Origin of the sequence: Paracoccus aminophilus JCM 7686 (genome assembly GCF_000444995.1) — a bacterium.
GTDB classification, from domain to species: Bacteria; Pseudomonadota; Alphaproteobacteria; order Rhodobacterales; family Rhodobacteraceae; genus Paracoccus; species Paracoccus aminophilus.
Genome location: NC_022041.1, coordinates 990,893 through 1,045,328 on the forward strand (window position 1 = coordinate 990,893; position 54,436 = coordinate 1,045,328).

Annotated in this window: 59 protein-coding genes and 1 tRNA gene (2 of these 60 cut by a window edge); 40 read left to right on the forward strand and 20 right to left on the reverse strand. The window is 63.9% G+C overall.

Annotation, left to right across the window (positions count from 1 at the left end; genetic code table 11):
- The 8 genes from JCM7686_RS23855 to JCM7686_RS04935 form a co-directional block, all read left to right on the forward strand.
- Positions 1–27, forward strand: the end of a protein-coding gene (locus JCM7686_RS23855; protein WP_084621115.1) for a helix-turn-helix transcriptional regulator. Its footprint begins 168 nt before the window's first position; 27 of the gene's 195 nt are visible here — the last part of the coding sequence; the start codon falls outside the window, past its left edge; the stop codon is at positions 25–27.
- A 103-nt stretch (positions 28–130) separates the two neighbouring features.
- Complete coding sequence (locus tag JCM7686_RS04905) at positions 131–436, forward strand: winged helix domain-containing protein (protein WP_020949756.1); 306 nt, start codon at positions 131–133, stop codon at positions 434–436.
- On the forward strand, positions 436–648 hold the full coding sequence (locus JCM7686_RS04910; protein ID WP_020949757.1) for a transcriptional coactivator p15/PC4 family protein: 213 nt from the start codon (positions 436–438) through the stop codon (positions 646–648). The genes JCM7686_RS04905 and JCM7686_RS04910 overlap by 1 nt, the downstream gene beginning before the upstream one ends.
- A 91-nt stretch (positions 649–739) precedes the next feature.
- A complete protein-coding gene (locus JCM7686_RS04915; protein WP_041527134.1) occupies positions 740–1,015 on the forward strand; it encodes a hypothetical protein in 276 nt (91 codons plus the stop codon).
- Positions 1,012–1,893, forward strand: coding sequence for a DUF7146 domain-containing protein (locus tag JCM7686_RS04920; RefSeq protein ID WP_020949758.1), 882 nt, complete (start codon positions 1,012–1,014; stop codon positions 1,891–1,893). The genes JCM7686_RS04915 and JCM7686_RS04920 overlap by 4 nt, the downstream gene beginning before the upstream one ends.
- Positions 1,890–3,410: a YfjI family protein gene (locus JCM7686_RS04925; protein ID WP_020949759.1), complete on the forward strand. Its 1,521-nt coding sequence runs from the start codon at positions 1,890–1,892 to the stop codon at positions 3,408–3,410. Before JCM7686_RS04920 ends, JCM7686_RS04925 begins: the two co-directional genes overlap by 4 nt.
- 559 nt (positions 3,411–3,969) lie before the next feature.
- Positions 3,970–4,914, forward strand: a complete 945-nt coding sequence (locus JCM7686_RS24285; protein WP_020949761.1) for a helix-turn-helix domain-containing protein — start codon at positions 3,970–3,972, stop codon at positions 4,912–4,914.
- Positions 4,911–5,345, forward strand: a complete 435-nt coding sequence (locus JCM7686_RS04935) for a hypothetical protein (RefSeq protein ID WP_020949762.1) — start codon at positions 4,911–4,913, stop codon at positions 5,343–5,345. Before JCM7686_RS24285 ends, JCM7686_RS04935 begins: the two co-directional genes overlap by 4 nt.
- Here JCM7686_RS04935 and JCM7686_RS04940 read toward each other — a convergent pair.
- Positions 5,342–5,704 carry a DUF488 domain-containing protein gene (locus JCM7686_RS04940; RefSeq protein ID WP_084621027.1) on the reverse strand — a complete coding sequence of 121 codons (363 nt, stop codon included), beginning with the start codon at positions 5,702–5,704 and terminating at the stop codon, positions 5,342–5,344. The genes JCM7686_RS04935 and JCM7686_RS04940 overlap by 4 nt on opposite strands.
- 59 nt (positions 5,705–5,763) lie before the next feature.
- Between JCM7686_RS04940 and JCM7686_RS04945 the strand changes: the two genes are divergently transcribed.
- Both JCM7686_RS04945 and JCM7686_RS24785 read left to right on the forward strand, forming a co-directional pair.
- Positions 5,764–8,721 carry a hypothetical protein gene (locus tag JCM7686_RS04945; RefSeq protein WP_148292579.1) on the forward strand — a complete coding sequence of 986 codons (2,958 nt, stop codon included), beginning with the start codon at positions 5,764–5,766 and terminating at the stop codon, positions 8,719–8,721.
- A complete protein-coding gene (locus JCM7686_RS24785; protein WP_041527136.1) occupies positions 8,718–9,263 on the forward strand; it encodes a helix-turn-helix domain-containing protein in 546 nt (181 codons plus the stop codon). The genes JCM7686_RS04945 and JCM7686_RS24785 overlap by 4 nt, the downstream gene beginning before the upstream one ends.
- A 381-nt stretch (positions 9,264–9,644) precedes the next feature.
- Here JCM7686_RS24785 and JCM7686_RS04960 read toward each other — a convergent pair whose 3' ends face one another.
- Positions 9,645–9,917, reverse strand: coding sequence for a helix-turn-helix domain-containing protein (locus JCM7686_RS04960; protein WP_328286678.1), 273 nt, complete (start codon positions 9,915–9,917; stop codon positions 9,645–9,647).
- 89 nt (positions 9,918–10,006) lie between these two features.
- On the opposite strand from JCM7686_RS04960, the gene JCM7686_RS04965 reads away from it, so the two are divergent.
- From JCM7686_RS04965 to JCM7686_RS04980, 4 genes are read left to right on the forward strand one after another with little or no spacing between them, the layout of a single operon-like run.
- A complete protein-coding gene (locus tag JCM7686_RS04965; RefSeq protein WP_020949766.1) occupies positions 10,007–10,318 on the forward strand; it encodes a hypothetical protein in 312 nt (103 codons plus the stop codon).
- Between the two features lie 56 nt (positions 10,319–10,374).
- Complete coding sequence (locus tag JCM7686_RS04970; protein WP_020949767.1) at positions 10,375–10,563, forward strand: hypothetical protein; 189 nt, start codon at positions 10,375–10,377, stop codon at positions 10,561–10,563.
- A complete protein-coding gene (locus JCM7686_RS04975; protein ID WP_020949768.1) occupies positions 10,560–10,829 on the forward strand; it encodes a hypothetical protein in 270 nt (89 codons plus the stop codon). Before JCM7686_RS04970 ends, JCM7686_RS04975 begins: the two co-directional genes overlap by 4 nt.
- Positions 10,826–11,020: a hypothetical protein gene (locus JCM7686_RS04980; protein WP_020949769.1), complete on the forward strand. Its 195-nt coding sequence runs from the start codon at positions 10,826–10,828 to the stop codon at positions 11,018–11,020. The genes JCM7686_RS04975 and JCM7686_RS04980 overlap by 4 nt, the downstream gene beginning before the upstream one ends.
- 271 nt (positions 11,021–11,291) lie before the next feature.
- Here JCM7686_RS04980 and JCM7686_RS04985 read toward each other — a convergent pair whose 3' ends face one another.
- The 3 genes from JCM7686_RS04985 to JCM7686_RS04995 all read right to left on the reverse strand — a co-directional run bounded on the left by JCM7686_RS04985 (position 11,292) and on the right by JCM7686_RS04995 (position 12,640).
- Positions 11,292–11,675 carry a DoxX family protein gene (locus tag JCM7686_RS04985; RefSeq protein ID WP_020949770.1) on the reverse strand — a complete coding sequence of 128 codons (384 nt, stop codon included), beginning with the start codon at positions 11,673–11,675 and terminating at the stop codon, positions 11,292–11,294.
- A gap of 126 nt (positions 11,676–11,801) precedes the next feature.
- Complete coding sequence (locus JCM7686_RS04990; RefSeq protein WP_041527605.1) at positions 11,802–12,233, reverse strand: hypothetical protein; 432 nt, start codon at positions 12,231–12,233, stop codon at positions 11,802–11,804.
- 317 nt (positions 12,234–12,550) lie between these two features.
- Positions 12,551–12,640: transfer RNA gene (locus JCM7686_RS04995), tRNA-Ser, on the reverse strand.
- A gap of 103 nt (positions 12,641–12,743) precedes the next feature.
- Here JCM7686_RS04995 and JCM7686_RS05000 point away from each other — a divergent pair.
- The 4 genes from JCM7686_RS05000 (at position 12,744) to JCM7686_RS05015 (ending at position 18,319) form a co-directional block, all read left to right on the forward strand.
- Positions 12,744–13,616, forward strand: a complete 873-nt coding sequence (locus JCM7686_RS05000; protein ID WP_020949772.1) for a DUF2059 domain-containing protein — start codon at positions 12,744–12,746, stop codon at positions 13,614–13,616.
- Entirely contained in the window at positions 13,613–14,698 is a 1,086-nt protein-coding gene (locus JCM7686_RS05005; RefSeq protein WP_020949773.1) for an NUDIX domain-containing protein, read from the forward strand. The genes JCM7686_RS05000 and JCM7686_RS05005 overlap by 4 nt, the downstream gene beginning before the upstream one ends.
- Positions 14,699–14,783: 85 nt before the next feature.
- A complete protein-coding gene (locus tag JCM7686_RS05010) occupies positions 14,784–15,815 on the forward strand; it encodes a cysteine synthase A (protein ID WP_041527139.1) in 1,032 nt (343 codons plus the stop codon).
- A gap of 5 nt (positions 15,816–15,820) precedes the next feature.
- Complete coding sequence (locus JCM7686_RS05015) at positions 15,821–18,319, forward strand: DUF3772 domain-containing protein (RefSeq protein ID WP_020949775.1); 2,499 nt, start codon at positions 15,821–15,823, stop codon at positions 18,317–18,319.
- A gap of 116 nt (positions 18,320–18,435) precedes the next feature.
- Here the strand turns inward: JCM7686_RS05015 and JCM7686_RS05020 are convergent, their stop codons facing one another.
- The 4 genes from JCM7686_RS05020 to JCM7686_RS05035 all read right to left on the reverse strand — a co-directional run bounded on the left by JCM7686_RS05020 (position 18,436) and on the right by JCM7686_RS05035 (position 23,613).
- Entirely contained in the window at positions 18,436–19,548 is a 1,113-nt protein-coding gene (locus JCM7686_RS05020; RefSeq protein WP_020949776.1) for an AI-2E family transporter, read from the reverse strand.
- Between the two features lie 35 nt (positions 19,549–19,583).
- A complete protein-coding gene (gene gyrA / locus JCM7686_RS05025) occupies positions 19,584–22,343 on the reverse strand; it encodes a DNA gyrase subunit A (RefSeq protein WP_020949777.1) in 2,760 nt (919 codons plus the stop codon).
- Between the two features lie 144 nt (positions 22,344–22,487).
- The gene (locus JCM7686_RS05030) at positions 22,488–22,964 is read right to left on the reverse strand and encodes a disulfide bond formation protein B (RefSeq protein ID WP_020949778.1); all 477 of its coding nucleotides are present in this window, start codon (positions 22,962–22,964) and stop codon (positions 22,488–22,490) included.
- A gap of 52 nt (positions 22,965–23,016) precedes the next feature.
- Positions 23,017–23,613, reverse strand: a complete 597-nt coding sequence (locus tag JCM7686_RS05035; RefSeq protein ID WP_020949779.1) for a DedA family protein — start codon at positions 23,611–23,613, stop codon at positions 23,017–23,019.
- Between the two features lie 129 nt (positions 23,614–23,742).
- On the opposite strand from JCM7686_RS05035, the gene ypfJ reads away from it, so the two are divergent.
- Positions 23,743–24,591, forward strand: a complete 849-nt coding sequence (gene ypfJ, locus JCM7686_RS05040; RefSeq protein ID WP_020949780.1) for a KPN_02809 family neutral zinc metallopeptidase — start codon at positions 23,743–23,745, stop codon at positions 24,589–24,591.
- A gap of 21 nt (positions 24,592–24,612) precedes the next feature.
- Here ypfJ and JCM7686_RS05045 read toward each other — a convergent pair whose 3' ends face one another.
- On the reverse strand, positions 24,613–24,801 hold the full coding sequence (locus tag JCM7686_RS05045) for a hypothetical protein (RefSeq protein WP_020949781.1): 189 nt from the start codon (positions 24,799–24,801) through the stop codon (positions 24,613–24,615).
- A 57-nt stretch (positions 24,802–24,858) separates the two neighbouring features.
- Between JCM7686_RS05045 and JCM7686_RS05050 the strand changes: the two genes are divergently transcribed.
- Complete coding sequence (locus tag JCM7686_RS05050; protein WP_041527140.1) at positions 24,859–25,317, forward strand: type II toxin-antitoxin system RatA family toxin; 459 nt, start codon at positions 24,859–24,861, stop codon at positions 25,315–25,317.
- 89 nt (positions 25,318–25,406) lie between these two features.
- On the opposite strand, the gene ccrA is transcribed toward JCM7686_RS05050, so the two are convergent.
- Positions 25,407–26,696: a crotonyl-CoA carboxylase/reductase gene (ccrA, locus tag JCM7686_RS05055; RefSeq protein ID WP_020949783.1), complete on the reverse strand. Its 1,290-nt coding sequence runs from the start codon at positions 26,694–26,696 to the stop codon at positions 25,407–25,409.
- A 273-nt stretch (positions 26,697–26,969) separates the two neighbouring features.
- Here ccrA and JCM7686_RS05060 point away from each other — a divergent pair, with 273 nt between their 5' ends.
- Positions 26,970–29,015, forward strand: a complete 2,046-nt coding sequence (locus JCM7686_RS05060) for a protein meaA (RefSeq protein ID WP_084621028.1) — start codon at positions 26,970–26,972, stop codon at positions 29,013–29,015.
- Between the two features lie 197 nt (positions 29,016–29,212).
- On the opposite strand, the gene JCM7686_RS05065 is transcribed toward JCM7686_RS05060, so the two are convergent.
- Complete coding sequence (locus JCM7686_RS05065) at positions 29,213–29,851, reverse strand: LysR substrate-binding domain-containing protein (RefSeq protein ID WP_041527141.1); 639 nt, start codon at positions 29,849–29,851, stop codon at positions 29,213–29,215.
- Positions 29,852–30,099: 248 nt separating this feature from the next.
- Here JCM7686_RS05065 and ffh point away from each other — a divergent pair, with 248 nt between their 5' ends.
- The 9 genes from ffh (at position 30,100) to rpmE (ending at position 35,285) form a co-directional block, all read left to right on the forward strand.
- Positions 30,100–31,599, forward strand: coding sequence for a signal recognition particle protein (gene ffh / locus JCM7686_RS05070; protein WP_020949786.1), 1,500 nt, complete (start codon positions 30,100–30,102; stop codon positions 31,597–31,599).
- A 3-nt stretch (positions 31,600–31,602) separates the two neighbouring features.
- Positions 31,603–32,124: a GNAT family N-acetyltransferase gene (locus JCM7686_RS05075; RefSeq protein WP_020949787.1), complete on the forward strand. Its 522-nt coding sequence runs from the start codon at positions 31,603–31,605 to the stop codon at positions 32,122–32,124.
- An 82-nt stretch (positions 32,125–32,206) separates the two neighbouring features.
- Positions 32,207–32,503, forward strand: coding sequence for a chorismate mutase (locus tag JCM7686_RS05080; protein ID WP_020949788.1), 297 nt, complete (start codon positions 32,207–32,209; stop codon positions 32,501–32,503).
- Between the two features lie 46 nt (positions 32,504–32,549).
- Positions 32,550–32,912: a 30S ribosomal protein S16 gene (gene rpsP, locus JCM7686_RS05085; RefSeq protein ID WP_020949789.1), complete on the forward strand. Its 363-nt coding sequence runs from the start codon at positions 32,550–32,552 to the stop codon at positions 32,910–32,912.
- 4 nt (positions 32,913–32,916) lie between these two features.
- Positions 32,917–33,432 (forward strand): ribosome maturation factor RimM, encoded by a 516-nt coding sequence (rimM, locus tag JCM7686_RS05090; protein ID WP_020949790.1) that lies wholly within the window; start codon positions 32,917–32,919, stop codon positions 33,430–33,432.
- Entirely contained in the window at positions 33,432–33,776 is a 345-nt protein-coding gene (locus tag JCM7686_RS05095) for a hypothetical protein (RefSeq protein ID WP_020949791.1), read from the forward strand. Before rimM ends, JCM7686_RS05095 begins: the two co-directional genes overlap by 1 nt.
- A gap of 15 nt (positions 33,777–33,791) precedes the next feature.
- The gene (trmD, locus tag JCM7686_RS05100) at positions 33,792–34,667 is read left to right on the forward strand and encodes a tRNA (guanosine(37)-N1)-methyltransferase TrmD (RefSeq protein ID WP_020949792.1); all 876 of its coding nucleotides are present in this window, start codon (positions 33,792–33,794) and stop codon (positions 34,665–34,667) included.
- 4 nt (positions 34,668–34,671) lie between these two features.
- Positions 34,672–35,052, forward strand: a complete 381-nt coding sequence (rplS, locus tag JCM7686_RS05105) for a 50S ribosomal protein L19 (protein WP_020949793.1) — start codon at positions 34,672–34,674, stop codon at positions 35,050–35,052.
- 11 nt (positions 35,053–35,063) lie between these two features.
- Positions 35,064–35,285 (forward strand): 50S ribosomal protein L31, encoded by a 222-nt coding sequence (rpmE, locus tag JCM7686_RS05110; RefSeq protein ID WP_020949794.1) that lies wholly within the window; start codon positions 35,064–35,066, stop codon positions 35,283–35,285.
- A gap of 108 nt (positions 35,286–35,393) precedes the next feature.
- Here rpmE and JCM7686_RS05115 read toward each other — a convergent pair whose 3' ends face one another.
- On the reverse strand, positions 35,394–35,639 hold the full coding sequence (locus JCM7686_RS05115; protein ID WP_020949795.1) for a hypothetical protein: 246 nt from the start codon (positions 35,637–35,639) through the stop codon (positions 35,394–35,396).
- Between the two features lie 336 nt (positions 35,640–35,975).
- Here JCM7686_RS05115 and JCM7686_RS05120 point away from each other — a divergent pair, with 336 nt between their 5' ends.
- The 4 genes from JCM7686_RS05120 to JCM7686_RS05135 all read left to right on the forward strand — a co-directional run bounded on the left by JCM7686_RS05120 (position 35,976) and on the right by JCM7686_RS05135 (position 41,518).
- The gene (locus tag JCM7686_RS05120; protein ID WP_020949796.1) at positions 35,976–36,758 is read left to right on the forward strand and encodes a division plane positioning ATPase MipZ; all 783 of its coding nucleotides are present in this window, start codon (positions 35,976–35,978) and stop codon (positions 36,756–36,758) included.
- Positions 36,759–36,818: 60 nt separating this feature from the next.
- Entirely contained in the window at positions 36,819–38,090 is a 1,272-nt protein-coding gene (locus tag JCM7686_RS05125) for an efflux RND transporter periplasmic adaptor subunit (RefSeq protein WP_020949797.1), read from the forward strand.
- The gene (locus JCM7686_RS05130; RefSeq protein ID WP_020949798.1) at positions 38,087–41,143 is read left to right on the forward strand and encodes an efflux RND transporter permease subunit; all 3,057 of its coding nucleotides are present in this window, start codon (positions 38,087–38,089) and stop codon (positions 41,141–41,143) included. The genes JCM7686_RS05125 and JCM7686_RS05130 overlap by 4 nt, the downstream gene beginning before the upstream one ends.
- A 78-nt stretch (positions 41,144–41,221) precedes the next feature.
- On the forward strand, positions 41,222–41,518 hold the full coding sequence (locus JCM7686_RS05135) for a putative quinol monooxygenase (RefSeq protein ID WP_020949799.1): 297 nt from the start codon (positions 41,222–41,224) through the stop codon (positions 41,516–41,518).
- Positions 41,519–41,578: 60 nt separating this feature from the next.
- On the opposite strand, the gene JCM7686_RS05140 is transcribed toward JCM7686_RS05135, so the two are convergent.
- The 5 genes from JCM7686_RS05140 to JCM7686_RS05160 all read right to left on the reverse strand — a co-directional run bounded on the left by JCM7686_RS05140 (position 41,579) and on the right by JCM7686_RS05160 (position 47,189).
- Entirely contained in the window at positions 41,579–42,910 is a 1,332-nt protein-coding gene (locus JCM7686_RS05140; protein ID WP_020949800.1) for a pyruvate dehydrogenase complex dihydrolipoamide acetyltransferase, read from the reverse strand.
- 12 nt (positions 42,911–42,922) lie between these two features.
- Positions 42,923–44,293: a pyruvate dehydrogenase complex E1 component subunit beta gene (locus tag JCM7686_RS05145; protein ID WP_020949801.1), complete on the reverse strand. Its 1,371-nt coding sequence runs from the start codon at positions 44,291–44,293 to the stop codon at positions 42,923–42,925.
- A gap of 12 nt (positions 44,294–44,305) precedes the next feature.
- The gene (gene pdhA / locus JCM7686_RS05150) at positions 44,306–45,370 is read right to left on the reverse strand and encodes a pyruvate dehydrogenase (acetyl-transferring) E1 component subunit alpha (protein ID WP_020949802.1); all 1,065 of its coding nucleotides are present in this window, start codon (positions 45,368–45,370) and stop codon (positions 44,306–44,308) included.
- Positions 45,371–45,484: 114 nt separating this feature from the next.
- A complete protein-coding gene (locus JCM7686_RS05155) occupies positions 45,485–45,778 on the reverse strand; it encodes an FtsB family cell division protein (RefSeq protein ID WP_020949803.1) in 294 nt (97 codons plus the stop codon).
- 136 nt (positions 45,779–45,914) lie between these two features.
- Positions 45,915–47,189, reverse strand: coding sequence for an acetylornithine deacetylase/succinyl-diaminopimelate desuccinylase family protein (locus JCM7686_RS05160; RefSeq protein WP_020949804.1), 1,275 nt, complete (start codon positions 47,187–47,189; stop codon positions 45,915–45,917).
- Between the two features lie 210 nt (positions 47,190–47,399).
- Here JCM7686_RS05160 and JCM7686_RS05165 point away from each other — a divergent pair, with 210 nt between their 5' ends.
- From JCM7686_RS05165 to JCM7686_RS05180, 4 genes are read left to right on the forward strand one after another with little or no spacing between them, the layout of a single operon-like run.
- The gene (locus JCM7686_RS05165) at positions 47,400–47,681 is read left to right on the forward strand and encodes a hypothetical protein (protein ID WP_020949805.1); all 282 of its coding nucleotides are present in this window, start codon (positions 47,400–47,402) and stop codon (positions 47,679–47,681) included.
- Between the two features lie 11 nt (positions 47,682–47,692).
- Positions 47,693–48,346 carry a DUF1523 family protein gene (locus tag JCM7686_RS05170; protein ID WP_041527142.1) on the forward strand — a complete coding sequence of 218 codons (654 nt, stop codon included), beginning with the start codon at positions 47,693–47,695 and terminating at the stop codon, positions 48,344–48,346.
- Positions 48,347–48,349: 3 nt separating this feature from the next.
- Positions 48,350–49,294, forward strand: a complete 945-nt coding sequence (gene deoC, locus JCM7686_RS05175; RefSeq protein WP_020949807.1) for a deoxyribose-phosphate aldolase — start codon at positions 48,350–48,352, stop codon at positions 49,292–49,294.
- A gap of 7 nt (positions 49,295–49,301) precedes the next feature.
- Positions 49,302–51,644, forward strand: a complete 2,343-nt coding sequence (locus JCM7686_RS05180) for an aldehyde dehydrogenase family protein (RefSeq protein ID WP_020949808.1) — start codon at positions 49,302–49,304, stop codon at positions 51,642–51,644.
- Positions 51,645–51,646: 2 nt separating this feature from the next.
- On the opposite strand, the gene JCM7686_RS05185 is transcribed toward JCM7686_RS05180, so the two are convergent.
- Positions 51,647–52,411, reverse strand: a complete 765-nt coding sequence (locus JCM7686_RS05185; RefSeq protein WP_020949809.1) for a hydroxypyruvate isomerase family protein — start codon at positions 52,409–52,411, stop codon at positions 51,647–51,649.
- 6 nt (positions 52,412–52,417) lie between these two features.
- Positions 52,418–53,029 carry a DUF1285 domain-containing protein gene (locus tag JCM7686_RS05190; RefSeq protein ID WP_020949810.1) on the reverse strand — a complete coding sequence of 204 codons (612 nt, stop codon included), beginning with the start codon at positions 53,027–53,029 and terminating at the stop codon, positions 52,418–52,420.
- Positions 53,030–53,100: 71 nt separating this feature from the next.
- Here JCM7686_RS05190 and JCM7686_RS05195 point away from each other — a divergent pair, with 71 nt between their 5' ends.
- Entirely contained in the window at positions 53,101–54,102 is a 1,002-nt protein-coding gene (locus tag JCM7686_RS05195) for an AAA family ATPase (RefSeq protein WP_020949811.1), read from the forward strand.
- Positions 54,099–54,436 carry the beginning of a DUF58 domain-containing protein gene (locus tag JCM7686_RS05200; protein WP_020949812.1) on the forward strand. The gene runs 535 nt beyond the window's last position, so only the first 338 of its 873 coding nucleotides appear in the window; the start codon lies at positions 54,099–54,101; its stop codon lies off the right edge, out of view. Before JCM7686_RS05195 ends, JCM7686_RS05200 begins: the two co-directional genes overlap by 4 nt.

Below are 54,436 nucleotides of genomic sequence, written 5' to 3' on the forward strand. Positions count from 1 at the left end.
AAATCGGCTGACCGTGTAGCCGCCTGATCCGCCACCCCGAGGCACAGGGTGGCGGCGCAGATTTTAGCATTGGCAGGATGCCTGCAAATATAGCGCGTGACGCCCTTGCCCGCAAGCTTTGAGGCAAGGAATGAGTTTCCAAAAGCAGTGGCCTGCACAGGCCTACACCATTCGAAACGGGGCCGAAAAACCCCGCATTATCGTCACCAAGGGCCGCGACCGATGGGCTTTGGAATCTCTCATGCGCGCCGGGGCCAAGGGCTGCACGCCGATTGACCACCCCGGGCCACGCTGGTCAGCCTATGTGTTCAAGCTGCGCAAGGCTGGCGTCGGCATCGAGACCCTGCACGAGACCCACGAGGGGCCGTTTCCCGGGCATCATGCGCGCTATGTCCTGCGCTCCAGCGTGACCCTTGGTCGCTCGGGGGTGAACTGATGCAGCTCGCAATTATCCCGAAGAACCAGCGCGAAGAAATCCGGCTCTCGCTCGATGATTACAAGGGCATGCAGCTGGTCAATCTGCGGATCTGGTTCAAAGCCGACGACGGCGAGTTTCGCCCGAGCCAGAAGGGCATCGCTTTCAAGGCCGAACTTCTCCCCGCAGTGCTGGAGGGCTTGCAGGCTGCCCAGAAAGGCGGCACCGCATGACCGCGCTGCGCATTGCCTATCTCTGCCACCGCTACGGCTTCGGCCCCGAACGGGCCGCAATGCTCGCCGCCATGATCTGGGGAGGCGGGGAATGACGGATGACCCGACAGACGCACAGATTCTCGCGGCGGCCATCAGCATCGCCGTCGCCAGCCGCAATCTGATCCAGCGCACCGACCGCACCAGCTACCGCGATGTCTGCGAGGTGCTGGACGCCCTGCACGAGCACCTTGCCGTTGCCGGGGGCTCGCTTCACCTTCTCGCTGAGCGGCTGGGGCATAGGGCCGAGGTCGAACGGCTGGTGAATGAGGGACAAGACCGCATGGCGGCCTTCCGTGCCTGCCAAGGCCTCGGGGGGCGCGCATGAGCGATGCTCAATCCCTGACGCTTGCCCTCGGTGGTCGCTGGTATCGGTCCTATGGCGTGGCCTGCTGCCCGGCCCATGGCGACACCCGCCCGAGCTTGACGCTCGCCGATGCCGACGACGGGCGCTTGCTCCTGAGCTGCAAGGCGGGCTGTGCCTTCCTGTCCATTTTGGACGCTATAAAAGGGCGCGGGCTTCTGGGAGGTGACTATCGGCCCCAGCCGCTCGACCCGGCAGAGCTGAGCCGCAGGAAGGCACAGGCCAAAGCCGAGGCGGCCAAGGTCGAGAAGCGAGCGCTGGCCTGCTGGCGCGAGTCGCTGCCGATCCGGGGCACGATTGCCGAGGCCTATCTTCGCGGTCGGGGCATCACCTGCGCTTTACCCGAGAGCCTGCGCTTTCATCCCGAGTGCTGGCATCCCTCAGCCCAGCGCGCCCCGGCCATGGTTGCCCGGATCGACGGCTTGCCCCGTCTCGCGGTCCATCGCACCTATCTGCGCCCTGACGGCAGCGGCAAGGCCGCGCTGGAACCGGCCAAGGCAATGCTGGGGGCGGCTCTGGGAGGCGCTGTGCGAGTCACTGACGGCGACGGGCCGCTGGTGGTGGCCGAGGGTATAGAAACGGCGCTGAGTCTGTGCAGCGGCCTCCTGCAAGCTCCTGCGACGATCTGGGCGGGGCTCTCGACCGCTGGAGTTGCTGGCCTGCATCTTCCACCGCGCCCTGGCAGGCTCACGATTGCCCCGGATGGGGATGAGCCAGGACGACTCGCCGCGCACAAACTCGCAGAGCGTGCCGCATCGCTGGGCTGGACGGTCAGCCTCTTGCCCGCGCCCGAGGGGCGCGACTGGAACGATATTCTCCAATCGAAAGGGGCCGCTGCATGACCGCGCCCGCATTCACTGCCGACATTCCGCAACCCATCCCCTTCAAGACCGAAGGGCCACAGCCGCTCATGCGCGAGATACCGCAGGGCGAGCCCTATCCCATTCACGCCCTTGGCCCGCTCAGGGCAGCGGTTGAGGCGGTGCAGGACATCACCCAAGCGCCCGCCGCCATTGCCGCCCAATCGGCGCTCTCCATCGCCGCCTTGGCGGTTCAGGGCTTTGCCGATGTCGAAATCCTCGGCGGCGGCGTGGCTCCCTGCGCGCTCTTCTGCCTGACCATCGCCGAGAGTGGCGAGCGCAAATCCTCCTGCGACCGGCTGCTGATGCAAGGCATCCGCGACCATGAGGCCCGTGAAGCTGTGGCCTATCGCGAAGCCTATGCCGAGTTTGAGGTGGCAATGGAGATCTGGTTGGGCAAGCGCAAGCGCATGATGACTGCCGCCGCCGAGGCAGACCAGACCAAAGCGCTCAAGGCTACCGCCGAGCTACAGACCCTCGGCCCCGCGCCGGTCGAGCCCTTGAAGCCGAACCTGACCTTTCAGGAGCCGACGATTGAGGGGCTGTTCAAGTTCTATCAGGCCGGGCGTCCTTCGGTCGGGCTGTTCACGGATGAGGGCGGGAGCTTCATCGGCGGCCACGGCATGAACTCCGACAACCGGCTCAAGACGATTGCCGGTTTCTCCAGCCTCTGGAACGGCGACAAGCTGACCCGGATGCGCGCCGGGCATGGCACCAGCGATTATCCCGGGCGGCGGCTCTCGATGCATGTCATGGTGCAGCCGGTCATCGCCCATCCCTTCCTTGCCGATCCGCTCGCCTCCGGTCAGGGCTTCTTGGCCCGCTTCCTGATGACTGAACCGCCCAGCGCGATTGGCACTCGCCTGCGGCGCGGCCATGACCACGACAGCGAATTGAACCTCTCGGCCTTCAATGACCGGCTGCGCGAGTTACTGGACCGACCCATGCCGACCGGCGATAGCGCGCGCGAGTTGAAGCCGGTGCGACTGCCACTCTCGAGCGCGGCCAAGACGATGCTGCGGGACTTCTACGAGCGCGTGGAGAAGGCGCAGGCCCCGGGCGGCGGGATGGAGCACATCCGCGCCTATGCCTCGAAAGCGGCGGAGCAGGCCGCGCGCATTGCCGGGGTGCTGACCCTCTGGACGGATCTGGACGCCGCCGAGGTCGCGCCCGCTGCGATGGACTGGGGGCTGGAGTTGGCGGAGTTCTATCTGGGCGAAGCGCAACGGCTGGCCGAGGCCGGGGCGGTGTCAGAGGAGACGGGCCGGGCCGAGCTTCTGCGCCGCTGGCTTCTCGATAGCTGGCCGCATGCTGAGATTGTCCCGAGCGACATCATGAAGTTTGGACCCAACAGCCTGCGCGAGCGGTCCAAGCTGGCCAAGCCGATTGGCGCGCTGGTCATGGGTGGCTGGCTCGCTCCCCTGCCGAACGGGACTGTCATTCGTGGCGCCACCCGCAAAGAGGCCTTTCGGATCGTGAGGGGGTGGGATGTTGACTAAAGTTGACCGCAGTCCCCGCCGACCTGCTATTTCCGCTATTCCCGCTATTTTGCTCCCCGGAGGCATGGGGTCCGGTGCCGGAATAGCGGATTCACGGCCCAAAATAGCGGCGAATAGCAGCAGAATAGCGGCGAAAACCCCGGGAATAGCGGGAATAGCGGAAATAGCAGCAGGGGGAATGCCGAACTCGGGCAATCGCCCTGTCAGCGCCCCGTGGTCTGGCCTCGAGTTCTCGGAAGCGCTCAGCAGCCCGGGAGACTTCGGCAACATTTTGCATAAGTCCGGGGTGGCGGTACTGGCTCAGGGTTTCAGATCCGCGTCATGGGGATCTGCTATTTCCGCTATTCCCGCTATTCGCCAGAAAATGCCCGCTATTCGGCTGCTATTTTGCTGCTATTCCGCCCGTCCGATCCGCTATTCCGATGAGCGCTCCTGTGAACCGCTTCTCGTCGGGAAGTGGTTTCGTCCGGCAGCGGATGCCCCTCACGCCCAGCGCGGCGCTTCGCCTTGCAGCCGATCTGCTGCGGCCCATTCCCATTCCCGAGAACGAGGCTGACATATGAACGCCCATGCCAAGGCGTCCAAACTGGACACGGAAAAACTGCTCAAGCTCCGCGCCCTGATGGAGAGAGGCGCGACCGAGGGCGAGCGCGCGGCGGCGAGGTCGCGGGCCGAGGTGCTGGCGGCAAAGGCTGGCCTAACCCTCTCGGCGGCTCTGTCCACATTGGACGCGACACCAGCCCCGCAGCCATCCAGTTTCTTCGCGGGTTTTGATGATTGGATGGAAGCCAAGGAGCCCGGCTACAAAGCCCGCGAGGCCGTGCGCCGTGCCGAGAAGGAGGCGAAGCGTCGGGCCCGCTGCAAGGAGCTGCTGGCGCTCTATGGCTCTGTGGATGCTGTCTTCGAGCCGACGCCGCTGGAGGCCGCGCTGCGAGATGCCCTTGAGCCGCTGATGGACCCGGCCAATACGCTCTGGGGCTATCGGGGTTTCAGCTTCCGGGCCGGACCGACCCCCGAAATGTGGGTAGCCATGCGCGCCGCTGTCTCGATGCCCTCGACGGTTCAAGAGGCGTGGGCGGCCTATCAGGCGAAAGAAGAGTTGATAGAGCACCGGATTGCCTTCTCGCCGGACTACACGTCGTGGCAATGGGAGGATGCGTGGAGTTCCGCGCTTGAGCACCTTCTGGACAACCTGCGCGACCCGTCGGTGGAGGGCATCTCCGCGCGGCTGAAATGGCTGGAACACCGCGCCAATCATGAGATGGTCCCCGACCCGGATCAGGAGCGGGCTCTGGTGGCATCTCTGCAAGCTGATTTCGCGGCGTTCGTCCAATCTGGACAGTCCGCACCCCAGCGTCCCGCCGACCGCCGTGCTACCGTCCTCGACCTGCTGCGCGCTGGGCTTGCCCTCTCAGATCGGGAGATTGCCCGCCGCGCCGGGGTCAGCCCTCAGACAGTCGGCAACATCCGCAAGCGTCACACCAATCAGGAGACCGCCGCATGAGCCGCGCCGTCAGAAACTACATGCGCCAGAACGCTACCGCCATCGCCCGCAAGAGCGTCGAGAGGATGGTTATCATGAGCGACGGCGGCGGCTATATCCGGCCACAGCATGAACTGGCGAAAGCTGCCCTGTTCCGTGCGCTGGAGCGCCATTGCCGCAAGTCAGGCAGCCCGACGATTATGTCGCTGACGCTGCCCGAGGTAGCGGCCTTCATCCCCGGCAAGATTGATCCAGATTGGCTGCCGCTGTTCTGGATCGCGATTGTCTCGGACGAGGCGAGCAACCTTGCATTCGGGATTTCTCAGGAAGGCGACCCGGCATTGAGCCCGCAAATTACCCGCGCCTATGCGCAAGCCACCGCGCAGCGCTTGGCCTGCGAGAAGCTGCTGACGATGACGCATTCGATAGGTGAGGTTGCAGGCAATGCTTAGCATGAGGGGCAGAGCACATCGCGCAACACAACGGCCTCATTGTGCTCTTGGTCTTTCGCGCCGTAGATCAGGGTAACCCGTCCGGCCTTTGCGAGTTGCCGGAGATGGGTCAGTTGCTCCGAATGGCTTTCCAGCTCATGAAGGTATCGGGAGCGGAACTCGTCCCACCGCGCCGGATCGTGATTGAACCATTTCCGGAGCTCGTCGCTGGGCGCAATCTCCTTCATCCACTCACTGAGCGCCGCTTTCTCCTTACTGACACCTCGCGGCCAAAGCCTATCGACCAAAATGCGCAAACCGTCACTCGGCGATGCTGGCTCATAGGCCCTCTTCAGCAAAATAGTTGGTGCTGTGCTCACCCTGTGACCTCGCGCGCCATATGCTTCGATTCCGAGCTTATCACACCGCGAAGATTGGCGTGATTTCGTTTTTTGTGGTATCTATATACCTGCAGTTTTGGCAGTTTGCAGGATCAGATATGCGTGCAGTCCACCAAGGAAAGAACGACCTTCTCGCTATGGCCCTCGACCGGGCTTTCGCTCTCAATGAGGCTCCCGAGGCTTCCCGGCCCATGGGCATCATTGATGCTCTCACAGCGCCGCGCCCGGCAAAGAAACCGGCCCGCAAGGACAGCGTGGTCAATGCTCTGACCGAGGCGCTTGTCCCGCGCCCCAGCAATCCCGTGGCCCTCAGCAGTGCGCCGGGCGATTTGGCGAGAACGAATGCGCCGCCGTCCAAACTGGACGCCTTCCGCCTGAGCTATCCGCAATATGCGCAGATCCCCGACGACCAGCTTGCCGATGCGCTCTATGGCAAGTTTTACGGGAATATGCCGCGCGACCAGTTCAATCAAGCTATCGGCGCGCCCGCAGGTCAGGCCGCCCAGCAGCCCAGCGCGGACCGGCCGCAGACCTTCGAGATTCAAGGGCCGGACGGTCAGACCTATGAGGTCCAAGCACCGAACCAGCAGGCCGCGCTTGATGGCTTCCACAGGCTCACGGGAGGCAACGCGCAGACCTCCGGCCCATGGGTTGATTTCGCGTCAGCCCCGCAAGGTTCCGGCCCTTGGGAGCAATACCAGACCGGCGGCCAAGGCGGCCAGCCCTCGACCTATGACGAAATCATGGCCAAGGCGCGAGAGCTGCAAGCGGCTGGTCGCGTCGAGGATGCTCAGCGGCTCACGCGGATTGCCGAAGAGCGCCGGGCCGCCGCCCAGCCCCAGCCAGCGCAAGCCTCCTATGCCGACATCATGAAAGCCCTGCGCAATGCCGATGCGGCGGGCGACACCGCCGCCGCGACCCGGCTCGCCCAGATGGCCAAGGAGGCGCAGGCGCGTGAGCAGCAGGCCCCAGCCACGGGCGGCTCATGGCGTGACGCTCCCGTTGTGTCTGGTAGCTCGTGGCAGGACGCCCCGATTGTTGAGCTCGATGGACCGGACGGCACAGACGACCAGACCATGAGTGCGGCCATGCAGAAAGTCTACGGCGCGCCCACGCAGCCGGCGCAGGCCGCGCCGCTCGACAACTCGCTGGAAGGCCGGAAAGCGCGCTGGGCGGCTCTTAAGGACGGCAGCCTGCAGCCCTCACCGGAAAGCCTCGGTCGGCACGCGGCGGCCAATGCGATTGGCGAGGTGCAGCAGCAGTCAAGGGAAGCGCCCCGATGGGGGCTCTTGGACTATCTCACTGGCGGGCGTGGCGGTGCAACCATGGACGCAGTTGGCGCCGGGGCGGCAGGAGCATCACGCGGCATCACGGGTATTCTCGATGTGCCCGGCGCGGCCCTGAACGCAGGGTCTCGCGTCGGGGCATGGGCTGCGGAAAAGACCGGCCTTGCCACGCCCGAAGAAGCCAGCGCTGCAAGCGGTGTGGTGAACGAGCTTGCCAAGACCACCCGGCTTGGATCCGGGAACAGCTACCGGGCGGCGGCGGCGGAGGCCACAGGCGGCGCTTCGGAGTTTCGTGGCGATTCCCGTTTCGCCAAATATGCGGGGACGGTCGGGGAGTTCCTGCCCTCTGCGCTTCTGAGCCCCGGCAATGCCCTGCGCAACGCGCTGACCTATGGGGTCGCTCCTGGGCTTGCATCGGAAGCCGCAGGACAGGCGACAGAAGGGACGAAGCTGGAACCGTGGGCGAGGCCGATTGCGGCAATCACCGCCTCAGGGCTTGCGGGACTGGCTGAAAAAGGCGTGCGCGCACTAGTCAGCCCTCACGGGGGAGCCGATGCGGCACGGCTGGATCTGGCACGGGTGCTCGATGAGGCTGGCGTTCCGGTCTCCGCCGGGCAGCGGACGGGGCATGAAGGCCTGATGAGGAAAGAGGGGCTTACCCGGGCCGGGCAGGAGTTGAACCAAACGCAGCGTGAGGCGCTGACCAAGGCCGCCCTGAAAACGGCGGGCACTGATGCCACCCGAGCAACCCCGGAAGTGCTGGCCTCGACCGCCCAGCGCATTGGTGCTGAATTCGATGATATTGCTCGCGGTGTCGCCGTCGCCCCAACGCCATCCACCGCACAGGCACTTGCTGAGGCCAACCACGCCTATCAGCAGCTCGCGCCTAAGGCTTCGCAGGCTCCGCTCCTGAAGGAGATCGGTCGTCGGGTATCTGAGGCCGCCCAGACCGGCAGCAGCATTCCAGCCAACGTGGTGAACTCGTGGCGCTCCAACCTCTCCAAGCTCACGACCAGCGCCGACGGCGCGACCAGATCGGCGGCCATTGAGGCGATGGGCGCCCTCGATGACGCTATGACCGCCACCCTGCAGGGCCTTGGGCGAGCCAAGGACGTTCAACGGCTTGCCGTCGCCCGGGAGCAGTGGAGGAACTTCCTTGCCATTCAGAAGGCGGCCACCGGCGCGGGGGAAGAGGCCGCCGTGGGCATTATCTCGCCCTCGGCGCTTCGCAATGCCGTGGTTCAGCAGGGGCGGTCCTCCTACGCGCAGGGCGGCAGAGGCGAGCTGGGTGAGTTGGCCCGAGCAGCAGAAGGTGTGATTAAGCCTTTGGGCTCCTCTGGGACCGCCGAAAACCTTCGGGCTATGGGCCTTCCCTCCGTAGGCTGGACCAGCTTGGGAGCCGGTGCTGGTGCATACTTCGGTGGCGGCCCAGCCGGAGCGTTGGTTGGCTCGATGGTGGGCGCGGCAGCGCCCGCGATGGTGGGGGCGGCCCGCATGTCCGGCCCCGGTCAGGCGTGGCTTGCAAACCAGCTCGTGGGGAAAGGCGTTCCAGCGTTCTCCACCAACCTGCTTGGCCCTCTCTCGCCCGCCACATTGGACATGCCGTCACGCGGCCTCCTGTCCTATATGAGTGACCCCGAGAACGACCCGAACGCGCCCAAGGGCAACGGGATTCTCAGCCGAGTTGTGCGCGAGAGCCGGAAGAAATGACGCGGCCCCACAATGGCCCGATAGGGAAAGAGCTTGCCGCCCGCCGAAAGGCGGCAGGCCTCACACAGGCCGAGCTTGCCCAGCGCGCCGGGGTTGGCCGGTCGGCGGTCCAGTATTGGGAGCGTGCCCCTCGTCTCGATGCACGCGGTTGGGCGGTGCGGCGCATGGCGGACGCGCTGGGCTGGACGGTTCCGGCTTGGAAAGAGACCAGTATTGCGCGCGCGGGGGAGAAGGGTGATAGCCGCGACTGGCGGGCCGAGGTCGAGGAAGCCACAGCCCAGGCATTCGCGGCATGGCAGGCGAGAGAGGCCCAGCGCGCCAAGACGGTTCGCGTCACCTGCGGGGCCAAAACACGAAAAAACACGAATTGCCGGAACAAGAGCGAGCCCGGCAGGAAGCGCTGCAAGTTCCACGGCGGCAAGTCCACCGGAGCAAGGACACCCGAGGGAATTGAGCGGATCAGGGAAGCACAGCGGCGGCGCTGGGCGCGATGGCCTCGGGCTGAATTTAATCAGCCGAAATCAAGCGACATGAGCAGATAGCGCTGGGCTTGATTAGGTCAGTGAGCTGTCTAGTCCGGCTTGTGAGGTGTCCGAGGCATCGAAGCTTCCGCGTTTGCTGAATGCGCGCCTTCATCAGTCCGTCGTAGTCGATGCCATAAGGCTCCGTAAGGCGCAGGCGTGAATGGCAGCCCGAATTGACATGAGGCAATAGACGACAATCGCCGTGGCGGTCAGCATGTAATAGTCGAGAGGCTGCGACGACACAGACCAATCCAAGAGCACAAAGGCGGCGAGGACCACGGGGATGCTAAAATCCCGCTCCCTTTGCGCGGCGCGGAGGTCCCTCTTTGCGTCGTCTAAAATCTCGCTTCTAAGCATTGAAAATCGCCTCCCGCTCACTGTCCAGTCCGAAGCTGCCCTCTAGACCAGAGATTGTGAAGAGGTTTCCGGCCTAAGTGAGACCCCAACTCCCTCCGCCACTTGGCCACCCTCGAGGAACTGGATTCCCCTTGCCTCCAATGCTTTGCGCAATGCCTCCGCCGTGGAGTGCTGCAACCCACTCTTCCCGGTCTCAAAACGGCTCACCGTAGTGAAGGAAATTCCCGCGAGTTCAGCGAGTTCTCGCACACCAAGCTGAAGCGCGCTTCGGGCCATTCGAAGTTGGGCGGGGGTCATTCTGCTACCTTGTTGCATATTTCGCTAACAGGGTAGTTGACTAAACGCCTACCCTGTATCATAACTATAACACAGTTAGCGAACGAGCAACATGGCGGGATGGTTCCATGACCTACAATCTTTCTTCGATCATGTCGGAAGCTTGGGCCATTGCGCGCCGGTTCAAGGGCAATGGCGAGACGCTGCGGGCGCTACTGGCCCGGGCGCTTAAGAGTGTCTGGTATCGCGCCAAGGTCGAGGTGCAGCGTGCGCGTCAGGCCGCCCAGCGCGCCCTTGCCGCCGCTGTTCAGGTTGGGGCGATGACCTTCGAGGCGCTGGCGGAATGGGCATTCGTCATTGAGTGCAAGGACCGGCTGACCTCTGCCGACTATGACCAGCTTGACCAAATCCGGCGTGAGATGGCGCGCCGGGAGAACTGACCGAAGCGGCTGCTACGCCGCTACTTCCGCTACAACCGCTACAAGGGAGAACCCACATGAACGCGAGAACCGCGACCGATACCGGCTTGTCAGCTTGTCGGCTTCACGAAATCCACGATTGCCTTGCGCTGGCGCTCGATGCCAGCGAGCACGACAGGGGCTATACTGAGGCCGAGGCAGAGGCCCGGGGCTATGTACGCGCCGCGCTGCGCCAGACCCTCAAGCTGATGGAGGTCCAGCAATGAGAGCGTCCGAAATCTTGCAGTTCAACGGAGATACCCGCGAGGCAGCCGACGGTATCGCCCGTCACGTCCATGCGATTATCCGGGTTGCCCGGATGGCGCTTGAGAATGAGACCAGCGGCGACTTCCAACACCGCGAAGCCTATGTCGCCGATGCTCTGGAGATTGCCGAGTGCCTGATGGACATCGTGTCCGATGGTGTCGAAGGGCTGGCGCGTGAGACAAAGCGTGGAACGTGGCGCAGATTCTACGGGGAAGATGCAGCATGAGCGCCCGACTTCTCGAATACATCGCCAATCAGCAATGCATGGCAACCCGGCTTGTCGGCGTGCTAGAGGCGCTGCAAGTGCTCGACAATGAGAACGTCGCGCAATCAGCCCAATCCTTGCTGATTGAAGTGGCCTATGGCATGGCCGACGAACTGAACCGCGCCCTAGATAGCGTCAGTCTGCCGGACTGACGACGGCGAGGTTTTCCCCGAAGCGGGGGAAATCTGAGCCCGGCCCAGCGCGGGGCTTTGCCTTTGCGGGAGCTGGGGGCAGCTCGGCCACAGAGGGCGGGCAGGCTCAAATCCAACAACTTGTTGGCTTTACCACCGGATCTCTGGGCCTCCCTTAATGCCGTTCGCGCGCCTGCCGCCAACCATCCGCGCAGCGCGGCCGGGGTGAACCCCAGCGTTCGCACTTTTTGAGTCGCCCTATGCGCTGGGCTGATCCTGATCGGGGCCGAACTTAGCGACCGTTGCGACCGTCGAGCGAGAGGGCTCCGGGGCCGGTCGTCACGAGGGCGAGGAACACGAAACAGAATAGAATCGCGGCATCGCCACCGTTCGCGACGGGAAAGAAGCTCTTCGGCGCATGGGCCATGAAATAGGCGAAAGCCATGTGACCAGAGAGGATGAAGGCCACCGGGCGGGTGAAGAAGCCAAGCACGATGAGCGCGCCCCCGACCAGTTCCAAGAGACCGGAGACAAGAGTCAGACCGGCAAGACTGGCGGGACCGTCAATCGGGAAACTGAAAAGCTTCTGCGTGCCGTGCTCAAGGTAAAGTAGGCCTGCGACGATCCGCAGGAGCGCAATAGTATAGGGCTGAAAGCGGTTTAAGGTATTGGTCATAGATGCCTCATTGGGATTCGTGAGCGTTCCTGACCCTTGTCCCAAAAGGAGATCGGGACAAGCTACAACTCGCCCAGCCTGCATCATGCAGCACAATGCGCGTGCATGGCGATGAGGTGATACTGGTTAGCGCGAGAACGCATCAATCAGGTTGAGAACCGCCAAAATCTTCCGCGTGCCACTATCGACACGGTAGATCTGGTTATCGTCACGGTAATAGTCCCAGCCCCGGCGTCGTTCGAGGTCATAGCGGCGCGGGTCACGGATCACGACATAATCTCTGGTCCGCAGGATGTCACCAACGCGACTGCCATAGTGAGGCGCATATTTCTTGGCTTGTCCCGGAGGCATGCACGGCGGGTTCTTCTTCGCAAGTCCGGGCGGGCAGTCCGCGCGATAGCCAATGCGAGGAGAGCGACGGTCGTCACGTCCATGACCGGCCCGTTGGCCACCGTGGTTCTTCCAGCCTTTGCCATTGCCCGGATCGGCAAAAGCAGGCGACAGGCTCGTGGACAGCCCCGCCAGCGCAAGAATAGGGAGAATGAGGATTCGCTTCATGATGCGCTCCAAAGCTTGATTTGCCCAACCTATACGCGAAGGCAGAAGGAGAGGTTGCGTCACGAAAACAGGATGGGCGACGGATCGCCGATGAAGTGATATGCCCCGCGCTTCACCAATGCGCGGGCTGCGGAGCAGAAGTAGCGGATGTAGCGGCGTAGCAGGGAAGGTGCGGGAAACGCTACATTCGCGAGATGTTAAAAAGGTGATGCAGTGGCGCAACGCAACCCGTCGCAATCAAGCGCAAACAAGAAGGCGGGCGCGTAGGCGGGTAAGACTCGCCAATGACGAAATTATCTAATGATTTCAAGGATAGATGGCGGAGAGGGTGGGATTCGAACCCACGGAACCCTTGCAGGCTCAACGGTTTTCGAGACCGCCCCGTTCGACCACTCCGGCACCTCTCCGCGCTTGTTTTGGTGTGGTGGAGCAGCGTTTAGACGGGCAGGGGTTGAAGCGCAAGAGGGGTTGAGCGAGAAATTCGAAAAAAGGCAAGGAGAAGGCAAGCCGATGTTCAGGCTCATCCGCACCGCCCCGCTCGTCGCCCTGTTGGTGGCGTTTTCCGTTCCGGTTTCCAGCCCTGCCCAAGAGGCGGGGGCCCACGTCGTATCCCCGGCCGATCAGACGCTGGCGCATGAAATCTACCGCGTGCTGCATCTCGATGAGGTCGTCGGCGTCATGGCCGAAGAGGCGATTGCCGGGGCCGCGCCCGAGGACAGCAACCAGATGAGTGCGGAGGAGCAGCGCGCCTGGCTTGAGACCCTGCGCCGGGTCAATGCGCCCGACAAGATGCGGCGGCTCATGCAAGAGCGGCTGGCAGAGACGGTCGGGCAAGCCGATCCGGCCTTGATCCGGCGGGCTTTGCTTTTCTACAGCACGCCCTTTGGCAAGCGGGTGATCGGGCTTGAGATCTCGGCTCGCAGCGCGATGCTCGCACCCGGAGCGGAAGAGGCGGCGCGCGAGGCCGCGCGGCAGGCAACCCTTGCCGACACGCCCCGAGCGGCGAAAATCCAGACGATCATCTCTTCGGGCGGGTTGGTCGATCGCAATGTGGTGAGCAGCCTCAATTCGGTCATTGCCACCCATCGCGGCTTTACCGATGGCGCGGGCGAGGGCCGCGAGGATGATGCGGCGACCGCGGATGCCTGGGCGCAAGAGGGCGAGATCCGGGCCGATGTGGCGGATTGGCTGACCGGGCTGCTGTTTCTTGCTTATGGGCCGCTCGATGATGCCGAGCTCGCGCAGATCGCGAGCTTCGTCGGCTCTCCCGAGGGGCGCGAGCTGATGGATGTGCTGGACAAAGCCTATGACGGGATGTTTGAGCAGATGTCATATGAGGCGGGCTTTCTGGCCGCCGGGCAGATTGCAGGTGCCGAATTATGACCCTCGTGACCGGGCCGCTGGCCCATCCGGCGATGTTGGCCGCTTTGGGGCTGGCGGGCACGCCCGTCGTTTTGCAGGGCAAGCTTGCGGGCGGGGCCGAAGCGGGGATCGTGGCCGGCGATTGGCCGCAGCTGGTCGAGGGTGCGGGGGAGGTTGCGGCGCTGCGGGTGGTGCCGACCCCGGCTTTGCACCGCTACGCCGAGATCATGCAGGCCACGCCACGCGTGCTGCAAGGTGAGACCGTCCTCGGTCTCGCGGCCGACGAGCACGGGGCGGGGCAGGCCGCCGATCAGCCTCAGAGCTGGCCCGCTGCGGATTGGCCCGCGGCCTTGGCGGCCGGGATCGCCGCGCGGCTGGTGGCGCTTGGGCCCGAGCGTCCGGCGCAGGCGATCCGCGCCCGTCTGTCCCGGATCGGCGAATGGGTTGCGGCGCAGCTGCGCGCGGCGGACGAGCATCCCGCACCGGTTGGTCCCGCGACAGAGCCCCGGCTTGAGGTCTTGTCGCGCGACGAGCCCTATCAGCATTTCTTCGCGGTCGAGCATGTGCGGCTGGTGCATCGGTTGAATTCGGGCGGTCTCTCGGTGCCGCTCGACCGGGCGGTCTTTGTGTCGGGCGATGCGACCGTGGTGCTGCCCTGGGACCCGCTGCGCGACCGCGTCCTTTTGATCGACCAGTTTCGCGCAGGCCCCGCCGTGCGCGGCGATCGCGAGCCTTGGCTTTACGAGACCGTGGCCGGGCGCATTGATCTGAACGAATCCCCCGAAGACGCCGCCCGACGCGAGGCCTATGAGGAGGCCGGGATCGCGCTGCGCGCGCTTGTTCCGGGCCCGCATCATTACCCGAGCCCGGGCGCGATGGCGGAATATCTTTACCTCTTCATCGGCATTGCCGATCTGCCGGATGGGGTCGCGGGCATTGGCGGGCTGGCCTCGGAAGGCGAGGACATCCGCTCACATCTGGTTGAGCGCGCGACGTTTTTGCAGATGATCCGGCGGGGCGAGATCCGCAACGGTCCGCTGCTGGTTTTGGGGCTTTGGCTCGATGCCGAGGCGGCGCGGTTGCAGGCTGAATACACGGGCTAGCGGGTCGTTATTGGGCCCATCCGCCCTTGTCGCTCTCGGCGAGGCGCGTATAACTTGGGCCAGTTCTTCGCGAAAGGCCATGCTTATGCGTATCTGCCCTGATCTTGCCGCCGCCATTGGCAATACCCCTTTGATCAAGCTTCGCCATGCTTCCGAAGCGACGGGCTGCACCATTCTGGGCAAAGCCGAATTCATGAATCCGGGCCAGTCGATCAAGGACCGCGCCGCGCTTTACATCATCAAGGATGCGATCGCGCGCGGCGATCTGAAGCCCGGCGGCACGATTGTCGAGGGCACGGCGGGCAATACCGGGATCGGGCTTGCGCTGGTGGGGGCCTCGATGGGCTTTCGCTCGGTCATCGTCATCCCCGAGACGCAGAGCCAGGAAAAGAAGGACATGCTGCGCCTTGCTGGCGCCGAGCTCGTCGAGATCCCGGCCGCGCCCTATCGCGATCCGAACAACTATGTCCGCTATTCGGGCCGTCTGGCCGAGAAGCTGAAACTGACCGAGCCGAATGGCGCGATCTGGGCTGACCAATTCGACAATATCGCCAACCGCGAGGCCCATATCCAGACCACCGGCCCCGAGATCTGGGAACAGACCGGCGGCAAGGTCGATGGCTTCATCTGCGCGGTGGGCTCTGGCGGGACGCTGGCGGGGGTCGCCATGGCGCTCCAGCCCAAGGGCGTGAAGATCGGTCTGGCCGATCCCGAGGGGGCCGCGCTTTATTCGTTCTACACCACCGGCGAATTCGACAGCCCCGGCTCGTCGATCACCGAGGGGATCGGGCAGGGGCGTATCACGCGCAACCTCGAGGGCTTCACCCCGGATTTCAACTATCGCATCCCCGATTCCGAGGCGCTTCCGGTGATCTTCGACCTTCTCGAGCATGAGGGGCTGTGCCTCGGCGGCTCGTCGGGCGTCAATATCGCGGGCGCGATCCGCATGGCGCGCGACATGGGCCCGGGCCATACGATCGTGACGGCTTTGTGCGATTCCGGCACGCGCTATCAAAGCAAGCTCTTCAATCCCGACTTCCTGCGCGCGAAGAACCTGCCGGTGCCGAAATGGCTGGAGCGCAAGCCCGCAGATATCCCCGCCGTCTTCGAGGATTGATCTTCATGCGTCGTCTTGCTGCTTTCGCCGTCGCTGTCTTCTTCACGCTGACTTCGCTGGTCGCAGCCCAAGACACGCCACAACCAGACTATACGGCCTGGGAGAAACTTGCCTCTCAGGCCGAACAGATCCTGCAATCGGGACAGGCCAACGATGCCCGGCTCGAAGCGATCCGCGCCGAGGTCGTCAAATGGCGCGATCAATTCCGCGCAGCCGAGGGCACCAATGCCACCCGGATCTCGACGCTCAAGGATCAGATCAATGCGCTCGGGCCGCCGCCCGCCGAGGGCCAGACCGAATCTGACGATCTCGCGACCCGCCGCAAAAGCCTGAACAGCCAGCTTTCCGAATTGCAGGCGCCCGGCCTCACCGCCGTCGAGGCCTTTGGCCGCGCCGATGGTGTCGTCCAGCAGATCGACAAGACCCAGCGCGAGCGTCAGGCGACCGCGCTGCAACGGCTTGCGCCGACCCCGCTGAACCCCAAGAACTGGGCCCCTGCCTTGCAAGAGGGCTATCAGGTCGTCGCCGGGATCTCGAATGAGGTGATGACCCGCTTTCAGACGCAGGGCGGCTGGCAGGGCGCGCGCGACTGGGCGCCGAGCGTCGCGATCATCCTGCTAATCGCGGTTCTGCTGCTGAGCAAAGGGCGGCGTTGGATCGATTCGCTGCCCTCGCGTCTGTCCGCGCGCGCAAGCGAGCGCACACGCGCCGCGCTCGATTTCGCGGTCTCGCTCGGTCAGATCCTCGTGCCGCTGATCGGGGTGATCCTGCTGGTGGCGGCGCTGATTGTCACCAATCTCTTCGATCAATGGGGCCTGCCGATCCTCTTTGCCTTGCCCGGCGCGGGGCTCGCCCTTTTTGGCGCGATCTGGATCAGCCGCAGGCTGTTCCCGGCTCAGCCCGGCGCGCTGCCGATCTCGCTGCCGCTGCCGGAAAAGCCGCGCGCACAGGCCCGGATCAATGGCTCGTTCCTCGGCGTCGCGCTGGCGCTGCATCAGGTCTTTGGCTCGGCGATCCTGCCGCTGTCGAGCTTCTCGGGCAAAACCTCGGCGGATGAGCGCATCCCGCTGCAAATCACCGATGCCTCGGCGGCGGTCTGGCACCTGCCGATCATCTGCCTTGGCGCCTATTTCCTCTTCCGCTTCTCCAGCGTGCTGCGCCATCTGCCGCGTTATGACAGTTCGGAAAACCCGCCCTACCGGCTGAGAATCGGCGCGATCATCGGCAGCGCCGGGCGGCTGGTCGCTCTGGTCGCGCCGGTTCTGGCCGCTATCGGCTTCGTGGCCGGCGCGAATGCGCTGCTCTGGCCGATGATCATGACCATGGCGCTGATCGGGCTTTTGATCCTCTTGCAGGATTTCATTGCCGATCTTTATGCGATGGCCAAGGGCGGCGACAAATCGGCGCGCGACGGGCTGGTGCCGGTGCTGGTCGGATTCGCGCTGGTCTTAGCCTCGGCACCGCTTTTCGTGCTGATCTGGGGCGCGCGCACCGCCGAGCTCAGCGAGTTCTGGAGCAAGATGAAACAGGGCGTGGCCTTTGGCGGCGTCCGGATCTCGCCGACCGGGATTTTTGCCTTCGTCGCGATCTTCCTGATCGGCTACAGCATCACCCGCGCCATTCAGGGCGCGTTCCGCTCGACCATCCTGCCCAAGACCAAGATCGACGCGGGCGGGCAGAATGCCATCGTCTCGGGGCTGGGCTATGTCGGGGTGATTCTGGCGCTGATGCTGGCGGTGACCAGCGCGGGCGTCGATCTGACCTCGCTCGCGCTCTTTGCCTCGGCGCTGTCGGTCGGTATCGGTTTCGGTCTTCAGAACATCGTGTCGAACTTCGTTTCGGGCATCATCTTGCTGATCGAGCGCCCGATTACGGTCGGCGACTGGATCGAGGTCGGCGGCAAGCAGGGCATCGTCAAACGGATCTCGGTGCGCTCGACTCATATCCAGACCTTCGACCGGACCGAGGTGATCGTCCCGAACTCGGATTTCGTCAGCCAATCGGTGACGAACTGGACGCGCAACAACCTTTCGGGGCGGATCATCGTGCCGGTCGGCGTGGCTTACGGCACGGATACGCGCAAGGTCGCGCGGGTCTTGGCCGAGATCGCCGAGGATCAGCCGACGGTGCTGATCACGCCGCCGCCCTCAGTCGTTTTCAAGGGCTTTGGCACCGATGCGATGAATTTCGAGATCCGCGCGATTGTCTCGGACATCAACGGCGGCACTGGCGTCGTCAGCGAGATCAACCACCAGATCGCCGCGCGTTTCGCGCAAGAAGGCATCGAGCTGCCCTTCCCGCAGCGCGACATCTGGCTGCGCAATCCCGAGGCTCTTGGCACCGCGCCCGAGCTGGAAGCCAAGGCCGCGCCCGAGAGTGGCGATGCGCAAGAGGTCCGCGACGAGGCGCCGCAAGCGCCCGATGCGACACCCGCCGGCACCGATCATGATGACGGGGCCGCAGGCGAGAATGCAGGCTACGGCGAAAGGTTCGAGCGCGACTAGGTGGGTCGGGACTGTGCGGGGCTGTGCCGGGTGGGGCTGAAGCGGTCTGAGCTGCGGCTCGAAGGTGCAGCACGGGCCACGAAACCCGGCGCGCAGCAGCCCCGGCCTAGATCACCTCAGCGCAGATCACGCGGCGCAGCGAGCTCGGCCTCACGGGCGGCCGCCTGATCTTCCTCGCCCAAACCGTCCTCGGCAAAGCCCTCACGCGACAGCAGGATCGCCAAGGGATGCAGCCAGGGGATATGGGCGCTGATGATCATCACCGCCGCCATGATCGGCACCGAAAGAAACATCCCCGGCAGCCCCCAGACCGCGCCCCAGACCGCCAGCGACAGCACGATCCCGAAAGAGGACATGCGCAGCGTCTGACCGAGCAGCATCGGCTCGATGATATTGCCGATGAGGAATTGGATGACCGAACAGGCAAGCCCGACCGCCGCAGTCTCGCCGGGGCTCGCGGTCTGGGCCAAAGCCAGCAGGACCGTGACCACTGTCGCCACGATCGGGCCGATGGTCGGGATGAAATTCAAGATGAAGGTGATCATCGCAATCGGCCCGGCCAGATCGAGCCCCGCCACCCGGAAGACCAGCCAGACCAACGAGGCGGTCGCCGCGCTCAGGGCGGTCTTGACCACAAGATAGCGGTTCACCCGGCGCATGATCGAAAAGATGATCGCCCGGACTTTGCGCGCCTGTTCGGGGCTGCCCGCCAAGCGCTCGATCTTGATCGGAAACCAGACCCGTTCGGTGAACATGAAGCCGACATACAGCAGTACCATGACCGCCCCCGAAATCATATTCGAGGTTTGCGAGGCCAGCGAACGGATCCAACCAGTCAGGTTGATGCTGCTCACAAAGGTCTCGGTCACGGTCTGAGCCTTGGGGCCCATCCATTCGATCAGATCGGGGATCAGCTTTTGAACGCGCTCGGAATAGCTGATCGCGGTCGAGACGATTTCGTTGATCTGCGACACCACCGTGGTGGTCAACCACAACAGCCCGACCGCAATCACCACAAGCGCCAATGTCGTCGCAAGCCAGGTCGGCACTTTCAGCCGGTTGAAGGCGGTGATCGCATCCGAGGTCAGCGAAAAGATGATGATCGCGATGGTCAGCGTGATCAGCAGAAACTTCGCCTGCACCAGCAGGAAGAGGATCAGAGCAAAGGCAACAACGCCCAGAAAGCCAGTCTGAAGCCGCTCGCGCAGCACCGGATCTCGTGACTCCACCTTGCCCTCGCTCTGATCCAAATACCTATGCGGCCTTACGCCTCGGCGTCATCCTCGCCGTTCTCGGCAATCCGGGCAACCGAAACCACCTCTTCCCCGGCGGCGGTGTTGAAGACGCGCACGCCTCCGGCCGAGCGGGAGCGGAAACTGATGCCATCGACGGGAACGCGGATCGATTGACCGGTCGAGGTCGCGAGCATGATCTGATCGTCACGCTCGACCGGGAAGCTGGCGACCAAGGGCCCGCCGCGCATTGCCTTGTCCATGGCCATGACGCCTTGGCCACCGCGACCGCGCACCGGATAATCATGGCTCGACGAGATCTTGCCCTGACCGCGCGAGGTGATCGTCAAGATCGCATCCTCGGCCGCCGACATTTCGGCGTAACGCTCTTGGGTGATCGCGGCATCGGCGATGTTTTCCTCGTCCTCATCGGCCTCGGCACCGTCGTCAAGCGCGCCTTCAACCGCACGGCGCATCTTGAGATAGGCGGCGCGTTCGGCGGGATCGGCCTCGAAATGGCGGATGACCGACATCGAGACGACCTTGTCGCCGCTGGCGAGACGGATGCCGCGCACCCCGGTCGAATCGCGGCCCTTGAAGACGCGGACATCGGTGGTCTGGAAGCGAATGGCGCGGCCAAGCGCGGTCACCAGCATGATATCGTCGGTTTCGGTCGCCATGCGCACGCCGATCAGCTCGACCCCTTCAGGCAATTTCATCGCAATCTTGCCGTTCGATTTCACATTGGTGAAATCGGACAGAGCATTGCGGCGGACATCGCCTTCCGAGGTCGCAAAGATCGTCTGGTAATTGTCCCATTCGAGCTCGGGCGCATCCACCGGCATCAGCGCGGCAATCGAGACGCCGGGATCAATCGGCAGGATATTGACGATGGCCTTGCCCTTGGCGGTGCGTCCGCTCAGCGGCAGACGCCAGGTCTTCAGCCGGTAGACCATGCCATCGGTGGTGAAGAACAGAAGCTCGGTATGGGTGTTGGCGACGAAGAGCGTGGTGACCACGTCATCTTCCTTGGTCGCCATGCTCGACAGACCCTTGCCGCCGCGCCGTTGTGCGCGGAATTCGGCCAAAGCGGTGCGCTTGATATAGCCGCCCGAGGTGATCGTCACGACCATATCCTCGCGCTCGATCAGATCCTCGTCGTCCATATCGCCCGACCAATCCGAAATCTCGGTGCGGCGGGGAACGGCGAAGAGCTCTTTCACTTCGGTCAGTTCGGCCGAGATGATCGCCATGATCCGTTCGCGCGAGGCGAGGATCGCCAGATATTCGCGGATCGAATCGGCCAGCTCTTTCAGCTCGTCGGTGACTTCCTTGACGCCGATCTGGGTCAGGCGCTGCAGGCGCAACTCGAGAATGGCGCGGGCCTGGGTTTCCGACAGGTTATAGGTGCCGTCGTCATTGACCGGATGTTTCGGATCGTCGATCAGCTTGAGGTAATCGACGATCTCATGGGCGGGCCAGCGCCGCGCCATCAGCTTTTCGCGCGCTTCCGCCGCATCAGCCGAGGCGCGGATTGTCGCCACGACCTCGTCAACATTCGAGACCGCAACCGCGAGACCGCAGAGGATATGGCTGCGCTCGCGCGCCTTGCGCAGCTCGAAGGCGGTGCGTTTGGCCACGACCTCTTCGCGGAAGGCGATGAAGTTCGTCAGGAAGTCGCGCAGGGTCAGCTGCTCGGGGCGGCCGCCGTTCAGCGCCAGCATGTTCGCGCCAAAGCTCGTCTGCATCGGCGTGAAGCGGAAGAGCTGGTTCAGCACCACCTCGGCGGTCGCGTCGCGCTTGAGGTCAATGACCACGCGCACGCCGACCCGGTCGGATTCGTCTTGCACATGGGCAATGCCTTCGATGCGCTTTTCCTTGGCGAGCTCGGCGATCTTTTCGATCATCGTCGCCTTGTTCACCTGATAGGGCACTTCGTCGATGATGATCGACTCGCGGCCATTGCGGCCCTGTTCGATCCGGGTCTTGGCGCGCAGGATGATCGAGCCGCGCCCTTCAAGATAGGCTTTGCGCACGCCCGAGCGGCCAAGGATGATGCCGCCGGTCGGGAAGTCGGGGCCGGGCACGATCTCCATGATACGCTCGGAGGAGAGGTCCGGGTTCTCGATCAGCGCAAGCGCGGCGTCGCAAACCTCGCCGAGGTTATGGGGCGGAATGTTCGTGGCCATGCCGACGGCGATGCCGCCTGCGCCATTGACCAGCATGTTCGGGAAGCGCGCGGGCAGAACCGTCGGCTCGCGGTCCTTGCCGTCATAGTTGTCCTGAAACTCGACGGTTTCCTTCTCGATATCGGCGAGCAGGAAATTCGCGGCCTTCTGCATCCGGACTTCGGTGTAGCGCATGGCTGCCGCCGAGTCGCCGTCCATCGAGCCGAAGTTGCCCTGACCATCGAGCAGCATCAGCGACATCGAGAAGGGCTGCGCCATCCGCACCAAGGCGTCATAGATCGAGGCGTCGCCATGCGGGTGATATTTACCCATCGTGTCGCCGACCGGACGCGCCGATTTGCGGTAGGGCTTGTCGGCGGTGTTGCCGGTTTCGTGCATCGCGAAGAGGATGCGGCGATGCACCGGCTTCAGGCCGTCGCGCAGATCGGGGATCGCGCGGCTGACGATGACCGACATTGCATAGTCGAGGTAGGCGGTGCGCATCTCATCCGAGATGTTCACCACCGGACCATCATGCGCCATCACCGCACGTTCGCCGCCATCTTGGGCCGCAGCCGTGGTCTCGGTGTTGCCGTCGTTGTCGTTTTCCGGAGTGTCAGCCACAGGATCGCCTCAAGATATAGTTGCCCTGTGGTATACCGCCCACCGGCCTTGGGTGCAATCGCGGCGGACGGCGCGCCGGGTCATTTCGGCGCGGAAAGCGCCGAAACCTGCCAAGAAAACCATAAAAAGCCGGGAAGGCGCGGCTCAGGCGCGGCGGAAGACCGACCCGGCCCAGATCCCCGAGAGCACCGCCGAGCAGATCGCGTTCCAGCCCGCCATGGAAATGCCGAAAAGGCTCCACGCGGCTTCGTCGCACCGCACCACCGGCGCGGCTTGCAGCTGGGCCATGAGGTCGTTTGCCGACATCGTGGTCATGCCCGAGATCCCGCCCGAGCAATGGCTCGGCCCCTGCCAGAGCTTCAGCTCGACCCCGGTGTGGAAAATCGCGAAGGCCACGGCGGTCAGCGCGGCGAGCAGGCCCAAAACGGCCAATCCGCGCTTCCAGCCAAAGGCCCAGATGCCAAGGCCAAGCACAGCCGCCGCAAGATGGGGCCAGCGCTGCAGGATGCAGAGCTCGCAAGGCGCATAACCGAAATGCTGGAAGGTCAACGCCGCCAGCAAAAGGGCCGCAGAGCCCGCTCCGGCCACACCGGCCAATTGTCTGTTTGTCAATCCGCTCATGATGTCCGCCTATGCTGGCACCTGCGCTGCGGCAAGTGCCAATTGCGTGATCTTAATGGGGTTTCCAGGTGATGACGCGGTAAAGATAGACCGCGACCACGATCACGACGATGGCTTTCGAGATCGGGTCGATCCAATCCGCGACCAAGGCATATTGGCTTTGCAGCAGGTAGCCTGCGACCGCCAGCATCGAGGTGCCGATCAGGCTGCCAAGCGTGGTATAGAACAGAAAGGTCCAGATCGGCATCCGGGCAAAACCCGCGGGTACCGAGATCAGCGTGCGCAGCGTCGGGATCAAGCGCCCGATAAACACCGCCATGCCGCCGTAGCGCAGGAACCAGCGATGCGCCTTGTCGATATCGGATGGCGAGAGCGTCAGCAGCCGGCCATGGCGCGCGGCAAAGCGCTTGAGCCGCTCCTCGCCGATCCAGAGACCGATGTAATACCAGAAGGTCGTGCCGATCACCGAGCCGACGGTGCCGATCAGGATCACCAGCGCCGGATTCATCTGACCGCTGGCTGCAAGAAAGCCCGCCAGCGGCACGATCAGCTCGGACGGGATGGGCGGGAAGACGTTTTCCAGAACCATCAGAAAGAACAGGCCGGAATAGCCCCATTGTTCAATCGTTGACAGAATCCAGTTAAACATCGCCACCCCCTGATTTCACTGAGGCTTTGCTGGCCATTGGCTGGGGAACTGTCAAGTCTTCTCATTGGTTGAACACGATCCGGATTGGGATCAATCTGGCGGTGGCAACAAGCTCGGAGGGCAGGCCCGATGGAATGGCGTGGACGCCGCGAAAGCGGGAATGTTGAGGACCGGCGCGGGATTGGCGCTGGCGGGGCTGGGGGAATCGGCGTCGTCGGCATGTTGGTCGTGTTGGCGGTCGGGTATTTCTTTGGCATCGACGTTTCGCCCATCGTGGGGGCGGTCGATCAGGGATCACAATCCGGCGAGTCGCGTCCCCTGACCCAGCAGGAACAGGAAATCGGCCAATTCGCCCGGGTCGTGCTGGCCGATACCGAGGATGTCTGGACCAAGGTCCTGCCCGATCAGACCGGCGTGACCTACCGCGATCCGACTCTGGTTCTGTTCTCGGGTGTGGTGCAATCGGCCTGCGGCGGCGCCTCGGCGGCGATGGGGCCGTTCTATTGCCCGAATGACCAGAAGCTTTACCTCGACACCGATTTCTTCCGCATCATGCAAGACAAGATGGGGGCGGGCGGAGATTTCGCCTATGCCTATGTCATCGGCCATGAAATCGGCCACCATGTCCAGAATCTGATCGGCATTCTTGGCAAGGTGAATGCGGTGCGTCAGCGCTCGGATGAAACCACCTCGAACCATCTATCGGTGCTGACCGAATTGCAGGCCGATTGCTTTGCCGGGGTCTGGGCCCATTACGCCGACAAGCAGCTTGGCGTGGTCGAGGCTGGAGACGTCCAGAACGCCATCCGCGCCGCTGGGGCGGTGGGCGATGATGTGCTGATGAAGCAGGCCGGGCGCGTGCCCATGCCCGACAGCTTCACTCATGGCTCGGCTGCCGACCGCCAAAGCTGGCTGATGCGCGGCTATAAATCGGGCCAGATGAGCGACTGCAACACCTTCGGCAATGCCGGAATGTGACGCGCCGCGCGATGAGTCAGATCAGGGCCGGATCGCGCGCATCCCGCGCGGCCGGTCCATGGTCGCCCAATCCGGCCAGAAGCCGAAATGCTGCAGCCCGACGATCGCAAGGCAGATCGCGATCACGACAAGGACGAGGATCACCCGCTTCTCGCTCGGCGGGTTTCGCGCCCATTGGACGGCCCTGAGTAACCAGTTGAGGTTGTTCATGACCCCGATCTCCTGCTAGTTCTTCCATTCAACTTGGACGACAGACGGACAACGACCTTGCCTCATCACAGCGACAGACGCATCGTCCCCTATAGCGCTTCCCAGATGTATGATCTTGTCGCGGATGTTGAAAGCTATCCGCAATTTTTGCCGTGGAATTCAGCCGCCCGCATCCGCTCGCGCCGCCCCGGTCCCGGCCCAGAGGCCAGCGAGGTGATCGAGGCCGATCTGGTGATCTCGTTCAAAGTCTTCCGCGAGCGGTTCGGCAGCCGGGTGACGCTGTGGCCCGAGGCTAAGAAGATCGATACCGAATATCTCGACGGGCCGTTCAAATATCTGAAAAGTGGCTGGGTTTTTAAGGATCTCGCGCCGGGGCAGGGGTCTGAGGTCGAATTCTTCGTCGATTTCGAATTCAAGAATGCGATTCTCGGCAAGGTCATCGGCGTGGTCTTCGGCGAGGCCATGACCCGGATCGTGCGCGCCTTTGAAGAGCGGGCGAAGAAGCTTTACGCCTGAGCGCGGCTTTTTGGCGTCTCAGGGCCCTGAAATGACAACAGCGCGGAGGATCTCCGCGCTGTCTTCGTTCTGAGGCGTGCCGCTTTGGCTCAGCGGCGACCGGCGTCCAGCGCATCCTCGAAGGTGCGCAGCCCCGTGGTCGGCGCCTGAACCAGAACCGCCATGTTCCCCGGCTTGTGCTGGTTTTTATACATTTTCATATGCGCATCCGGGATCTCTGCCCAAGGGAAGACTTCGGACATGCAGGGGTCAAGACGACGCTCCAGCATCAGCTTGTTGGCCGAGGCCGCCTGTTTGAGATGGGCGAAGTGGCTGCCCTGCAGGCGCTTCTGGTGCATCCACATGTAACGCACGTCGAAGGTGCAGTTGAAACCGGTGGTGCCCGCGCAGATCACGACCATGCCGCCTTTTTTGCAGACGAAGGTCGAGACTGGGAAGGTCGCCTCGCCGGGGTGTTCAAAGACGATATCGACGTTGTTGCCCTTGCCGGTGATGTCCCAGATCGCCTTGCCGAAGCGGCGAACCTCGTTGAACCAGTCCTTATATTCCGGCGTGTTGACCGTCGGAAGCTGGCCCCAGCATTTGAAGTCTTTGCGGTTGATGACGCCTTTTGCCCCGAGGCTCAGGACGAAATCGCGCTTGTCCTCTTCCGAGATCACCCCGATCGCATTGGCCCCGGCGGTGTTGATGAGCTGGATCGCATAGGAACCCAGACCGCCCGAAGCGCCCCAGACCAGCACGTTCATGCCGGGCTTCAGCTCATGCGGCTCGTGGCCAAAGAGCATCCGGTAGGCGGTGGCGAGCGTCAGCGTATAGCAGGCCGATTCTTCCCAGGTCAGATGGCTCGGGCGACGCATGAGCTGCTGGGCCTGCACGCGGGTGAATTGCGCGAACGAGCCGTCCGGCGTCTCATAGCCCCAGATGCGCTGGGTCGGCGAATACATCGGATCGCCGCCGTTGCATTCCTCGTCATTGCCATCGTCCTGGTTGCAGTGGATCACGACCTCGTCGCCCACTTTCCAGTTCTTGACCTTGTCGCCCACCGCCCAGACGATGCCCGAAGCATCCGAGCCCGCGATGTGATAGGGCTGGCCATGGCCGTCGAAGGGGCTGATCGGCACGCCGAGACCGGCCCAGATCCCGTTGTAGTTAACGCCCGCCGCCATCACGAGAACCAGAACCTCGTTCGAATCGATGCTCGGGGTCTCGACGACCTCGATTTGCATCGCCTTGTCGGGATCGCCGTGACGCTCGCGGCGGATCGCCCAAGCATACATCGATTTCGGCACATATCCGAGCGGCGGCATCTCGCCGATCTCGTAAAGATCCTTTTCGGGCGCGTCATAGGGCGCAATCGGGGTGGGTTGGTCCAAGGCCATCTCAATCTCCATTGCCGCGTTGCAGAATCGGCGAATGGCTCAGACTTAGAAGCGGCTGCGCAACATTGCAACACCGATGAACGTATTATTGAAACAATATGACCTTTGTGATTAATTGCGCTTATCCCGGAGGCCGGGATTTGCCTAAAAATCGGGCAGATGCCGCTTTTCACCCTTTCGCCGCTGCCTGCCGAGCTAAACAGCCAGCAGATGCTGCGTCCATTGGACGAAGGTCAGGCGTGATCGCGCGCGGGAATCGGGCCAAACTGAGGTCTGGTTCTGCGCTGCGGCGAATTGACAGGGTTCTTATGTGTCCCTATCAAGTCTCAAACAGCAATTTTCTTGCTAGGAGAAGAGAAGATGGCCGAAAAGGACAAACCCTGGCTGTTCCGCACCTATGCGGGTCATTCGACGGCGAAAAAGTCGAATGAGCTCTATCGGAGCAACCTTGCCAAGGGGCAGACCGGCCTCTCCGTCGCCTTCGATCTGCCAACCCAGACCGGCTATGACAGCGACCATGTTCTCGCGCGCGGCGAAGTTGGCAAGGTCGGCGTGCCGGTCTGCCATCTCGGCGATATGCGGGCGCTCTTCAACGAGATCCCGCTTGAGCAGATGAACACCTCGATGACGATCAATGCGACCGCGCCTTGGCTCTTGTCGCTGTATATCGCGGTCGCCGAAGAGCAGGGCGCCGATGTCCGGCAGCTTCAGGGCACGGTGCAGAACGATCTGGTGAAGGAATATCTCTCGCGCGGGACCTATATCTGCCCGCCCAAGCCCTCGCTGACCATGATCACGGATGTCGCGGCCTATACCCAGCAGCATCTGCCGAAATGGAACCCGATGAACGTCTGCTCCTACCATTTGCAGGAAGCAGGCGCGACGCCCGAGCAAGAGCTCGCCTATGCGCTGGCGACCGGGATCGCGGTTCTCGACGATTTGAAGAAAAAGGTCGCGGAAAAGGACTTCCCGAATATGGTCGGGCGGATCTCTTTCTTCGTGAATGCGGGCATCCGTTTCGTCACCGAAATGTGCAAGATGCGGGCCTTCGCCGAGCTTTGGGACGAGATCACGCTCGCGCGCTACGGCATCGAAGAGGAAAAATACCGCCGCTTCCGCTATGGCGTTCAGGTGAACTCGCTTGGCCTGACCGAGCCGCAGCCCGAAAACAACGTCTATCGCATTCTTTTGGAAATGCTCGCGGTCACGCTGTCGAAAAACGCCCGCGCCCGCGCGGTGCAGCTGCCCGCCTGGAACGAGGCGCTTGGCCTGCCGCGCCCCTGGGACCAGCAATGGTCGCTGCGGATGCAGCAGATCGTCGCCTATGAGACCGACCTGCTCGAATTTGGCGATCTCTTCGACGGCAACCCGGCGGTCGCAGCCAAGGTCGAAGAGCTGAAGAACGGCGCGCGCGCCGAACTCGAGCTGCTCGACAGCATGGGCGGCGCGATTGCGGCCATCGACTATATGAAAGGGCGGCTCGTCGAATCGAATGCCGAGCGCCTGAACCGGATCGAGACCAAGGAAACCGTCGTTGTCGGCGTCAACCGCTGGACCGAGGGCGAGCCCTCGCCGCTCACCGCGGGCGATGGCGGCATTATGACCGTCGATCCCGGCGTCGAGGACGAACAGATTTCGCGCCTCAATGCCTGGCGCGCCGAGCGCGATGATCTCGCCGTGGCGACTGCGCTTGAGAAGCTGCGCGACGATGCGGCGGCGGGACGCAATGTCATGCCCGCCTCGATCGCGGCGGCGCGGGCCGGGGCTACGACCGGCGAATGGGCGGGCATCATGCGGTCGGTCCATGGCGAATATCGCGGCCCGACCGGCGTCTCATCGAGCCCCTCGAACCGCACCGAGGGCCTTGAGCCGATCCGCGAAGCGGTCGATGCCGTCAGCCAACGTCTTGGCCGGCGCCTGAAATTCCTCGTCGGCAAGCCGGGCCTCGATGGCCATTCGAACGGCGCCGAGCAGATCGCTTTCCGCGCCCGCGATTGCGGCATGGACATCACCTATGAGGGCATCCGCCTGACCCCGGAGCAGATCGTCGCGCGCGCCCGCGAAGACGATGCCCATGTCGTCGGCCTCTCGATCCTCTCGGGCTCGCATCTGCCGCTGATCGAGGACACGATGAACCGGATGCGCGCCGAGGGACTCTCGCATATCCCCGTCGTCGTCGGCGGTATCATCCCCGATGAGGATGCCGAAAAGCTGCGCGCCATGGGGGTGGCACGGGTCTACACGCCCAAAGATTTCGAGCTCAACCGCATCATGATGGATATCGTGGCGCTGGTCGATCAGGATCAAGCGGCCGCCTGAGCGCAGCCCCCCAGGGGAGGGCCACACCCTCCCTCATCCTCCGCGTCGCAGACCCAGCGCCGCATCTCGCCGAAAGATCCCGCCGCCGCCCGCTCGTTCTGGCGCTGTCTTTCATGCAAAAATATCCCCGCCGGAGGCATCCTGACCTTGCCACGGACCCAAGCGATCCGCTGCGGGCGCGGCCAAGCCACCAATCCTCACCCCCAGACCCGGCGAAGCCGCGCGGCAAGCGTCTCGGCGGCGCGCGCCACCACAGGGTCGCGCAGGGTCAGGCGATCGACGACCAGCCACATGCTCACCTCCCAGCCGTCGCTTGGCGTGGGGATCTCGATCAGATCTGCATAGTAAAGCAGCGCCGAGGCGGGCAGGAAGCCAAGGCAAAGCCCAGAGTGAATCGCGATGCGATGGGTGATCTCGCAATCGCTGCGCAGGGCGCGATGCGGCTCGGGCAGGGTCTGGGCCAGCCATTTCTCCCAAGGCGTGCGGCTTTGCTGCTGGTCATGGGTGACAAAGCCATAGCGGCCAAGATCGGCCATCGAGGCGGGCATTCCCATCCGGCCAAGGTAGCTCGCCGAGCCGAAGAGACCGAAGCGCAGCCGACCAAGCTCGTACACCTCGGCCGCGTCGAGCATCGGGCGGGGGCCGCCGCGAATATGCAGACAAGGCGCGCCCGGTGTGATCGGGGCGACGGTCATTTCCGCGACATAGCGCAGGGTCAGGCGCAAGGCCTCGGCCTGCGGGTCTTCGCTTATTCCGCCGAGCAGCGGAATAATGTAATCGGCAACCATCGGCACTGAATTGATGGTGATTTCGCGGCAGGGGCTGGCGGGCACCATCTTGTCATTCCGGGTCGTTCTTCCTGGCCTGACCATGGCATAGCAGCCGTGAAGATCGGATTAACGGGCGGGCTCTGGCAAGATTGGCGCAGCCTCCCTTGACTTTTCGCCCGGCTTTCGCCTATTTCCCAACATAATTTCCCGGAAGGTCTGCCCTTCCGGTCCCCGTCATGGCGGGGATCGCCCCCCGTCAGCGCGTTGCGCCCACGGGGGCAACACTGCTTTGCCGCGCCACAGGAGGGCCGCTGATGTTTGAAAACCTGTCCGATCGCCTTGGTGGCGTCTTCGACCGGCTGACGAAGCAGGGCGCTCTGTCCGAGGATGACGTTGCCGCCGCAATGCGCGAAGTGCGTGTCGCGCTTCTCGAGGCCGATGTCTCGCTGCCGGTGGCGCGCCAATTCGTCAAGACCGTGACCTCGAAAGCCACCGGCGCCGCTGTGACTAAATCGGTTACGCCCGGCCAGCAGGTCGTCAAGATCGTCCATGACGAGCTGATCAAGACCCTGCAGGGCGAGGGCGAGCCCGATGCGTTGCGCATCGACAGCCCGCCCGCGCCGATCCTGATGGTCGGCCTTCAGGGCTCAGGGAAGACGACGACCACCGCGAAACTCGCCAAGCGTCTGAAAGACCGCGAGAAAAAGCGCGTGCTTCTGGCCTCGCTCGACACCAACCGTCCGGCGGCGATGGAGCAGCTGGCGATTCTCGGCACCCAGATCGGCGTCGATACGCTGCCGATCGTGCCGGGCGAGAATGCCGTGCAGATCGCCAAACGCGCCAAGCAGCAGGCGACGCTTGGCGGCTATGATGTCTATATGCTCGACACCGCCGGCCGCCTGCATATCGACGAAGTGCTGATGGACGAGGTTCAGGCCGTCCGGGACGTCGCCAACCCGCGCGAGACGCTGCTGGTGGTCGATGGTCTGACCGGTCAGGATGCGGTGAATGTCGCGACCGAATTCAACGAAAAGGTCGGCATCTCTGGCGTCGTGCTGACCCGGATGGACGGCGACGGGCGCGGCGGTGCGGCGCTTTCCATGCGTGCGGTGACCGGCAAGCCGATCCGCTTCGTCGGCCTTGGCGAAAAGATGGATGCGATCGAGGTCTTTGACGCGCATCGCATCGCGGGCCGCATTCTCGGCATGGGCGATATCGTCGCTCTGGTCGAAAAAGCGCAAGAAGTGCTCGAGGTCGAGCAGGCCGAGCGCATGATGAAGCGCTTCCAGAAAGGTCTGTTCAATATGAACGACCTGAAAAGCCAGCTTGAGCAGATGATGAAGATGGGCGGGATGCAGTCCATCATGTCGATGATGCCGGGCATGGGTAAAATGGCCAAACAGGCCGAGGCGGCGGGCTTTGACGATAAGGCCATCCGCCAGCAGATCGCGCTCATCAACTCGATGACCAAGAAAGAGCGCGCCAATCCCGACATGCTGCAAGCGAGCCGCAAGAAGCGGATTGCGGCGGGCGCCGGGATGGAGGTCTCTGAGCTCAACAAGCTTTTGAAAATGCAAAAGCAAATGGCCGATACGATGAAAAAGATCGGCAAGATGGGCAAGGGCGGCATGCTCAAGCAGGCGATGCGCGCGATGCAAGGCAAAGGCGCGGGCCTGCCGGATATGGGCAATGTCGATCCCGAGAAAATGGCGGAAGCCACCAAGATGCTGCAAGATTCGAAAGGTCTTGGCGGGCAGCTTGGCGGTCTGGGTCTGCCGGGCGGGCTTTCGGGCCTCTTTGGGAAGAAGAAGTAAACCGTGGCCGAGCTCTCCGTCCATGTTCCGGTGATCGAAACCGAACGCTTGATCCTGCGCGAGCCGCGCTTGTCGGATCTCGATGCGGTGATCGCGTTCGGGACGTCGGATCGGGCGCGCTTCGTCGGTGGGCCGATGGAGCCTTGGCAGGCGTGGAACTCGCTGATGACCGGGATCGGCCATTGGGTCGTGCGCGGCTTCGGCTGGTGGATGGTCGAGGACAAGGCCAGCGGCAAGGTCGCGGGTCGCGTCGGCATCGGCCATCACCTCGACTGGCCCGAGCCGGAACTCGGCTGGCACCTTTATGACGGTTTCGAGGGCAGGGGGCTGGCCTATGAGGCCGCAAGCGCCGCGCGCAACCATGCCTATTCCGTCATGGGATTTGGCCCGCTGATCTCGCTGATTGACCATGACAACCACCGCTCGGCCAGCCTGGCGCGCCGTTTGGGCGCGGTGCCCGAGGGCGAGTTCAACGTCCGGGGCGACGCCTGCGTGATCTACCGCCACCCGAAGGTGCTGGTATGAGCGCGATGTTTTGTTCTCCGGTTTCGGGCTGCGCGATCGCTGCAGCCTCTGCCGCACCATCCGCCAGCCAGAAGGGCCGTTCATGACCGACGTTGTCTCCCGCGCCGCCGAATTGCTGAGAGAGCATCGCGAATCCATCGACCGGCTCGATGCGATCTTGATCTTCACGCTGGCCGAACGGTTCAAGCACACCCAGAATGTTGGCCTTCTCAAGGCCGAACACGATCTTCCTCCGTCCGATCCCGCCCGTGAGGCGAGCCAGATCGAGCGGTTGGAACGCCTCGCGCGCGAGGCCGATCTCGACCCGGAATTCGCGCGCAAATTCCTGAACTTTGTGATCTCGGAAGTCATCCGGCATCACATCCAACATCAATCGTAAGGTGCGCTAAAGCGCATCCTGCACGCCATCCAAAGGAGATACCTCAATGGCAATGAAGATCCGTCTGGCCCGTGGTGGCTCGAAAAAGCGTCCGCACTATGCCGTCGTCGCGACCGATTCGCGTATGCCGCGTGATGGCCGCTTCCTCGAGAAGCTGGGCACCTACAACCCGCTGCTGGCCAAAGACTCGGAAGACCGCGTCAAGCTGAACGTCGAGCGCGTCCAGTACTGGCTCGCTCAGGGCGCCCAGCCGACCGACCGCGTTGCACGCTTCCTGGAAGCTGCTGGCCTCAAAGCCAAAACCGAGCGCCAGAACCTGAAAAAAGGCGAGCCGGGCAAAGCGGCCAAAGACCGCGCTGAAAAGCGTGCGGCTCGTGAAGCTGCGGCCAACGCTCCGGCAGAAGAGTAATCTCATGACAGAGCGGGTCTGTGTTGGCGCGATTGCGGGCGCCTTTGGCGTTCAGGGCGAGGTGCGGCTGAAGAGCTTTTGCGCCGAGCCCGCCGATATCGCGACCTATGGCCCGCTCTGGACGGAGAATGGCGGACGGAGTTTCACCGTCCGCCTCACCCGCCCGGTCGCGGGCGCATTGGGTGCAACGCTCTCGGGGGTCGCGACGCGCGAAGAGGCCGAGGCGCTGAAAGGCGTGACGCTATGGGTGGACAGAGCCGCTCTGCCGTCGCTGCCGGATGATGAATTTTACCATGCCGATCTGATCGGCCTCGATGTCGTCGATACCGGCGGCAAACTGCTGGGCCGCGTGCGGGCGATCTATGATCACGGCGCGGGCGATATTCTTGAAATTACCGGCCCTCATGGCATGATGCTGCCATTCACCCGGGCGTTTGTGCCGACGGTCGATCTGGCAGCGCGCCGGATCGTCGCCGATCCGCCCGAATCGGATGAGGCGAGCGAAGGCGAGGAGGGCTGATGCGGCGCTGCCTGACAGGGTTTGGCATTCTGCTGATGCTGCTCGGGCCTCTGCTTCAGGGGCTGTCGGGCGCGAGCGATCCCTATGCCTATGTCTTCGCGCCGGTCATGCTGGCGGGGGCGATCCCGCGGATTGCGCTTCGCGGGATGCAACCCGATCCGATCCGTCTTGCGATTGGCGTGGTCATTGCGGGCGCGCTTTCGATGGGCCTGTGGTGGATCGGCGGCCAGCTCGTCGGCGACAAGCCCTGGTCGATTGCGGTCTGGGTGCCGCTGACCGTGGTTATTCTGGGCGTGCTGATGACCGTTGCCGGCTCGCTGCTGCGCCATCCTGAAAAACTCTGAGGCCGAAGCGTTCCGATGGCTGAAACTGGCTCGAAATCCCATGGTCGCCTGAGCGTCCGGCTGTCGGCGCAACCGCGCGATCTTCTGGCCGACCGCGAGGTCGCGGGCGGCTGGACCGCGCAGATCATCACGCTCTTCCCCGAGGCCTTCCCCGGCATTCTTGGCCTGTCGCTGACCGGCAAGGCGCTGAACGACGGGCTGTGGAACCTGCGCACCTATCCTTTGCGCGAATTCGGCGAGGGCAAGCATCGCAATGTCGATGACACGCCCGCGGGCGGCGGGGCGGGGATGGTCATCCGCGCCGATGTCATGGCCCGCGCCATCGAGGCCGCACGCGCCGATGCGACCGGGCAAGCGCTGCCCATCGTCTATATGTCGCCGCGCGGCAAGCCGCTGACGCAGGCCCGCGCCCGCGAACTGGCGCAGGGCCCCGGCCTCACGCTGATCTGCGGGCGGTTCGAGGGCGTCGACGAGCGGGTTCTTGACGCTTACGGCATCGAAGAAATCAGCATTGGCGACTATGTCCTGACCGGCGGCGAGCTCGCCGCTCAGGTCTTGATTGATACGACAGTTCGCCTTATACCGCGCGTGTTGGGGAATCAGGACTCTCTGGCCGAGGAATCCTTTTCCGACGGTCTTCTTGAACATCCGCAATATACGAAGCCCGCCCAGTGGGAAGGCCGCGCGATCCCGGAGGTTTTGCTGTCCGGAAATCACGCGGCTATTGCCAATTGGCGGAGCGAAGAGGCCGTAAGGCTGACCAAGGAACGCCGCCCCGACCTGTGGCGGGCATATCAGGATCGCAAATCCGGTATGGACCCGACAAAGGACCGACAGCTCTCGGGCGCATCAGACCAATCGCGGAGCTACCGCGAGCAAACAGAGGATTAATGCGATGAACCTGATCGCCCAACTCGAAGCCGAGCAGATCGCTGCGCTCGGCAAAGAAATTCCGGATTTCAAAGCTGGCGACACCGTTCGCGTCGGCTACAAAGTGACCGAAGGCACCCGCTCGCGCGTGCAGATGTACGAAGGCGTCGTCATCTCGCGTAAAGGCGGCGGCATTGGTGCTTCCTTCACCGTGCGCAAGATCTCGTTCGGCGAAGGCGTCGAGCGCGTGTTCCCGCTCTATTCGACCAACGTCGACTCGATCACCGTTGTGCGCCGTGGCCGCGTTCGTCGCGCCAAGCTGTACTACCTGCGTGATCGTCGCGGTAAATCGGCACGGATCAAAGAAGTCTCCAACTACAAGCCCAAAGCTGCAGCTCAGGCCTGAGGAATCGCGTCATGAAAAAAGATATCCACCCCGCCTACCACATGATCGACGTCAAGATGACCGATGGCACGATCTTCCAGACCCGCACCACCTGGGGCAAAGAGGGCGAAACCATGTCGCTCGACATCGACCCGACCTCGCACCCGGCTTGGACCGGTGGCTCGTCGCGCCTGATGGATACCGGCGGCCGCGTCTCGAAGTTCAAAAACAAATACGCTGGCCTCGGCTTCTGAGCCTGACCGCCGCGAATTTAGAAACGCCGCCCTTCGGGGCGGCGTTTTTCATTGGCGCATTGGCTTTTGACGCGGCGGCTGGCAGCTCTCGCCGGGGTCGTTCCGGGCTTAGTGGAACCCACCAAACAGCGGCAGCCAGACGAAGCGCGGTTTCGGCGTCGCGGGCGTTGTCGCGGGGTAGCCCACGACCGGGCCATTGCCGCTGTCGATCTCGACGCGGCCGTCGCGGAAGCGCTGCAGCACCGGGCCCTGTGCGCTTTGATGGCGCGAGAGCGCGATGGTGGCGAAATCCCGCTCTTGCTCGGGGGCGGCTTTGGTCAAAGAGGCCTGAGGATGGGACAATGCCGGGATCATGGGGGTCTCCTTTCCGGCGGGGCCGGGCTCGTCATCTGGGCGGCGGATCGAAGAGGCGAAAGCGCGGGGCCTGACTGGCCAGTTTTCCGCGGATTTTACCTTCCCGGTCCGGTTGATCATGATGATTATATTACGACATAGCTTATCGTGATTATCAAGATAAATCTTCTCAGTTGACCCCGCGCGGAAAAATCAGCCATTCCAGAAGATTAACCCTTTCATGACAGGGCGGTGGCGAGGAATCATGTCGGCCGGGGCCACCCAGAAGCGGCTTTTCTTCGCGGCCTGTGGGCCCTATGGTCCCAGCGTTGATCTCTGGTCGCTCATGGGGGATTCGTGGCGCATATCATCGTTGTCGGAAACGAAAAGGGCGGTTCTGGCAAATCGACGACCTCGATGCATGTCGCAACCGCTTTGGCGCGGATGGGGCATCGCGTCGGCGCGCTTGACCTTGACGTGCGCCAGCGCAGCTTTGGCCGCTATCTCGAAAACCGCACCGCCTTCATGGCGCGCGAGGGCCTGAGCCTGCCGACCCCGATCTATGCCACGCTGGAAATTGATCCCAACGCCGAGGCCGATCCGATTTCGCAGGCGGTGACCGAGCTTGAGCCGGATTGCGATTTCATCCTGCTCGATTGCCCGGGCTCGCATACCAAACTGTCCCAGATCGCTCATACTTTGGCCGATACGCTGATCACGCCGATGAATGACAGCTTCATCGACTTCGACCTGCTGGCGCGGATGTCGCCCGAGGGCAAGGTTCTGGGCCCCTCGATCTATGCCGAGATGGTCTGGTCGGCGCGGCAGATGCGCGGGCAGGCGGGGGCGGGGCCGATCGACTGGCTGGTCCTGCGCAACCGTCTGGGCACCCAGCAGATGCACAACAAGCGCAAGGTCGGTGGCGCGCTGGAAACCCTGTCGAAGCGCATCGGGTTCCGCGTCGCTCCGGGCTTTTCCGAGCGGGTGATTTTCCGCGAGCTTTTCCCGCGCGGGCTGACGCTCCTTGATCTCAAGGATGTCGGGACCGAGCAGTTGAGCATGTCCAATATCGCGGCCCGTCAAGAGCTGCGCGATCTGATCGGCGAGCTGCAACTGCCGGGCGTGGCTGTCGATTTCTAAAGCAAGACCAAACAGATGAGGAAGCCAGTCCTCCCGGGCTGTGCAGCGCAGGAGAACCGGATGGGCAGGAAAAGCGGTCGCCTTGGCAGCGTCTTTGGCGGGGCGCTTCTTGGCGTGGTTGCGTTGGCGGGCATGGGCTTTGCCCAGACCGCGCCGGATGCCCAGCAGACCACAGCCGCGCCGCAAACCACGCCCGAAACCAAGGCAGAGGCCGCAGCCGAGCTGCCGACCGTGACCGTCGATCCCGCCCGTCTGGCCGAGGTGCAAGAGCGCGTGCCGCTGTCGGGCTCGCTGGTGGCGCGCCAAGAGGTGATGATCTTCCCGCGGGTGTCCGGCTATGCGGTGACCGCGCTTCTCGCCGATATCGGCGATCACGTCGAGATCGGGCAAAAGCTAGCGCAATTGCAGGATCAGACGCTCGCGGCGCAGCTCAAACAGGCCGATGCCGAATATGTCCGCACCGAGGCCGGGGTGAAGCAGGCCGAAAGCCAGATCGTCAGCGCCGAGGCCTCTTTGACCGAGGCTGCAACGGCGCTTGACCGGAGCCGCCGCCTGCGCGCCAGCGGCAGCAGCTCGCAGGCCTCGCTTGAACAGGCGATTGCCGCTGAGGCTGCGGCGCGCGCCAATGCGGCCTCGGCGCATGACGGGCTCAGCGTCGCGCGCGGCTCGCTGGCGCAAGCGGAGGCGTCGCGCGATATTGCCCGGCTCAATCTCGATTACACGCAGATCACGACGCCGGTTGCGGGCGTCGTTGCGACCCGCAATGCCGAGCTCGGCGCGCTCTCGGGCAGTTCGGCCGATCCAATGTTCACCATCATTGCCAATGACGAGGTCGAGCTTGCGGCCGAGGTGCTTGAAACCTCGATCCCCCGGCTTCAGCCCGGCGTGCCGGTCATCGCCCGGATTTCGGGCGTGGGCGAGGTCACCGGCAAGCTGCGGCTGTTGCCCGCTTCGGTCGATGCGACGACGCGGCTCGGCACGGTGCGGGTCGCGCTCGATCCCGATCCGCGCCTGCGTCCGGGGCTTTTTGCCAGCGGCGATATCGTGGTCGCGCAGGATGAACAGCTGACGGTGCCGACCTCTGCGGTGCTGATTTCCGAAACCGGCGAGGTCGTTCAGGTCGTCACCGGCGATACGATCGAGCTGCGCCCGGTCAAGGCCGGTGCGATCTGGGACGGGCGCCGCGCGATCCTTGAGGGGCTCAAGCCCGGTGAGGTCGTGGTCGCGCGCGCCGGTGCTTTCTTCCGCAGCGGTGACCGCATCCGGGCGGTGCCTTTGGAGCCGGGCTCTGGTTCTGAGGTGGGCTCTGACAAAACGGGCACCGCACCATGAATATGTCGACCTGGTCGATCCGGCATCCTGTTCCGCCGATTGCCATTTTCCTCGTGCTGGTGCTGATCGGGCTGGTCTCGTTCCGCCAGATCCCGGTCACGGCGATGCCAAATATCGACCTGCCTCTGGTCTCGGTTTCGGTCGCGCAGCCCGGCGCTGCTCCGGCCGAGTTGATCCGGCAGGTGATCCAACCGATCGAGGATGAGATCTCCTCGATCAACGGGGTGCGCCATATCACCTCGACGGCGACCGACAGTTCGGCCTCGATCACGGTCGAATTCGAGCTGGCGACGAACACCGACCGCGCCGTCAATGACGTCAAGGATGCGGTCGCCAAAGTGCGCGCCGACCTGCCCGATTCCATCGTCGAGCCGCTGATTCAGCGCATTGATCTGACCGGGATGCCGGTGCTGACCTATGCCGTCCGCGACCCGTCGCAGAATATCGAGGAGCTGTCCGATTTCGTCGATAACGTCATCGCGCGCGAGCTCTCGACCGTCACCGCCGTTGCCAGCGCAAAGCGGATCGGCGGCGCGGATCGTCAGATCAATGTCGATCTGCACCCCGACCGCGTGCAGGCGATCGGGCTGACGGCGGCGGATGTCTCGAACCAGCTGCGTAGCCGCAATATTGATCTGGGCGGCGGACGCGGCAATCTGGCGGGGCGCGAATATTCGATCCGCGCGCTTGGCGCGGCCTTGAGCGTCGAGGCGCTGGCCGCGACCCCGATCGTCGTCGGCCCCGGGCGGACGGTCCGGCTCGATCAGCTGGGCACAGTCAGCGACGGCGGCAGCGAAGAGCGCAGTTTCGCGCTGCTCGACGGTCAGCCCGTGGTGGCCTTCGGGGTCTACCGCGCCAGCGGGCAGTCCGATCTGCTGGCGGGCGACGGCTCGAAGGCGCGTCTGGCCGAGCTGACCAAGCGCTACCCGAATGTGCAGCTCTCGCTGATCGACGACGCGACGACCTACACCCGCAACAGCTACGAATCCGCGATGAAGACGCTTTACGAGGGCGCGGGGCTGGCGGTGATCGTGGTGCTGCTGTTCCTGCGCAATTGGCGCGCGACGCTGATCGCCGCCGTGGCGCTGCCGCTCTCGGTCATCCCGACCTTCTTCGTCATGCAATGGCTTGGCTTCACGCTGAACGGGATCAGCCTGCTTGCGATCACGCTGGTTACCGGCATTCTGGTCGATGACGCCATCGTCGAGATCGAGAACATCGACCGCCATATCAAGATGGGCGTGCCGCCCTACGAGGCCAGCGTCGAGGCCGCGCAGGAAATTGGCCTGACCGTGATCGCGATCAGCTTTTCCATCGTCGCGGTCTTTGCGCCCGTGGGCTTCATGGGCGGGATTCCGGGGCAATATTTCAAGCAATTCGGCCTGACGGTCGCGGTCTCGGTGCTGTTTTCGCTGCTCGTCGCGCGGATCATCACGCCCATGCTCGGCGCCTATCTGATGCGCGGCACCGCCCATCATGGCGAAGCGCGCGACGGGCTTTTGCTGCGCGGGTTGATGGCGGTTCTGCGCTGGACGATGCGCCATCGCGGGCTGACGCTGATGCTCGGGCTCGGCGTCTTCATCGGCTCGATCTATTCGGCGACGCTGCTGCCGACCGAGTTCATCCCCGCCGGAGATGTTGGCCGCAGCCAGATCAAGGTCGAGCTGCCGCCCGGTGCCACGGTCGAGGAAAATCAGGATGCGACGCGGATGCTCAGCGAGCGTATTCTCAAGGTGCCCGAAGTACGCTCGATCTTTGTCATCGGCGGCGACGGCAATGTGAACACCAGCCGGCTCATGGTCAATTACGGCCCGAAGGAAGAGCGCGACCGTTCGAGCTTTGCCATCGAGGAAGAGCTGAAGGCCGATCTGGCGAAGATCCCCGACATGCGGATCAACTTCCAAAACGAGAACGGCCAGAACGATTTCAGCATCACCGTTCTGGGCGAAACCGACACGGCCGCCACGCAGGCCGCCAATCAGCTGGTCGAGGCCATGCGCCAGCTGCCCGAGCTGGAGGGCGTGACCTCCAGTTCAAGCCTCCTGCGCCCCGAGATCCAGATCCTGCCGCGCCCCGAACTGGCGGCACAGCTCGGCGTCACCGCGACCGATCTCGCGACCACGCTGCGCATCGCGACGCTTGGCGATTCCGAGGCCAATCTGGCCAAGTTCAACGCGGGCGACAAACAGATCCCGATCCTCGTGCGGCTTGACGCGGCCTCGCGCGAAGATCTGACCCGGCTCGAGGCGTTGCGCGTGCCGGGCCGCGCCGGGCCGGTGCCGTTGATGAGCGTGGCCGATCTCAAGATCGGCGCGGGCGCGACCCAGATCGGGCGCTATGATCGCCGCTTTAGCACGACCGTCTCGGCCAACCTCGCCGAGGGTGAGCTCTTGGGCCCGGTCAATGCCAAGGTGCTCCAGCTTCAGCAGGATTTGAAACTGCCCGAGGGCGTCGAGATCAAACCCGCCGCCGATGCCGAGATCATGGGCGAGGTCTTCCAATCCTTCTCGCAGGCGATGGGGATGGGCGTGCTGCTGGTCTATGTCGTGCTGGTGCTGCTGTTTCACAACTTCATCACCCCGATCAGCATCGTCCTCTCGCTGCCTTTGGCGATTGGCGGCGCGATCCTTGCGCTTTTCGTGACCAATAATTCGATCTCGATGTCGGTGGTGATCGGCTTCCTGATGCTGATGGGGATCGTGACCAAGAATGCGATCATGCTGGTCGAATTCGCGCTGAGCGGCATTGATCGCGGCGTGCCCAAACGCGAGGCGATTCTGGACGCCGTCCACAAACGCGCGCGCCCGATCATTATGACCACCATTGCCATGACGGCGGGGATGCTCCCCTCGGCGCTTGGCAAGGGCGACGGCAGCGAGTTCAGCTCGCCGATGGCGATTGCCGTGATCGGGGGCTTGCTGCTCTCAACGCTGCTGTCGATGCTTTTCGTGCCCTCGCTTTTCTCGGTGATCCATGGCGGATCGACCCGGCTGGGCGGCTGGTTCGCGCGGCGGATCGGGCTCAACCATCCCTCGGGGGAGGGGCATTCCTGAAGAGGCTTGCGGCGTGGCGGGGCTTGAACTTGCCGCGCGCCGATGCGCATTGATCCGGGAACGAGGAAAGGTGCCAAGATGCTGCGCGTGATCGCTGAAGATTTCATCCACCCCGAGGCCGTGCCGCTGGTCCTGCCGCTTTACCGAGAGCTGGTCGCGGCGACGCGGGCCGAGCCTTTGTGCATCGCCTATGATCTTCTGATCGACGACAAGGACCCGGGTCATTTCATCTTCATCGAGGAATGGTCCGATCAGGCGGCGCTCGATCTGCATTGCGCAACCGAACATTTCACCCGGCTTGTCCCGCAAATCAACGCCCATCAGAGCGCGCCCTGCCGCATTACGCTGATGAGCCGGATGGTCGATTCGGCCTAAGATCCGCGCCAAAGAAAAAGGGCCCCGAGGGGCCCTTTCCTATGCGCGTGGCGGGGGTGCTCAGGCGAGCATCGCCACCGGGTTTTCGAGGTTCTTGACGATCGCATCCAAAAGCTGCGCGCCCAGAGCCCCGTCGATCACGCGGTGATCGACCGAGAGCGTCATCGACATGACATTGCGAATGACGATCTCGCCATTTTCGACGACCGGGGTCTCGATCCCGGCACCGACGGCCAAAATCGCGCCATGGGGCGGGTTGATGACCGCGTCGAAATTCTCGATCCCGAACATGCCGAGGTTCGAGATGGCGAAGCTGCCGCCCTGATATTCATGGGGCGCGAGCTTCTTGGTCTTGGCGCGATTGGCCAGATCCTTCATCTCGGCGGAAAGCGCGGACAGCGATTTCTGCTGCGCGTCCTTCAGAACCGGGGTGAAGAGCCCGCCTTCGATGGCGACGGCGACCGCGACATCCGAGGGCTTGAGCTTGACGATGCGATCCCCGGCCCAGATCGCATTCGCGTCCGGAACCTGCTGGAGCGCATTGGCGCAGGCCTTGATGATGAAGTCATTGACCGAAAGCTTCACGCCGCGCGCTTCAAGCTGCTTGTTCAGCGTGCCGCGGAACTTCAGGAGTTCGTCGAGCTTGGCCGAACGGCGCAGATAGAAATGCGGGATGGTCTGCTTGGCCTCGGTCAGGCGCGCGGCAATCGTGCGGCGCATCCCGTCGAGCGGAACTTCCTCGTATTGGCGGTCGCCATAGGCCTTGAGGATGGTCTCGGCCGAAGCGCCGGTCGGCGCTGCGGCGGCAGCTGCCGCAACCGGAGCCGGGGCGGAAGCTGCCGGAGCCGAGGCAGCTGCGGGTTTCGCCGCGCCGGGTTTGGCGTCCTGCACATCGGCCAGAACGATCCGGCCATGCGGTCCCGAGCCTGCGATGGCCGCGAGGTCGATCCCTTTTTCCTTGGCGATGCGGCGCGCGAGCGGCGAGGCGAAAACGCGCCCGCCTTTGTCGCCCGTCGCTGCGGGAGCCGAAGCCGTTGCAGCGGGGGCCGCAGCCACAGGAGCCGCCGCTGCCGCCGGGGCAGGGGCCGCCGCTGCCGCAGGTGCAGCCGCAGCCGGAGCCGCTGCCTTGCCGATATCGGCGGCGCTTTCGCCTTCTTCCAGCAGGACGGCGATGGGCGTGTTCACTTTCACGCCCGCTTCGCCTTCCGCGACCAGAAGCTTGCCGATCACGCCCTCGTCCACGGCCTCGAATTCCATCGTGGCCTTGTCGGTTTCGATCTCGGCCAGAATATCGCCGGATTTGACGCTATCGCCTTCCTTGACCAGCCATTTCGCCAGCGTGCCTTCCTCCATCGTCGGAGAAAGCGCGGGCATCAGGATTTCTGTAGGCATCTCGCTTTCCCCTTAACGGTAGGTGACTTTCTTCGCGGCCTCGACGATTTCCGGCACGGTGATCAGCGCCAGCTTCTCGAGATTGGCCGCATAGGGCATCGGCACGTCTTTCCCGGTGCAGTTGATCACCGGCGCATCGAGGTAGTCGAAGGCATGTTCGGTGACATAGGCCGAGATGTGGTTGCCGATGGCGCCGACCGGGAAACCTTCCTCGACGGTGATGCAGCGGTTGGTCCGCTTCACCGAGTCGATGACGGTGGCATAGTCGATCGGACGCAGGGTGCGCAGGTCGATGACCTCGGCCTCGATCCCGTCCTTGGCCAGAGCCGCCGCCGCATCCAGCGCATGGGCGACGGAAATGCCGAAGCTGACGATGGTCAGATCACGGCCCGGACGCACGATTTTCGCCTTGCCGAAGGGAATGGTGAAATCGGGCAGATCCGGCACTTCGAACGAGCGGCCGTAAAGGATCTCGTTTTCAAGGAAGACGACCGGGTTGTTGTCGCGGATCGCGGTTTTCAGCAGGCCTTTGGCATCGGCTGCCGAATAGGGCATCACGACCTTCAGACCCGGGATCATCGCATACCAGGCGGCATAATCCTGGCTGTGCTGCGCGCCGACGCGGGCGGCTGCCCCGTTCGGGCCGCGGAACACGATCGGAGAGCCCATCTGGCCGCCCGACATGTAAAGCGTCTTCGCCGCCGAGTTGATGATCTGGTCAACCGCCTGCATGGCGAAGTTGAAGGTCATGAATTCGACGATCGGACGCAGGCCACCCCAAGAGGCGCCGACGCCGATCCCGGCAAAGCCCATCTCGGTGATCGGCGTATCGACCACGCGGCGCGGCCCGAATTTGTCGAGCAGGCCCTGGCTGATCTTATAGGCGCCCTGATATTCGCCGACCTCTTCACCCATGATGAAGACGGTCTCGTCGCGCGCCATTTCCTCTTCCATGGCCTCGCGCAGAGCTTCGCGCACGGTCATGGTTTTCATCGGCGTGCCTTCGGGCCAATCGGGCGAGGCATCGGCTGCCGGAGCGGGATTGGCGGCCGGGCTTGCTGCGGTGGCCGGGGCAGGAGCCGCAGCAGCCGGAGCCGCCGCAGGTGCAGCCTTGGGTGCAGGCGCGGCATCGGCCGATTCGCCTTCTTCGACCAGCACGGCGATCGGTGTATTCACCGCCACGCCCTGCGTGCCTTCCGCAACCAGAAGCTTGCCGACGATGCCTTCGTCGACGGCTTCGAATTCCATCGTGGCCTTGTCGGTTTCGATCTCGGCCAGAATATCACCGGCTTTGACGGTATCGCCCTCTTTGACCAGCCATTTGGCCAGCGTGCCTTCCTCCATGGTCGGCGACAGGGCGGGCATCAGGATTTCAATAGCCATGTTTTCCCTCCCTCAGGCGTGGCTCGGAATTTCGTCGGCGTAGATATCGGTCCACAGATCCGAGAGCGGCGGCTCGGGGCTCTCTTTCGAGAATTCTGCGGATTCGTTGACGATATCCTTGATCTCTTTGTCGATCGCCTTGAGATCGTCCTCGGTCGCATGTTTGCCGGTCAGCAAAAGCTCGCGGACATGTTCGATCGCATCACGCTCGTCGCGGACCTTCTGGACCTCTTCGCGGGTGCGGTATTTCGCCGGATCCGACATCGAATGGCCGCGATAACGATAGGTCATCACTTCGAGGATATAGGGGCCCTTGCCCGCGCGGCAATGCGCCACGGCTTTCTCGCCTGCCGCCTTGACCGCCAGCACATCCATGCCGTCGACCTGCTCGCCCGGGATGCCGAAGGCCGCGCCGCGACCGAAAAGCGTCGTCGATTTGGTCGAGCGCTTGATCGAGGTGCCCATGGCATATTGGTTGTTCTCGATGACGAAAATCACCGGAAGCGACCAGAGTTCGGCCATGTTGTAGGTCTCGTAGACCTGGCCTTGGTTCGCCGCGCCATCGCCGAAATAGACGAAGGTGACATTGTCATTGCCGAGATATTTGTCAGCGAAGGCGAGACCCGCACCCAGCGGCACCTGCGCGCCGACGATCCCGTGACCGCCATAGAAATGGCGCTCGCGCGAGAACATGTGCATCGAGCCGCCCTTGCCCTTCGAATAGCCGCCAATGCGGCCCGTGAGCTCGGCCATCACGCCATTGGCTTCCATGCCGCAAGCGAGCATGTGACCGTGGTCGCGATAAGAGGTGATGCGTTTGTCGCCTTCTTTCGTCGCGGCCTCAAGGCCCACGACGACGGCTTCCTGCCCGATATAGAGGTGGCAGAAACCACCGATCAGGCCCATGCCATAAAGCTGACCAGCCTTTTCTTCAAAGCGGCGGATCAGCAGCATATCGCGATAGAATTTCAGAAGTTCGTCGCGAGAAACGTTCGAGATCGCGCCTGCGGCCGCGCCAGATGTGTTGGGCGTATCGGCTGATTCAGGCGTTCTTGCCTCGGTGGGCTTCCTTGCCATGCGGTCTCCTCCGGTCGGCTTGGGAATAGTTCAGCGTTAAACTATCCCTAGCGCATCCCGCAGAGGCCTGCAATCGCCCCCCGTATGAATCCGGGCAGAAATCCCTGCGCAAAATCAGCGAATAACGATCTCGTCGGCGCGCATGACACCCAGAACCGAGCGGGCGCGCTCGTCCAGAAGGTCGATGTCGAGATATTCATCCGAGAGGCGGCGCGTCAGATTGGCGATCTGATCGACCTCGGCCTGAAGCCGGTCGCGCTCGGCCATCAGGTCCTGAGTTTCCGCCTCAAGCTGGACGCGGCGCAGGATGCCCGAGGGGCCCTGAACCGCGGCAAAGGCGAAGTAAAGACCGGCAAGGACCATGAGAAGGAAGAAGACGATCGCAGAGATCGACAGACGTTGCTGCATGGGTGTCCCGAACTGCTCGTTATGTTTTGCAGACATAATAGCCGGTGCCGGGCGCTTTGGGAATCGTTTTGCGCAGGCGCGGGGCAGGGTGGGCGATCCTTGCCGAATCGATCAAGACGGCGCGCCGGGGTGGGGCTCAGCCCAGAAGATCGGCCAGCACCAAAGCCATGACGCGGGCCGAATCCGCCATATCGGTGACGCTGATCCATTCATCGGGCTGATGGGCGAGATGCAAAAGCCCCGGGCCATAGGCGATGCAGTTCTTCAGCTTGCCGATGCGGTCGATGTGTTTCTGATCGTAAGTGCCGGGGCTGACGACATAGCCCGCCTCGCGGCCCAGAACGCGTTCAATCGCGGCGGCGGTGGTGCGCACGACCGGGGCATCCTTGGCGGTCATCACCGGCTGGACCTCGAAGAGATCGCGGATTTCATAGCTGAAGCTCGGGCGTCTTGCGCGGATGCGCTCGAGCATCGCGGTGATCTCGGCCTTCACCTCGGCAATGTCTTCCTCGATCAGAAAGCGGCGGTCGATAGTGATGCGGCAGCGGTCAGGCACGCAGGGCGCGGGCAGGCCGGTGAAGCCCGCAGGCTGTTCCGCCGCGCCGCCATGGATTGAATTGATGTTGAGCGTCGAGGACCGCGCGCCTTCCGGGATCACCGGCATTTCGGTGTGCTTGCCCGCGAGAAGCGGCCACAGCGTCGCCTCCATTTCCTCCAGCACGGCGCCCATATGGCGCACGGCGCAATCGCCCAGAAAGGGCATCGAGCCATGGGCAATCCGGCCCCGCGTCTCGATCTCGGCCCACCAGACGCCGCGATGGCCAAGGCAGATCTGGTCCTTGTGCAGCGGTTCGGGGATCAGCACGTGACCCACATGGGCGAAATCGCCGCGCTCGGCGAGAAAGGCCACGCCGCCATAGCCGCCCGATTCCTCATCGGCGGTCGCGCTGATTTCGATCGTGCCCGCGTGATCGGGATGGGTCGCGACAAAAGCCTCGGCGGCGATGATGCTGGCGGCCAAGCCGCCCTTCATGTCGCAAGCGCCGCGCCCATAAATGCGGTCGCCTTCAAGCGCGCCGCCAAAGGGATCGCGGGTCCAGCCGTGGCCGACCTCGACCACGTCATGGTGGCTGTTGAAATGCACGCATTCGCCCGGGCGCGTGCCCTTGCGGCGCGCAATGAAATTCCAGCGCGGAAATTCGGCGCAATCGCCCGGCGCGCCCTTGGCTCGGACCAATTCGCAAGCCCAACCCTGTGGGGCCATCCGCGCTTCGAGAAACGCGCAAATATCCAGATAATTTCGCCCCGGCGGGTTCAGCGTCGGAATGCGGATCAGGTCCTGCGTGAGCGCGATCAGATCGGCGCGGCGGCTGAGAATGGCTTCGTGAAGGGAGGCGCGGGGCTCGGTCATGGCAGCAGGCTAGCGCCGGAACCGCGTTGCGGCAACTCCCGCCCGAGGCACAGGCTCCCGCCCGAGGCATAGGCCAGTTCGCTGCTGACCCCGGACGCGGCCCATGCTATCGGAAGGGACGGGCAACAGGGAACGGCAACGAGGAAAAGCCAATGAGGCGCGCGATTTGCATCCCCTTCGGGCGCGAGGGCCACAGATGATGGTTCGCGCATGATGGCTTTCGTCCGGCTGCTCGTCTTTGTCGTGCTGATCGAGCTGGTCTTTTACGCGCTCCTCTCGATCTATATCCGCAGCCTGCGCCGCGAAGAGCTGGAAAAGGAATGGGACAGCCGCCATCCCGACCGGCAGGGCGACAGCTCCGCGCGGCGTGAATTCGTCCGCCGCTCGATGATCGGATTTCGCAAAACCTTACGCGCCCGGCTGGTCGGGCTGGTGCTGATCTTGCCTTTGGTGCTGATCGCCACCATCGTCATCTTGGTGAATTACAATTGAGGAGAGACCCTTTGCGCTACGTCAAGACTGGATTGGCCATCTTTTTCGCGGCCGTGGTCTTTCTCTTCCTCGACTATACTCTGCCCTATAAGCAGACGGTCCGGATCACGAATACCTATAACCGGCTGACCGATATCGGCGCGAATTCGATCTTTTATGCCTCGCCCGATACCGGCACGGTCGAGAACTCCAAGGGCCAGCGCGATGTCCGGTTCATCGACACCGTGCGTCCGAACGGCAAGGTCTATGTCTATCGCAACGAGGACACCGGTTGGATTTGGCCGCCCTTCTTCAAATATGACAGCTCGAACCTGCATTCGCAGGCGACCGATCTGAAATCGACCTCGGATGCGCCGAAATGGGTCTCGGTGACCTCTTACGGCTGGCGGATTGCCTGGCTCTCGGTCTACCCGAATGCGATCAAGATCAAGCCGGTGGACGGGCCGGATGCGCGCCCGACGAATTGGGGGGCGCAGATCACGCTGGTGATCCTCGGCGCGCTTTTGTTCCTGATCTGGCGGATGTGGAACCAGTTCCGCGAACGCACGCTCAGCCCGGCGGCGCGCTCGGTCGATGAGGCTTTTGACCGGGTCGGAGACGATGCGCGTCAGGCCAAAGGGCGGCTGTCGCGCTGGTGGAGCGGCCTTTGGGGCAAGAGGGGCTAGGTCATGGCGGCGCGCAATCCCGGCACGGATTTCCGCCCCGACTGGCTTGAGGCGGTGCGCATCAACACGCCCGCGACCGAGCGGCGAGCAGCCAATCTGACGACGCGGCGCTCGCTCAAGAAAAACTGGCAGATCGCTTGGCTGTTGAATGCGGTCAGCTGCATCGATCTGACCACGCTCTCGGGCGATGACACCGAGAACCGCGTGGCGCGGCTTTGCGCCAAGGCGCGCCAGCCGATCGCGCCAGAGCTTCTGGAGGAGATCGGCGTCACCGGCCTCACCACCGGCGCGGTCTGCGTCTATCCGACCATGGTCGCCGCCGCAAAACGCGCGCTTGCGGGGACCGCGATCCCGGTGGCGAGCGTCGCGACCGGCTTTCCGGCGGGGCTGATGCCGCTGGATCTGCGTCTGGCCGAGATCCGTTATGCCGTGGATCAGGGCGCGGATGAGATTGATATCGTCATTTCGCGCGCGCTGGCTTTGCGCGGCGAATGGGGCGCGCTTTACGACGAGCTCCGCGCGATGCGCGAGGCCTGCGGACCAGCCCGGATGAAGGCCATTCTCGCGACCGGAGAGCTCAAGACCCTGCAAAATGTCGCGAAAGCCAGTCATGTCGCGATGCAGGCCGGGGCGGATTACATCAAGACCTCGACCGGGAAAGAGCCGGTGAATGCGACCTTGCCCGTCAGCCTGACCATGCTGCGCACCATCCGCGATTATCAGGCTTTGACCGGCCACAAGGTTGGTTTCAAACCGGCGGGCGGGCTGAAAACCGCCAAGGATGCGCTGAATTGGGAGGTGCTGATGTTCGAGGAGCTCGGCCGCGACTGGCTTGCGCCCGGGCTGTTCCGCATCGGGGCCTCGTCGCTTCTGGGCGATATCGAGCGCCAGATTCATCACAATGTCACCGGGCGCTATGCCGCCGCCCATCGACTGGCCGCAGGTTGAGGGTAAGATGCCAAGCGTGAGCGAGATTATGGACCATCTGGACTACGGCGCTTCGGTTGAGGACGCGGCGGCGGTCCGCGACTGGCTGGCGCAACATCAAAAGTTTGGCCATTTCATCGGCGGCAGTTTCACCCAGCCGGGCCGGGGCTTTGCGACCAGCGATCCGGCGACCGGCGAGGTTCTCGCCCATGTCAGCCAGGGCGGCGACGAAGATGTCGGCAAGGCGGTCAAGGCGGCGCGCAAAGCCCAGCCCGCTTGGGCGGCGCTTTCGGGCCACGACCGCGCGCGCTATCTCTACGCCATCGCCCGCACCATTCAGAAGCGCGAACGCTTCCTCGCGGTCCTCGAAACGCTCGACAACGGGAAGCCGATCCGCGAGACGCGCGACATCGACGTGCCGCTGGTCGTGCGCCATTTCTACCATCACGCCGGTTGGGCCGAGCTTGCCGAGACCGAGTTCCCCGGCCTGCGCCCGCTTGGCGTCTGCGGCCAGATCATCCCGTGGAACTTCCCGCTTCTGATGCTCGCCTGGAAGGTCGCGCCGGCGCTGGCGGCGGGCAATACCGTCGTTTTGAAGCCTGCCGAATATACACCGCTGACCGCTCTGGCCTTCGCCGAGATTTGCCAACATGTCGGCCTGCCCGCGGGCGTCGTCAATATCGTGACCGGTGATGGCGAGACCGGCGCCGCGCTGGTGCGCGCCAAGACCGACAAGATCGCCTTCACCGGCTCGACCGAGGTCGGGCGCGCGATTGCCCATGCCTTGGCGGGCAGCGGGCGCAAGCTGACCTTGGAGCTTGGAGGCAAATCGCCCTTTGTCGTCATGGAGGACGCCGATCTCGATGCCGCCGTCGAAGGCGTGGTCGATTCGATCTGGTTCAATCAGGGTGAGGTCTGCTGTGCGGGTTCGCGCATTCTGGTCGCGGAAAGCGTCTCGGCCCGGTTCGAGGCGCTGTTGCGCGCCCGGATGGAGAAGCTGCGCGTCGGCGCGCCCTTGGACAAATCGACCGATGTCGGCGCGATCGTCCATCCCGTCCAGAAAGAGCGCATTCTGAAGATTTGTCGCGATGCGGTGGCGGCGGGGGCGGAGCTCGTGGGCGGCGCGCCGCTTGCGGGCTGTTTCGTCGCGCCGGGCTATCTGCGGGGTATCGCGCCCGCCAATCCCGGGATGAGCGAAGAGATTTTCGGCCCGATCGCCACGCTCTCGACCTTCCGCACCCCGGATGAGGCGGCGGATCTGGCCAATAACACCCGCTACGGGCTGGCCGCGAGCATCTGGTCGGAAAGCGCCACGGTCGCGACCGATATGGCGGCGCGGATCAAGGCGGGCGTGGTCTGGATCAATGCGGCGAACCTCTTTGACGCGGCAGCACCCTTTGGCGGGGTGAAGGACAGCGGCTACGGGCGCGAGGGTGGGCGCGCCGGGATGCGCGATTATCTGACGGGACCAGAGGTCAAGGCGCAGGCCGAAAGCAAACCCGCCCCGATCAGCACCGTGCCGGAGGGGCAGACGGGGCAGCGCGCGGGGATCGACCGCACGGCGAAGCTCTATATCGGCGGCGCGCAAAAGCGGCCCGATGGCGGGGCGAGCTATCTTGCCGATGGTGCGCTGATCCCCTTGGGCGGCCGCAAGGACATCCGCAATGCGGTCGAGGCCGCCCATGCGGGACGCGCGAAATGGGCCGGGCTCGGTGCGCATGGCCGCGCGCAGGTGCTCTATTTCCTGGCCGAGAACCTTGAATTGCGCCGTGCCGAGCTGACGGCTCTGGTCGGTGCGCCCGAGGTCGATGTCGCGATCCGTCGCGCCTTCTTCTATGCTGGTTTCGCCGATAAATTCGACGGCGCGACAATCGCGGCCAAGACCGGTCATCTCGTGCTGGTCCAGCCCGAGGCGCAGGGCGTGATCGGCATCACCTGCCCGAATGACGCGCCTTTGGCGGGGTTCCTGTCACTGGTCCTGCCCGCGATTGCGATGGGCAATGCGGTGGTCGCCGTGCCCTCGCAGGATCATCCGCTGGCCGCGCTGACGCTTTACCAGATCTTTGACACTTCGGATCTGCCCGGCGGCACGGTCAATATCGTGACCGGCCCAAGGGATGAGCTCGCGGCCAATCTGGCGAGCCATGACGATGTGCAGGCGATCTGGCATGTCGGGGCCACCGGATCTGCGGGGCTGACGCGCGTCGAGGAAGCCGCAGCCGTCACGCTGAAACCGGTCTGGTCGCCGACGTTGCGAGATTGGACAGCCGCCGCGCAGGGGCGCGATTTCCTGCGCCATGCGACGCGCGACAAGACGATCTGGCTGCCTTACGGCGCCTTGCCCGCAGGCACCGGCAGCGCGGCCTATTAGGGCTACTGGTTGCGCCGCTCGCGCAACCAGCGCAGCCCGGCCTCGGTCGTGGTCTGGGGGATATATTCGGCCCCGACCCAACCGGCATAGCCCGAGGCGCTGACCTCGCGGAAAAAGTCGATATAGCTGATCTCGCTTTGCCTCGGCTCGTGGCGGCCGGGGCAGCCTGCGATCTGGATATGGCGGGCGATTGCGGCATGGCGTTGCCAGCAGGCCAGCGCGTCGCCATGGATCATCTGGGCCTGATAGGCGTCGAAGAGCAGGCCGAGATTGGGCGCGCCGACCTCGGCGATGATTTCGGCGGCGAGATCGAAATCGCTGAGGAAATAGCCCGGCATATCGGTCTGATTCATCGGCTCGATCAGCAGGCTCGCCTGAGGTGCGCGCTCGACCGCCCATTTGAGATTGTTCACGAAACACTCGCGCGCGACCGGACCTGCGGCTTTGCCCGCCATGATCTGGACGTGACGGGCGCGCAGGGTTTGCGCGAGGGCCATCGTCTTGTCGAAATCCTGACGAAACCGGGCCTCGCCCCCTGGTTCGGCGGCAAAGCCGCGCGGGCCACCCGCCCAGTTCGGCGGCGGGCAGTTCATCAGCACGAAGTCGAGCCCGGCGCCGGCAAGGCAACCCGACAGCTCTTTCGTGGCAATGTCATAAGGAAACAGGATCTCGACCCCGCCAAACCCCGCCTTGCGGGCGGCGGCAAAGCGCAGGGGCATCGGCAGTTCGGTGAAAAGATAGGTCAGATTCGCAGCAAAATTCGCCATTGGGGCTTAGGGCTCCAGAGAAAAGCTCTGCCCGCCAGAGCGCAGCGTCAGCCGCCCCTCCGGCCCGAACTCGGCCAGATCGGCGAGGCGATAGAAGGTCTTGCGGTCGATCAACGCCTCGAGCCCGCGCCGCACATGCAGATAGGGACGGGGGATTTCGGGCGTTCCCGCCATGCGGATCTCATGGCCGGGGCCTGCGGTGATTCTTTCGCCGACATTGGTCGTGAAGGTGACCGAGGGCGCGCCGCCCCCTTCGTCGAGATCCACATCGACGGCCAGAAAGGGCGCATCGACCACGCGGATGCCCACTTTTTCGACCGGGGTGACAAGGAAATACTTGTCCTCTTCCCGCTTCAGGATGGTCGAGAAGAGCCGCACCATTTCCGGGCGTCCGATCGGGGTGCCATTGTAAAACCACGTTCCGTCCGCGCGGATTTCCATGTCGAGATCACCGCAAAAGGGCGGGTTCCAGAGATGGACCGGCGCCGAGCCGCGCGCGCCCGCGCTCTTGGCCGCAGCCAGCAGCCCCTCGGCTGCGGGAGGGGGAGCCTCAGCCGCAATGGTCCCGGGTGTGGCGGCTTTGCCTGCCCCCCCGGCGCTCACGCTTTTGTCAGTCATATTGGCCATTCCCTGTGGAGCCCGTTTATGGCTGTCTCTATGCTGTCCTAGAACAGATGAAGGGCAATGTCATGGCGGTGGATGAAAATCTGGTTTCCGAAGTCGAAACACTGACCCGGCGGCTGTCGCAGGCCAAGACCAGTGTCGAGCAACGCTTCGTTGGCCAGAAGGCGGTGGTCGAGCAGGTGTTGGCCGCGATTCTGTCGGGCGGCCATGCGCTGCTCGTCGGCCAACCGGGCCTTGGCAAGACCATGCTCGTCGATACGCTGGCGACCGTGCTCGGGCTGGAAACCGCGCGTGTCCAGTTCACGCCTGACCTCATGCCCGCCGATATCCTCGGCTCGGAAGTGCTCGATGTGAAGCCCGATGGAAGCCGCGCCTTCCGCTTCATCGAGGGGCCGGTCTTTACCCAGCTCTTGATGGCCGATGAGATCAACCGCGCCAGCCCGCGCACGCAATCGGCGCTGTTGCAGGCGATGCAGGAGGGCGAGGTCACGATCAGCGGCGAGCATCGCACGCTTGGCCGCCCCTTCCATGTGCTCGCGACCCAGAACCCGATCGAGCAAGAGGGCACCTATCCCTTGCCCGAGGCCCAGCTCGACCGCTTCCTCTTGCAGGTCGATGTCGATTATCCCGACCGCGACACCGAGCGCGCGATCCTACTCGCCACCACCGGGGTCGAGCAGGGCGCGGCCCATGCGGTCTTTTCCCCCGATGAGCTGATCGCGGCGCAGGCGCTGATCCGACGGATGCCGGTCGGGGAAACCGTGCTCAATGCGATCCTCGATCTCGTGCGCGCGGCCCGCCCCGGCGCCCCCGAGGCGCCCGCCTGGACCGCCGAGACGCTGGTCTGGGGCCCGGGCCCGCGTGCCGCGCAATCGCTGATGATGGTCACGCGCGCCCGTGCCGCTTTGCAGGGCCGCTTTGCGCCGACGCTTGACGATGTCGCGGCCATGGCCGCGCCGGTGCTGCGCCACCGCATCGCGCTCTCCTTCGCGGCGCGCGCCCGCGGCGAGACCGTCGATGCCGTGATCGCCCGTCTGCAGGGCGCCCGGGGTCAGGCCGCCGCGTGAGCCGTTCCGCCGATCAACTTCGCGCCGATGCCGAGGTCGCCGCAGGTGGCTTGCCCGCGCTTTTGCTTGCCGCCGAGCGGCTGAGCGCGGCACTGGTCAGCGGCAGCCACGGCATGCGCCGCGCCGGGATCGGCGAGGAGTTCTGGCAATATCGTCCGGCGATGGCCGGAGATGATGCCCGCTCGATCGACTGGCGCCGCTCGGCGCGCTCGGACGGGCAGTTCATCCGCGACCGCGAGGCGCAGATCGCGCAATCCGCTGCCCTTTGGGTGGCGCGCGGGCAGGGAATGGATTTCACCGGCGGCCCGGACCGCCCGACCAAGCGCCACCGCGC

What these genes read in the sequence shown, in the direction of transcription:
- JCM7686_RS04905 (WP_020949756.1), top strand. Translation starts at nt 131, where the DNA reads ATGAGTTTCCAAAAGCAGTGGCCTGCACAGGCCTACACCATTCGAAAC.
- JCM7686_RS04910 (WP_020949757.1), top strand. Translation starts at nt 436, where the DNA reads ATGCAGCTCGCAATTATCCCGAAGAACCAGCGCGAAGAAATCCGGCTC.
- JCM7686_RS04915 (WP_041527134.1), top strand. Translation starts at nt 740, where the DNA reads ATGACGGATGACCCGACAGACGCACAGATTCTCGCGGCGGCCATCAGC.
- JCM7686_RS04920 (WP_020949758.1), top strand. Translation starts at nt 1,012, where the DNA reads ATGAGCGATGCTCAATCCCTGACGCTTGCCCTCGGTGGTCGCTGGTAT.
- JCM7686_RS04925 (WP_020949759.1), top strand. Translation starts at nt 1,890, where the DNA reads ATGACCGCGCCCGCATTCACTGCCGACATTCCGCAACCCATCCCCTTC.
- JCM7686_RS24285 (WP_020949761.1), top strand. Translation starts at nt 3,970, where the DNA reads ATGAACGCCCATGCCAAGGCGTCCAAACTGGACACGGAAAAACTGCTC.
- JCM7686_RS04935 (WP_020949762.1), top strand. Translation starts at nt 4,911, where the DNA reads ATGAGCCGCGCCGTCAGAAACTACATGCGCCAGAACGCTACCGCCATC.
- JCM7686_RS24785 (WP_041527136.1), top strand. Translation starts at nt 8,718, where the DNA reads ATGACGCGGCCCCACAATGGCCCGATAGGGAAAGAGCTTGCCGCCCGC.
- JCM7686_RS04960 (WP_328286678.1), bottom strand. Translation starts at nt 9,917, where the DNA reads ATGCAACAAGGTAGCAGAATGACCCCCGCCCAACTTCGAATGGCCCGA.
- JCM7686_RS04965 (WP_020949766.1), top strand. Translation starts at nt 10,007, where the DNA reads ATGACCTACAATCTTTCTTCGATCATGTCGGAAGCTTGGGCCATTGCG.
- JCM7686_RS04970 (WP_020949767.1), top strand. Translation starts at nt 10,375, where the DNA reads ATGAACGCGAGAACCGCGACCGATACCGGCTTGTCAGCTTGTCGGCTT.
- JCM7686_RS04975 (WP_020949768.1), top strand. Translation starts at nt 10,560, where the DNA reads ATGAGAGCGTCCGAAATCTTGCAGTTCAACGGAGATACCCGCGAGGCA.
- JCM7686_RS04980 (WP_020949769.1), top strand. Translation starts at nt 10,826, where the DNA reads ATGAGCGCCCGACTTCTCGAATACATCGCCAATCAGCAATGCATGGCA.
- JCM7686_RS04985 (WP_020949770.1), bottom strand. Translation starts at nt 11,675, where the DNA reads ATGACCAATACCTTAAACCGCTTTCAGCCCTATACTATTGCGCTCCTG.
- JCM7686_RS04990 (WP_041527605.1), bottom strand. Translation starts at nt 12,233, where the DNA reads ATGAAGCGAATCCTCATTCTCCCTATTCTTGCGCTGGCGGGGCTGTCC.
- JCM7686_RS05000 (WP_020949772.1), top strand. Translation starts at nt 12,744, where the DNA reads ATGTTCAGGCTCATCCGCACCGCCCCGCTCGTCGCCCTGTTGGTGGCG.
- JCM7686_RS05005 (WP_020949773.1), top strand. Translation starts at nt 13,613, where the DNA reads ATGACCCTCGTGACCGGGCCGCTGGCCCATCCGGCGATGTTGGCCGCT.
- JCM7686_RS05010 (WP_041527139.1), top strand. Translation starts at nt 14,784, where the DNA reads ATGCGTATCTGCCCTGATCTTGCCGCCGCCATTGGCAATACCCCTTTG.
- JCM7686_RS05015 (WP_020949775.1), top strand. Translation starts at nt 15,821, where the DNA reads ATGCGTCGTCTTGCTGCTTTCGCCGTCGCTGTCTTCTTCACGCTGACT.
- JCM7686_RS05030 (WP_020949778.1), bottom strand. Translation starts at nt 22,964, where the DNA reads ATGAGCGGATTGACAAACAGACAATTGGCCGGTGTGGCCGGAGCGGGC.
- JCM7686_RS05035 (WP_020949779.1), bottom strand. Translation starts at nt 23,613, where the DNA reads ATGTTTAACTGGATTCTGTCAACGATTGAACAATGGGGCTATTCCGGC.
- ypfJ (WP_020949780.1), top strand. Translation starts at nt 23,743, where the DNA reads ATGGAATGGCGTGGACGCCGCGAAAGCGGGAATGTTGAGGACCGGCGC.
- JCM7686_RS05045 (WP_020949781.1), bottom strand. Translation starts at nt 24,801, where the DNA reads ATGAACAACCTCAACTGGTTACTCAGGGCCGTCCAATGGGCGCGAAAC.
- ccrA (WP_020949783.1), bottom strand. Translation starts at nt 26,696, where the DNA reads ATGGCCTTGGACCAACCCACCCCGATTGCGCCCTATGACGCGCCCGAA.
- JCM7686_RS05065 (WP_041527141.1), bottom strand. Translation starts at nt 29,851, where the DNA reads ATGGTGCCCGCCAGCCCCTGCCGCGAAATCACCATCAATTCAGTGCCG.
- ffh (WP_020949786.1), top strand. Translation starts at nt 30,100, where the DNA reads ATGTTTGAAAACCTGTCCGATCGCCTTGGTGGCGTCTTCGACCGGCTG.
- JCM7686_RS05080 (WP_020949788.1), top strand. Translation starts at nt 32,207, where the DNA reads ATGACCGACGTTGTCTCCCGCGCCGCCGAATTGCTGAGAGAGCATCGC.
- rpsP (WP_020949789.1), top strand. Translation starts at nt 32,550, where the DNA reads ATGGCAATGAAGATCCGTCTGGCCCGTGGTGGCTCGAAAAAGCGTCCG.
- rimM (WP_020949790.1), top strand. Translation starts at nt 32,917, where the DNA reads ATGACAGAGCGGGTCTGTGTTGGCGCGATTGCGGGCGCCTTTGGCGTT.
- JCM7686_RS05095 (WP_020949791.1), top strand. Translation starts at nt 33,432, where the DNA reads ATGCGGCGCTGCCTGACAGGGTTTGGCATTCTGCTGATGCTGCTCGGG.
- trmD (WP_020949792.1), top strand. Translation starts at nt 33,792, where the DNA reads ATGGCTGAAACTGGCTCGAAATCCCATGGTCGCCTGAGCGTCCGGCTG.
- rplS (WP_020949793.1), top strand. Translation starts at nt 34,672, where the DNA reads ATGAACCTGATCGCCCAACTCGAAGCCGAGCAGATCGCTGCGCTCGGC.
- rpmE (WP_020949794.1), top strand. Translation starts at nt 35,064, where the DNA reads ATGAAAAAAGATATCCACCCCGCCTACCACATGATCGACGTCAAGATG.
- JCM7686_RS05115 (WP_020949795.1), bottom strand. Translation starts at nt 35,639, where the DNA reads ATGATCCCGGCATTGTCCCATCCTCAGGCCTCTTTGACCAAAGCCGCC.
- JCM7686_RS05125 (WP_020949797.1), top strand. Translation starts at nt 36,819, where the DNA reads ATGGGCAGGAAAAGCGGTCGCCTTGGCAGCGTCTTTGGCGGGGCGCTT.
- JCM7686_RS05130 (WP_020949798.1), top strand. Translation starts at nt 38,087, where the DNA reads ATGAATATGTCGACCTGGTCGATCCGGCATCCTGTTCCGCCGATTGCC.
- JCM7686_RS05135 (WP_020949799.1), top strand. Translation starts at nt 41,222, where the DNA reads ATGCTGCGCGTGATCGCTGAAGATTTCATCCACCCCGAGGCCGTGCCG.
- JCM7686_RS05140 (WP_020949800.1), bottom strand. Translation starts at nt 42,910, where the DNA reads ATGCCTACAGAAATCCTGATGCCCGCGCTTTCTCCGACGATGGAGGAA.
- JCM7686_RS05145 (WP_020949801.1), bottom strand. Translation starts at nt 44,293, where the DNA reads ATGGCTATTGAAATCCTGATGCCCGCCCTGTCGCCGACCATGGAGGAA.
- pdhA (WP_020949802.1), bottom strand. Translation starts at nt 45,370, where the DNA reads ATGGCAAGGAAGCCCACCGAGGCAAGAACGCCTGAATCAGCCGATACG.
- JCM7686_RS05155 (WP_020949803.1), bottom strand. Translation starts at nt 45,778, where the DNA reads ATGCAGCAACGTCTGTCGATCTCTGCGATCGTCTTCTTCCTTCTCATG.
- JCM7686_RS05160 (WP_020949804.1), bottom strand. Translation starts at nt 47,189, where the DNA reads ATGACCGAGCCCCGCGCCTCCCTTCACGAAGCCATTCTCAGCCGCCGC.
- JCM7686_RS05165 (WP_020949805.1), top strand. Translation starts at nt 47,400, where the DNA reads ATGATGGCTTTCGTCCGGCTGCTCGTCTTTGTCGTGCTGATCGAGCTG.
- deoC (WP_020949807.1), top strand. Translation starts at nt 48,350, where the DNA reads ATGGCGGCGCGCAATCCCGGCACGGATTTCCGCCCCGACTGGCTTGAG.
- JCM7686_RS05180 (WP_020949808.1), top strand. Translation starts at nt 49,302, where the DNA reads ATGCCAAGCGTGAGCGAGATTATGGACCATCTGGACTACGGCGCTTCG.
- JCM7686_RS05185 (WP_020949809.1), bottom strand. Translation starts at nt 52,411, where the DNA reads ATGGCGAATTTTGCTGCGAATCTGACCTATCTTTTCACCGAACTGCCG.
- JCM7686_RS05190 (WP_020949810.1), bottom strand. Translation starts at nt 53,029, where the DNA reads ATGACTGACAAAAGCGTGAGCGCCGGGGGGGCAGGCAAAGCCGCCACA.
- JCM7686_RS05195 (WP_020949811.1), top strand. Translation starts at nt 53,101, where the DNA reads ATGGCGGTGGATGAAAATCTGGTTTCCGAAGTCGAAACACTGACCCGG.